The 56568-nt window shown below is 68.3% G+C and carries 57 protein-coding genes and 2 pseudogenes (2 of these 59 running past the window's edge); 27 read left to right on the top strand and 32 right to left on the bottom strand.

What is annotated here, in order from left to right; all coding sequences use genetic code 11:
- The 11 genes from ABZ195_RS18635 to ABZ195_RS18585 all read right to left on the bottom strand — a co-directional run.
- Window positions 1–140 carry the 5' portion of a class I SAM-dependent methyltransferase gene (locus tag ABZ195_RS18635; protein WP_355220293.1) on the bottom strand. 1132 nt of this gene lie to the left of the window's left edge, so only the first 140 of its 1272 coding nucleotides appear in the window; the start codon lies at window positions 138–140; its stop codon lies beyond the left edge, outside the window.
- Complete coding sequence (locus ABZ195_RS18630) at window positions 137–874, bottom strand: DUF1365 family protein (RefSeq protein WP_355220291.1); 738 nt, start codon at window positions 872–874, stop codon at window positions 137–139. The genes ABZ195_RS18635 and ABZ195_RS18630 overlap by 4 nt, the downstream gene beginning before the upstream one ends.
- Entirely contained in the window at window positions 871–2175 is a 1305-nt protein-coding gene (locus ABZ195_RS18625; protein ID WP_355220290.1) for an FAD-dependent oxidoreductase, read from the bottom strand. The genes ABZ195_RS18630 and ABZ195_RS18625 overlap by 4 nt, the downstream gene beginning before the upstream one ends.
- A 652-nt stretch (window positions 2176–2827) precedes the next feature.
- Entirely contained in the window at window positions 2828–3241 is a 414-nt protein-coding gene (locus ABZ195_RS18620; RefSeq protein WP_355220359.1) for a cupredoxin domain-containing protein, read from the bottom strand.
- Between the two features lie 127 nt (window positions 3242–3368).
- Window positions 3369–3845, bottom strand: a complete 477-nt coding sequence (locus ABZ195_RS18615; protein ID WP_355220288.1) for a DUF2231 domain-containing protein — start codon at window positions 3843–3845, stop codon at window positions 3369–3371.
- A gap of 46 nt (window positions 3846–3891) precedes the next feature.
- Window positions 3892–4605, bottom strand: coding sequence for a VIT family protein (locus ABZ195_RS18610; protein WP_355220287.1), 714 nt, complete (start codon window positions 4603–4605; stop codon window positions 3892–3894).
- 132 nt (window positions 4606–4737) lie between these two features.
- Complete coding sequence (locus tag ABZ195_RS18605) at window positions 4738–4968, bottom strand: ferredoxin (RefSeq protein WP_355220285.1); 231 nt, start codon at window positions 4966–4968, stop codon at window positions 4738–4740.
- A complete protein-coding gene (locus ABZ195_RS18600) occupies window positions 4965–6239 on the bottom strand; it encodes an NADH-ubiquinone oxidoreductase-F iron-sulfur binding region domain-containing protein (RefSeq protein ID WP_355220283.1) in 1275 nt (424 codons plus the stop codon). The genes ABZ195_RS18605 and ABZ195_RS18600 overlap by 4 nt, the downstream gene beginning before the upstream one ends.
- Window positions 6236–6796, bottom strand: coding sequence for a ferric reductase-like transmembrane domain-containing protein (locus ABZ195_RS18595; protein WP_355220281.1), 561 nt, complete (start codon window positions 6794–6796; stop codon window positions 6236–6238). The genes ABZ195_RS18600 and ABZ195_RS18595 overlap by 4 nt, the downstream gene beginning before the upstream one ends.
- Window positions 6793–7665 (bottom strand): FAD:protein FMN transferase, encoded by an 873-nt coding sequence (locus ABZ195_RS18590; protein WP_355220279.1) that lies wholly within the window; start codon window positions 7663–7665, stop codon window positions 6793–6795. Before ABZ195_RS18590 ends, ABZ195_RS18595 begins: the two co-directional genes overlap by 4 nt.
- A 53-nt stretch (window positions 7666–7718) precedes the next feature.
- On the bottom strand, window positions 7719–8201 hold the full coding sequence (locus ABZ195_RS18585) for a hypothetical protein (protein ID WP_355220277.1): 483 nt from the start codon (window positions 8199–8201) through the stop codon (window positions 7719–7721).
- Window positions 8202–8262: 61 nt separating this feature from the next.
- On the opposite strand from ABZ195_RS18585, the gene ABZ195_RS18580 reads away from it, so the two are divergent.
- Complete coding sequence (locus ABZ195_RS18580; protein ID WP_355220276.1) at window positions 8263–8937, top strand: response regulator transcription factor; 675 nt, start codon at window positions 8263–8265, stop codon at window positions 8935–8937.
- Window positions 8934–10151: a HAMP domain-containing sensor histidine kinase gene (locus tag ABZ195_RS18575; protein WP_355220275.1), complete on the top strand. Its 1218-nt coding sequence runs from the start codon at window positions 8934–8936 to the stop codon at window positions 10149–10151. The genes ABZ195_RS18580 and ABZ195_RS18575 overlap by 4 nt, the downstream gene beginning before the upstream one ends.
- Before the next feature lie 108 nt (window positions 10152–10259).
- Here the strand turns inward: ABZ195_RS18575 and ABZ195_RS18570 are convergent, their stop codons facing one another.
- On the bottom strand, window positions 10260–10946 hold the full coding sequence (locus ABZ195_RS18570; RefSeq protein ID WP_355220273.1) for a class I SAM-dependent methyltransferase: 687 nt from the start codon (window positions 10944–10946) through the stop codon (window positions 10260–10262).
- Window positions 10947–11186: 240 nt separating this feature from the next.
- Window positions 11187–11546 carry an Rv2640c family ArsR-like transcriptional regulator gene (locus ABZ195_RS18565; RefSeq protein ID WP_355220271.1) on the bottom strand — a complete coding sequence of 120 codons (360 nt, stop codon included), beginning with the start codon at window positions 11544–11546 and terminating at the stop codon, window positions 11187–11189.
- A gap of 97 nt (window positions 11547–11643) precedes the next feature.
- On the opposite strand from ABZ195_RS18565, the pseudogene ABZ195_RS18560 reads away from it, so the two are divergent.
- From ABZ195_RS18560 to ABZ195_RS18525, 8 genes and pseudogenes are all read left to right on the top strand, one after another.
- A pseudogene (locus ABZ195_RS18560) lies at window positions 11644–12018 on the top strand (ArsI/CadI family heavy metal resistance metalloenzyme); the annotation flags it as partial.
- Window positions 12019–12029: 11 nt separating this feature from the next.
- Window positions 12030–13183 (top strand): annotated as a pseudogene (arsB, locus tag ABZ195_RS18555) (ACR3 family arsenite efflux transporter); the annotation flags it as partial.
- Window positions 13178–13537 (top strand): low molecular weight phosphatase family protein, encoded by a 360-nt coding sequence (locus ABZ195_RS18550; RefSeq protein WP_355220357.1) that lies wholly within the window; start codon window positions 13178–13180, stop codon window positions 13535–13537. The pseudogene arsB and the gene ABZ195_RS18550, both read left to right, overlap by 6 nt.
- 116 nt (window positions 13538–13653) lie before the next feature.
- Window positions 13654–14127 carry a hypothetical protein gene (locus tag ABZ195_RS18545; RefSeq protein WP_355220269.1) on the top strand — a complete coding sequence of 158 codons (474 nt, stop codon included), beginning with the start codon at window positions 13654–13656 and terminating at the stop codon, window positions 14125–14127.
- Between the two features lie 51 nt (window positions 14128–14178).
- The gene (locus ABZ195_RS18540; protein WP_355220267.1) at window positions 14179–14394 is read left to right on the top strand and encodes a hypothetical protein; all 216 of its coding nucleotides are present in this window, start codon (window positions 14179–14181) and stop codon (window positions 14392–14394) included.
- 187 nt (window positions 14395–14581) lie between these two features.
- Window positions 14582–15193 (top strand): hypothetical protein, encoded by a 612-nt coding sequence (locus ABZ195_RS18535; RefSeq protein ID WP_355220266.1) that lies wholly within the window; start codon window positions 14582–14584, stop codon window positions 15191–15193.
- Window positions 15190–16563, top strand: coding sequence for a hypothetical protein (locus tag ABZ195_RS18530; protein ID WP_355220264.1), 1374 nt, complete (start codon window positions 15190–15192; stop codon window positions 16561–16563). The genes ABZ195_RS18535 and ABZ195_RS18530 overlap by 4 nt, the downstream gene beginning before the upstream one ends.
- Before the next feature lie 383 nt (window positions 16564–16946).
- Window positions 16947–18533: a Na+/H+ antiporter gene (locus ABZ195_RS18525; protein ID WP_355220262.1), complete on the top strand. Its 1587-nt coding sequence runs from the start codon at window positions 16947–16949 to the stop codon at window positions 18531–18533.
- On the opposite strand, the gene ABZ195_RS18520 is transcribed toward ABZ195_RS18525, so the two are convergent.
- Window positions 18530–19966, bottom strand: a complete 1437-nt coding sequence (locus tag ABZ195_RS18520; RefSeq protein ID WP_355220260.1) for a DHA2 family efflux MFS transporter permease subunit — start codon at window positions 19964–19966, stop codon at window positions 18530–18532. The genes ABZ195_RS18525 and ABZ195_RS18520 overlap by 4 nt on opposite strands.
- 59 nt (window positions 19967–20025) lie before the next feature.
- Window positions 20026–22752, bottom strand: a complete 2727-nt coding sequence (locus ABZ195_RS18515) for an AAA family ATPase (protein WP_355220258.1) — start codon at window positions 22750–22752, stop codon at window positions 20026–20028.
- 55 nt (window positions 22753–22807) lie between these two features.
- Between ABZ195_RS18515 and ABZ195_RS18510 the strand changes: the two genes are divergently transcribed.
- The 6 genes from ABZ195_RS18510 (at window position 22808) to ABZ195_RS18485 (ending at window position 28032) form a co-directional block, all read left to right on the top strand.
- Complete coding sequence (locus ABZ195_RS18510; protein ID WP_355220257.1) at window positions 22808–23260, top strand: helix-turn-helix domain-containing protein; 453 nt, start codon at window positions 22808–22810, stop codon at window positions 23258–23260.
- Window positions 23261–23322: 62 nt separating this feature from the next.
- Window positions 23323–24186, top strand: coding sequence for an alpha/beta hydrolase (locus ABZ195_RS18505; RefSeq protein WP_355220255.1), 864 nt, complete (start codon window positions 23323–23325; stop codon window positions 24184–24186).
- 10 nt (window positions 24187–24196) lie between these two features.
- Window positions 24197–24916 (top strand): hypothetical protein, encoded by a 720-nt coding sequence (locus ABZ195_RS18500; RefSeq protein ID WP_355220253.1) that lies wholly within the window; start codon window positions 24197–24199, stop codon window positions 24914–24916.
- Window positions 24917–24930: 14 nt separating this feature from the next.
- Complete coding sequence (locus ABZ195_RS18495; protein WP_355220251.1) at window positions 24931–25764, top strand: alpha/beta hydrolase; 834 nt, start codon at window positions 24931–24933, stop codon at window positions 25762–25764.
- The gene (locus ABZ195_RS18490) at window positions 25761–26627 is read left to right on the top strand and encodes an MBL fold metallo-hydrolase (RefSeq protein ID WP_355220249.1); all 867 of its coding nucleotides are present in this window, start codon (window positions 25761–25763) and stop codon (window positions 26625–26627) included. Before ABZ195_RS18495 ends, ABZ195_RS18490 begins: the two co-directional genes overlap by 4 nt.
- A 13-nt stretch (window positions 26628–26640) precedes the next feature.
- Window positions 26641–28032 (top strand): FAD-dependent oxidoreductase, encoded by a 1392-nt coding sequence (locus ABZ195_RS18485; protein WP_355220247.1) that lies wholly within the window; start codon window positions 26641–26643, stop codon window positions 28030–28032.
- Between the two features lie 12 nt (window positions 28033–28044).
- Here ABZ195_RS18485 and ABZ195_RS18480 read toward each other — a convergent pair whose 3' ends face one another.
- Both ABZ195_RS18480 and ABZ195_RS18475 read right to left on the bottom strand, forming a co-directional pair.
- A complete protein-coding gene (locus tag ABZ195_RS18480) occupies window positions 28045–28839 on the bottom strand; it encodes a transporter substrate-binding domain-containing protein (RefSeq protein ID WP_355220245.1) in 795 nt (264 codons plus the stop codon).
- 20 nt (window positions 28840–28859) lie between these two features.
- Entirely contained in the window at window positions 28860–30479 is a 1620-nt protein-coding gene (locus ABZ195_RS18475) for an alkaline phosphatase D family protein (protein ID WP_355220243.1), read from the bottom strand.
- 95 nt (window positions 30480–30574) lie between these two features.
- On the opposite strand from ABZ195_RS18475, the gene ABZ195_RS18470 reads away from it, so the two are divergent.
- The gene (locus ABZ195_RS18470; protein WP_355220241.1) at window positions 30575–30772 is read left to right on the top strand and encodes a three-helix bundle dimerization domain-containing protein; all 198 of its coding nucleotides are present in this window, start codon (window positions 30575–30577) and stop codon (window positions 30770–30772) included.
- A 10-nt stretch (window positions 30773–30782) separates the two neighbouring features.
- On the opposite strand, the gene ABZ195_RS18465 is transcribed toward ABZ195_RS18470, so the two are convergent.
- A complete protein-coding gene (locus ABZ195_RS18465; RefSeq protein WP_355220239.1) occupies window positions 30783–31688 on the bottom strand; it encodes a hypothetical protein in 906 nt (301 codons plus the stop codon).
- A gap of 97 nt (window positions 31689–31785) precedes the next feature.
- Between ABZ195_RS18465 and ABZ195_RS18460 the strand changes: the two genes are divergently transcribed.
- Complete coding sequence (locus tag ABZ195_RS18460; protein WP_355220237.1) at window positions 31786–32595, top strand: adenylate/guanylate cyclase domain-containing protein; 810 nt, start codon at window positions 31786–31788, stop codon at window positions 32593–32595.
- 7 nt (window positions 32596–32602) lie between these two features.
- Here the strand turns inward: ABZ195_RS18460 and ABZ195_RS18455 are convergent, their stop codons facing one another.
- Complete coding sequence (locus ABZ195_RS18455) at window positions 32603–34120, bottom strand: AMP-binding protein (RefSeq protein ID WP_355220235.1); 1518 nt, start codon at window positions 34118–34120, stop codon at window positions 32603–32605.
- A gap of 43 nt (window positions 34121–34163) precedes the next feature.
- Window positions 34164–34496: a WhiB family transcriptional regulator gene (locus ABZ195_RS18450; RefSeq protein WP_355220233.1), complete on the bottom strand. Its 333-nt coding sequence runs from the start codon at window positions 34494–34496 to the stop codon at window positions 34164–34166.
- A gap of 98 nt (window positions 34497–34594) precedes the next feature.
- On the opposite strand from ABZ195_RS18450, the gene ABZ195_RS18445 reads away from it, so the two are divergent.
- A complete protein-coding gene (locus ABZ195_RS18445; RefSeq protein WP_355220231.1) occupies window positions 34595–35224 on the top strand; it encodes a TetR/AcrR family transcriptional regulator in 630 nt (209 codons plus the stop codon).
- A 4-nt stretch (window positions 35225–35228) separates the two neighbouring features.
- Here ABZ195_RS18445 and ABZ195_RS18440 read toward each other — a convergent pair whose 3' ends face one another.
- From ABZ195_RS18440 to ABZ195_RS18425, 4 genes are read right to left on the bottom strand one after another with little or no spacing between them, the layout of a single operon-like run.
- Window positions 35229–36116: a DMT family transporter gene (locus ABZ195_RS18440; protein WP_355220229.1), complete on the bottom strand. Its 888-nt coding sequence runs from the start codon at window positions 36114–36116 to the stop codon at window positions 35229–35231.
- Window positions 36113–37240 carry an acyl-CoA dehydrogenase family protein gene (locus tag ABZ195_RS18435; RefSeq protein ID WP_355220228.1) on the bottom strand — a complete coding sequence of 376 codons (1128 nt, stop codon included), beginning with the start codon at window positions 37238–37240 and terminating at the stop codon, window positions 36113–36115. Before ABZ195_RS18435 ends, ABZ195_RS18440 begins: the two co-directional genes overlap by 4 nt.
- Window positions 37240–38472: an acyl-CoA dehydrogenase family protein gene (locus tag ABZ195_RS18430; protein ID WP_355220226.1), complete on the bottom strand. Its 1233-nt coding sequence runs from the start codon at window positions 38470–38472 to the stop codon at window positions 37240–37242. The genes ABZ195_RS18435 and ABZ195_RS18430 overlap by 1 nt, the downstream gene beginning before the upstream one ends.
- A 50-nt stretch (window positions 38473–38522) precedes the next feature.
- Entirely contained in the window at window positions 38523–39176 is a 654-nt protein-coding gene (locus ABZ195_RS18425) for a ScbR family autoregulator-binding transcription factor (RefSeq protein WP_355220224.1), read from the bottom strand.
- Window positions 39177–39679: 503 nt separating this feature from the next.
- Between ABZ195_RS18425 and ABZ195_RS18420 the strand changes: the two genes are divergently transcribed.
- A complete protein-coding gene (locus tag ABZ195_RS18420) occupies window positions 39680–40630 on the top strand; it encodes a hypothetical protein (RefSeq protein ID WP_355220222.1) in 951 nt (316 codons plus the stop codon).
- On the opposite strand, the gene ABZ195_RS18415 is transcribed toward ABZ195_RS18420, so the two are convergent.
- The 3 genes from ABZ195_RS18415 to ABZ195_RS18405 form a co-directional block, all read right to left on the bottom strand.
- The gene (locus ABZ195_RS18415) at window positions 40577–42370 is read right to left on the bottom strand and encodes an EAL domain-containing protein (RefSeq protein WP_355220355.1); all 1794 of its coding nucleotides are present in this window, start codon (window positions 42368–42370) and stop codon (window positions 40577–40579) included. The two genes, ABZ195_RS18420 and ABZ195_RS18415, sit on opposite strands and share 54 nt — an antisense overlap.
- A gap of 67 nt (window positions 42371–42437) precedes the next feature.
- Complete coding sequence (locus ABZ195_RS18410; RefSeq protein WP_355220220.1) at window positions 42438–44588, bottom strand: Rv1355c family protein; 2151 nt, start codon at window positions 44586–44588, stop codon at window positions 42438–42440.
- On the bottom strand, window positions 44585–45325 hold the full coding sequence (locus tag ABZ195_RS18405; RefSeq protein WP_355220218.1) for a hypothetical protein: 741 nt from the start codon (window positions 45323–45325) through the stop codon (window positions 44585–44587). Before ABZ195_RS18405 ends, ABZ195_RS18410 begins: the two co-directional genes overlap by 4 nt.
- Window positions 45326–45700: 375 nt before the next feature.
- On the opposite strand from ABZ195_RS18405, the gene ABZ195_RS18400 reads away from it, so the two are divergent.
- Window positions 45701–46153, top strand: a complete 453-nt coding sequence (locus tag ABZ195_RS18400; RefSeq protein ID WP_355220216.1) for a MaoC family dehydratase — start codon at window positions 45701–45703, stop codon at window positions 46151–46153.
- 9 nt (window positions 46154–46162) lie between these two features.
- Here the strand turns inward: ABZ195_RS18400 and ABZ195_RS18395 are convergent, their stop codons facing one another.
- Window positions 46163–47344: an acyl-CoA dehydrogenase family protein gene (locus tag ABZ195_RS18395; protein WP_355220212.1), complete on the bottom strand. Its 1182-nt coding sequence runs from the start codon at window positions 47342–47344 to the stop codon at window positions 46163–46165.
- A 99-nt stretch (window positions 47345–47443) separates the two neighbouring features.
- On the opposite strand from ABZ195_RS18395, the gene fabG reads away from it, so the two are divergent.
- The 6 genes from fabG to ABZ195_RS18365 are packed head-to-tail and all read left to right on the top strand — an operon-like array spanning window position 47444 to window position 53114.
- Window positions 47444–48184: a 3-oxoacyl-ACP reductase FabG gene (gene fabG / locus ABZ195_RS18390; RefSeq protein WP_355220211.1), complete on the top strand. Its 741-nt coding sequence runs from the start codon at window positions 47444–47446 to the stop codon at window positions 48182–48184.
- Complete coding sequence (locus tag ABZ195_RS18385) at window positions 48181–49386, top strand: acetyl-CoA C-acetyltransferase (protein ID WP_355220209.1); 1206 nt, start codon at window positions 48181–48183, stop codon at window positions 49384–49386. Before fabG ends, ABZ195_RS18385 begins: the two co-directional genes overlap by 4 nt.
- Window positions 49383–50579, top strand: a complete 1197-nt coding sequence (locus ABZ195_RS18380) for an acyl-CoA dehydrogenase family protein (RefSeq protein ID WP_355220207.1) — start codon at window positions 49383–49385, stop codon at window positions 50577–50579. Before ABZ195_RS18385 ends, ABZ195_RS18380 begins: the two co-directional genes overlap by 4 nt.
- The gene (locus tag ABZ195_RS18375) at window positions 50563–51267 is read left to right on the top strand and encodes a GntR family transcriptional regulator (RefSeq protein WP_355220205.1); all 705 of its coding nucleotides are present in this window, start codon (window positions 50563–50565) and stop codon (window positions 51265–51267) included. Before ABZ195_RS18380 ends, ABZ195_RS18375 begins: the two co-directional genes overlap by 17 nt.
- 40 nt (window positions 51268–51307) lie before the next feature.
- Window positions 51308–52069, top strand: coding sequence for a crotonase/enoyl-CoA hydratase family protein (locus ABZ195_RS18370; RefSeq protein WP_355220203.1), 762 nt, complete (start codon window positions 51308–51310; stop codon window positions 52067–52069).
- A gap of 1 nt (window position 52070) precedes the next feature.
- Window positions 52071–53114, top strand: coding sequence for a TIGR03857 family LLM class F420-dependent oxidoreductase (locus ABZ195_RS18365; RefSeq protein ID WP_355220201.1), 1044 nt, complete (start codon window positions 52071–52073; stop codon window positions 53112–53114).
- On the opposite strand, the gene ABZ195_RS18360 is transcribed toward ABZ195_RS18365, so the two are convergent.
- From ABZ195_RS18360 to ABZ195_RS18345, 4 genes are all read right to left on the bottom strand, one after another.
- Window positions 53089–53334: a hypothetical protein gene (locus ABZ195_RS18360; RefSeq protein ID WP_355220199.1), complete on the bottom strand. Its 246-nt coding sequence runs from the start codon at window positions 53332–53334 to the stop codon at window positions 53089–53091. The genes ABZ195_RS18365 and ABZ195_RS18360 overlap by 26 nt on opposite strands.
- A 37-nt stretch (window positions 53335–53371) precedes the next feature.
- Window positions 53372–54427 (bottom strand): 3-oxoacyl-[acyl-carrier-protein] synthase III C-terminal domain-containing protein, encoded by a 1056-nt coding sequence (locus ABZ195_RS18355; RefSeq protein WP_355220353.1) that lies wholly within the window; start codon window positions 54425–54427, stop codon window positions 53372–53374.
- A 282-nt stretch (window positions 54428–54709) separates the two neighbouring features.
- Window positions 54710–54907, bottom strand: a complete 198-nt coding sequence (locus ABZ195_RS18350) for a YbdD/YjiX family protein (protein WP_355220197.1) — start codon at window positions 54905–54907, stop codon at window positions 54710–54712.
- Window positions 54841–56568, bottom strand: the 3' portion of a protein-coding gene (locus tag ABZ195_RS18345; RefSeq protein ID WP_355220195.1) for a carbon starvation CstA family protein. The gene runs 582 nt beyond the window's last position; the window shows 1728 of its 2310 coding nt (coding positions 583–2310); its start codon lies off the right edge, out of view — the gene reads right to left on this strand; its stop codon occupies window positions 54841–54843. The genes ABZ195_RS18350 and ABZ195_RS18345 overlap by 67 nt, the downstream gene beginning before the upstream one ends.

Raw genomic sequence — 56568 nt, 5'->3', positions numbered from 1 at the left:
AGTTTGCGCGCCGCGTCACGGAGGAGTTGCGAGGCTATTCGGGCCGACAGTACCGCCATCGGTCCGCGTGGTATGCGGGCGAGCGCCGGCCACCGAGCTCGGTCGACTGGACCTGCGATGGATTCTGTCTCGACACTCACCGTGGATGCGCCCTTTCGATCTGGCCACTGTGCCGCCGCGGCACCACCGGAAGACCTCTCAACCACAACAGAATTCCATGGAAACGGATCGCCAGGGTGCCCATCAGCGGTGCAAGTGGCGCGATGAGTTGGAGCACGAGGACCTGCCGCGGTGTGAACTGCCGTCGTTCGCCGCGCATCGTCGCGACGAACGGGGGATGACCCTCCCGGTACAGCGACACGACGACGTCGAGAGCGGCGCCGGGAAGTGGCGCCGAAATCCGGTAGTGCCCGTCGATGCCGTTGAACGGCGATACGTACATCGCCTTCGGAACGATCGTCGATCGATTCTGCTGCGCTGGAATCACATACGCGTGTCTGTCGCCGTAGGTGTTGTGCACCTCGGCGATGACATAACGCAATCTGCCCGTCGCATCGTGGCACCAGTACAGGCTGAGCGGATTGAACACGTATCCCAGTACCCTGGGTTGAAGAGCAGCCGTCACCGTGCCGCCGCCGAGGTCGATGTCGTGCGCGGCCAGACACTCGTCGACGCGCTGGCGCAGCGAGTCCGCTGGCCCGTCATCGAAGTGGTCTTCGGCCTCGAACCGTGCGAACGGTCGTAGCCACCATGGCAGTTGCGGTAATTCATCGACGTCGACGTACCAGCTGTAGCTGCGGAATTCGAACTCGTGGTGAACGGGTGCCTGCCTGCGGTGCCCGATCGTGGTTCGGTAGAGCGCCGGCGCCGTCATGCGGGAACTGCTGTTCGCCGCGGCTCGATTTGCGGCCAGTCCGCGCCGAGCCGTCGGGCCGCCCGCAACCCGGACGCACAGCCGTCCTCGTGGAATCCCCACCCGTGATAGGCGCCTGCAAAGGTGATCCGATCGTCGTCCAGTGATGGCAACAGTCGCTGCGCGGCAACGGATTCCGCTGTGTACAGCGGATGATCGTAGCTCATCTCCGCGAGAACCAGCGACGGATCGATAAGATCCTGGCCACCCAGGGTGACCAGGAAGCGCCGTGTTCCGTCGAGGCGCATCAGCCGTGTGACGTCGTATGTGATCAGAACGTGTTCGTGGTCCACGGGTTTCAGATAGTTCCACGAGGCCCGGGCGCGCCGGTGTCGCGGCAACACGGATACATCGCTGTGCAGGAGCGCAGGATTGGTCGAGTAGGTGATCGCGCCAAGCGCCGAACGCTCGGCCTGGGTCGGTTCGCCAAGCATCGACAGAGCCTGATGCGGATGGGTCGCGATGACGGCGGCGTCGAATCGGCGTGGTTCACCCCCGGCAGCCACGATGACGCCGCCGTCAGTTCTGTGCACCGAGCGAACCGGCACGCCGGGTCTGACTTCGGCGAGATTTTCCAGGATGGCATTCACGTAGGTTGCCGAACCGCCACGCACGGTCCGCCACGTCGGCGAACTCCTGACCGAGAGCATGCCGTGATGTTCGAGGAAGACGAAGAGATAGCGGGCGGGGTAGTCCATCGCCACACCCGGCGCACAGGACCAGACCGCCGACACCAGCGGCGTCATGAAGCAACTGACGAAGAAGGCCGAGAAACCGTAGCGCGACAAGAAGGAGCCCAGCGTCTCCACGTCGCCGGTGTCTTCGGTGGCGAGCAAGCGGGTGGCGACCCGGTGAAAGCGCTTCACCTCGGCGAGCATCTTCAGATAGCGCGGTCGGGTGATCGAGGCCCATGAGGGAAACAGCCCGCTGATACCGCGGGCACCTGCATATTCGAGCCCGATGCCGTCGTCGCGCACGGACATCGACATCTCCGTCTCGACGGTTTCGATGCCGAGGTCGGTGAAGAGTCGGCACAGCGTGGGATACGTGCGGTCGTTGTGCACCAGGAACGCCGAATCGACTCCGACGATGGTGCCGTCACCGCGATCCAGATGGTGAGTGTGCGCATGCCCACCGAGCCGGGTGTCCGCCTCGAACAGCGTCACTCGGTTGCCCGCGCTCAGCACGTGGGCAGCCGTGAGCCCCGCTACTCCGCTTCCGATCACGGCGATCGTGCGCTGACCTGGGGTTACCCGTTCCACGCTTATTCATTCGGTGCAACGCGGCCCGCGGATTGCTCGGTTGCCGTGAGTAATGGTCGAACGTCGCTGATGTGGGGCGCACGCAGAGAACATTCGCACTGTTGGACGGCCATCCGGAGCCGTTGTGGGGAGGCCAGCCGGTCGCAGCGACGGACGCCGCGCAGCATGCGTCGACCCGCCAGGCGTTGACACCCTCCCGCGGGGCGATTCCGGCGACGACCAACCCGGCGATCGGATCAGCCCAACTCCGACCGAGCAGGCTGTTCAAGGCGAGGCCCGCGAGCAAGACGGCCGAGAGGTACGTCCTGGACGTCGATTCCTCGGGCGAAGTCATCCGGCTTCGGTTGACGACAACCATGACGGCAGCATTCGTCGGAAGATGGTCACCACACTCGAGCTCGTTGCCTAGCTCGGCATTCGAACCGGCACGGGTCTCGCTCGCAGAGTCGGCGAACCCGTCAGGGCAAATCAGTAGCCACGTCAACCCTGCGTCGGCCGTTTCCTTGGCGGGGACTGATCCGATTCGCAGAATGCGGAGCCGTCCTGGACGCGACATTCTCAACTGTGCTCAGCCCACGCGTGCAATCCGTTCGGCTCTCGTCCTACCGCCGGAGACATCCGTACGGGCACGGCAACTCGGAAGGAACGCCGGCTATCGAACGGTGAGAGTGCCGTGCATGCCGGCGTGGTACTTGCAGTGAAACTCGTAGGTACCCGGCGTCATCGGCGCAGTAAGCGTAGAGATACCACCGCCCCCTGACACACGTACGTCGAAGGCGTCGCTGCCATCCGAGGCGAGGCTGTGGCTGGCTTGGTCGTCGTTGACGATGCTGACCTGTTGGCCGGGTGTGACTGGGCCGCGCACCGTGTAGCCGAAGTTGGAGATCACGATGTCGGGGGCGGGCGCCCTCGTTGCCGGGGCGCTGCTGCTGGCGATCACGTCGTTCGACGGTGGCGCAGAGCTCTCGGAGGAACTGCATCCGCTCATCAGACATGTCGTGAACACGGCGATGGCAGCTGTGAATGTGGCGGCTCGCATGGTTACGGCCTCTCGGTCCAGGATCATGTTGCGCAATCGACGATTAGGCTCCTCCGAGCCTGCCCGGCCGGTTCGTGACGCCGCGTAGCAACGGGCGATCGCGTCATACTCGCGTCATCACTGCCGTCGCAGTCGGTCGCAAGCCGGAGAGGGCTCACTTGGGAGCCGACTCCGCAACCTTGTCACCCCAGGCCGATCGAGCGCCGGAGTCGCCGATGCGGTACACCTGCACGGTCGTGGCGATGCTGGCGACCACCACGACGGCGGCGATGGCCCAGCTGATCACCGGCTTCAGGGCCTGTTCGCGTCGTTCGCGTACGTGGACTACCGCCAGCAGCACGGCGACCACCAAGAGGCCGATCGAGAAGTAGAGCATCGTGTCGCCCAACTCCGTGTGAATGTGCAGAAGTTCCGTGGGTTGGGTGCGGTGCTCGAGCCATTCGCCGGCGTCGGTGGTGAGGGGAGTGAGGACGGTGTTGACCGTGGCGAGGATGAGGACCAGCCAGGTGAGGTGACGGCGGGCGCGCGGCCACAGGGCGCATAGGATCGCGAGGATGGCGGTCAAGGGAGCCAGTACCACGATGAAGTGGACGAGCAAGATGTGCGCGGGAAGACCTTGGAACGTGGACAAGGGAAACCTTTCTGAGAATGGTCCTTGCGGCTCGGCAGACGGGGCGTCAGGTAATGGCGGCACCGATCAGATGGCCGATGACGTAGGTGATGCTCAGCGCCAGTCCGCCCCCGATGACGTTGCGTGCGATCGCGCGTGCCTTGGGTGCTCCACCGAGGGCAGCCGACGCCGCTCCGGTGATGACGAGGGCCACTAGCACGGCCGCGACGGTGATGGGTACGCGAATGGCGTTGGACGGCAATATGATCGCGATCAACGGCAGCAGCGCTCCGACGGTGAAGGACAGTGCCGAGGAGATGGCCGCCTGCCAAGGATTGGTCAGGTCGGTGGGATCGATGCCGAGTTCGACGTCGACGTGCGCGGCAAAGGCATCGTGGTCGGTCAGTTCCTCGGCCACCGTGCGTGCGGTGGTCGTCGACAGGTCCTTGGCCTCGTAGAGCGTGGCGAGTTCGTCGAGTTCCGCGGCGGGATTCTCGGTCAGCTCGTCGCGCTCCTTGCGCAGCAGGGCCTGCTCCGTGTCGCGCTGAGTGCTGACGGAAACATACTCTCCCAGCGCCATTGACACCGCACCTGCGACGAGCCCGGCGATCCCCGCGGTCAGAATCGGACCACGCGAAGCCGATGCGGCGGCAACCCCGACGACGATGCCTGCCGTGGAGACGATTCCGTCGTTGGCGCCCAACACTCCCGCGCGGAGCCAATTCAGTTTGGCGGAAACCGAATCCGCGTGCGGCTCGGCGGGATGAGTGGAGATCGACATATCGGCCAGGTTAGACATCGACACCCGTGACCGCCAGCAAATGTAGCCTAGCCAAACGGGTCTCGGTGATCTGGTGCACCAATGAACCTCCTTCTCGGGTTGACGGGAATACCGTGCGGCAACGCTGACCGGTCACGATGTGGGGATGAGTGATAAGGCAAGCCGCGGGCAGCGGCTCACCGCGATGCGGGCTTCGACCAGGTCGCCAGCGGGGACGCCAGGTTCTCGAGAGCCGTTGCGCACCAAAGGATAGCCCCAGTCATCCCGCGTCAGAAGGCCGGGCAGTAGTTCGGTGCAGAGACCCCGTCCGTCGCATCGCGTCCAGTCGATGTGCAACCTCGGCCGCGCCCGTGGATTGCTCACGAGCGTCCGGCCCGTCGGAGCCGGTGCCGGTCTTCGGTGCGGCGCGCGGCGGCGAGCGCGGCATCGCAGCGGGCACCCTGATGCGCAAGGACATCTGCGGCGAAGGTGTTCACCGCGCTGCGCGCGAATCGCACGGTTCCGTCCGGATGCCGACATGCCCCGCGGCCGTCGACGAGGCCGAGAATCCGGTGCAGCTCGACGAGCCCGGAGTCGTCGGCTCGGCCGTATCCGAGATCGTCGAACAGCTGCGCTAGCAGCGGGAGGCCGTTTCGGCATGGTCCGCATTGTCGAGCGCCTTGGTCGGCGAGGTAGGCGAGGATGTCCGCGCTTCGAGCCAGTCCGCAGGCGTCGACGGGGAGTACGTGAACGATTCCGGCACCCGGGGTGGCTCCCAACGGTGCCAGGCTCGCCCGCGAGAGCCGAAGTCGGGGAATGTCCGAGGCTTGGATCCAGCTGCCGTGGTAGCCGCCGAGGAGAAGGGCACCCACGTCGTGCAGGTCGTCGACGCCACCGCGTGCCATCACGTCGGTGAGCAGCGTCCCCGTCGGGACCTCGACGACGGATTGCCTGCTGGAGACTCCAGAGAGGGTGACCAACATCGTGCCCGGCTCAGCTGGGTCGCCCACCGCCCGGAACCACCGCTCTCCGTAGCGCGCGATCAACGCGATGTGCGCCAATGTTTCGACATTGTTGACCAGCGTCGGGCGCGCCTTCACACCGGAGATGGACGTCGGAACGACGCGGTCACGGGGTAGGGCTCGCCCGCCTTCGATGCGTCTGACGACCGCTGATTCCTCGCCGGCGACGAAGGTGTCGGGGGCCTCTACGACGGTTACCCGACGTTCGTCCATCCCTGCGGCGGTGCGTTCGCCGATCGCCTTCCATGCGATCGGGATGACGTGGTGCGGAAGGTAGAGATATACGTCGTCGGCGGCCACGGCCGCCGCTGCCACCTGAAGACCGTCGAGCACCAGATGCGGAGCTCGCGCGATGAGCGTCGCATCCTTGGCGCTCAGCGGCTCGCCCTCGGCGCCATTCCCGATCACCACGGGCTTGCGGCCGGTGACCGAAGCCATCTTGCGTCCGGTGGGGAACCCGGCGCCGCCGCGGCCCGTGAGTCCGGACGCCTGCAACGACGAAATGGTGGTCTGGGCCGAGTGCTGGGGAATCGTGCCGAACCGTGCGTGGTGTTCCCGCAGCCGCGGACCCGGTGCCGCGAAGAGTCGACTCGCCATCGGGGGCTGGGCGGGCTGCGGTGGTCGGGTGGTCATCGGCGGCCTGTCGATCGGATGCCGGCGTATTCGACGAAGTCAGCACGCACCCGCCACGTCAGAGCGACTGCGACGGTCAGCACGCAACACCCCGCGAAGACCAGGAACCATGCGCGGCCGGCGTCGGTGCCGTTGCCGAGGGCGTGTGCCAGCGCGATCGGCCACGAGGCGTAGGCGGCCCAGTGGACGATGCGAAAGACCCGTGCTCCGAGCCGATGGCGAAGAAGGCTGGTGATGATCAGCACGACCAGCACGTCGACGGCGACAGTTCCCAGCCCCAGCCAGAACGGCCGGTAGGCGCCAAGGAACGGCACGGCGAAGTCGACGAGGCGCAACTGGGCGTAGGGGTCGAAGAACAACAGGGTCACGTGGAGGGCGATGAGGGCGGCGCCGGCGACTGCCGCGAATCGGTGGACCTCGGCGACGGCGAACCGGGGAAGCGTCGCGAGCCGACGACCCGATCGGGTGGCGATGCCCAACGTGAGTGAGACGGTGAGGAACGCCAGGGCCGTCGTTCCAGTGCCCCGGCCTAGCGCCCACAGCGCTTGGTCGGTCATCGACGTGGCTCCCCGTGGGTCGCGGGCCAGTCGCCAACGGTGTGGACGGTACCGTGGCGGTCGACCAACCACGCAGACATACCAAGGCTCGCAATCCATTCCACCGCACTCCGTCCGCGGACGACCGCAGCGGTGGACACGGTGTTGGCCGCGTAGCAGGTCTGCGCGGCGACGCTGACCGTGCGCCAGTGCGGATCCGCGGGCTGCCCGGTACGCGGGTTCAGGATGTGGTGCACCAGATCCTCGCCGCGGCGCCGGCGACGGCGCAATGTGCTCGAGGTGGCCAGCGCCGCGCCGTCGGGCAGCGCCAGAGAGGTCGCCGGCTCACCGTCGGCGTCGTGGACCCCGACCTGCCACCCGCCGGCGGGCGCCGGACCAGCGGTGGCGATGTCGCCACCGAGATTGATCAACACTCCGCTGCCGGTCCGCGCGTGCACCCGTGCCGCGCACTGGTCGGCGGCCACCGCCTTGGCCGTCGCCCCGAGGTCGAGCAACACTCCTGGCGGCACCGTCACGACCCCGTCCTCCAGCCGGATCATGGACCAGACTGCGGGAGCGAGGATCGACGACACGGGGGGTTCGTGGGCGCCGGATTCAGCCATGTCGCCGTCGTAGCCGAGTGCGACCATTGCGGCACCGACGGTCGGATCGACGTCGCCGTCGGTCTGCGCCGCTGCGCTCAGCGCGGCGTCGAGCAGGTCTGCCAGTGTCGAGCTGACCGGTGTCGGCCGACCGGCTGCAGCCGCCAGCGCCACCACTTCGGAGTCGGGCCGGAAGCGGGACGCGGCAGCGTCCACCGCGTCGAGTTCTGCGTCGACCTCGCGTCGGGCGGTGAGCAGCGCCTCGGCCTCGGTGACGGCGATGTGCATGTCGGTGGTCCAGCGTCGAAAATGGTTGTGCGCGAGGTGTGGTGCGGTGACTGTCACGAGCCACGCGAGATCGTGATTCGCGGCGAGTAGTTCGGCGCCATGACCGTCGTGGGGGTGAGTGTGCGTCGCTTGGCCGTCGGGGGCGTGGGGGATACGTGCGTGGCAGGCGCTGGAGCGGTCTCGGAGGGTTGCGGCGTGTATTCGGGGACGTACTGGGGTGTCGTGTGCTGAGGGGTGTCGTCGGGGAGTGCAGCCTGGCTGGGCGCGGGTGCTTGGTCGAGTGCCGGCTGCGGCGCCACGGGTGGAGCCGGATCGGTGGTCACCACCGGTAGGTCGGACACCGGCGGTGCGAGGACGGGCGTCGGGGCCGGTAGGGGTGCGAGATCGGTGGCGACGGTAGGGGTTTCTACCGGTGCCGGTTTGAAGGTGTCGGCGTAGGCGAGAGCCGAGGCCCCGGCCACCCCGGCGACACCGAGACCGGCGAGCGCCCAAGAGGCAGCAGCAGCGCGGCGGAACCCGGAACGGGGCGTGTTCATGCCTCGATGCTGGCAGTCGATTCTTCGAGCCTTCGAAGAATCGACGTGGCACGCTCGTCGGGTGGCCGACACGAGCGCAGCACCGACTCTGCTCATCGTCGAAGACGATCGGGCGTTGAGCGCGATGCTGTCCGAGTTGTTCGCCGACGAAGGCTACGCGGTGGAGGTGGTTCACGACGCCCAGCAGGGGCTCCACCGCGGCCTAATCGGTGAGTACGACACGATCATCGTCGACCGTGGGCTCCCCGTCATGGACGGTGTGGAACTCGTCGGGGTGCTCAGGGCACGCGGGATTTCGACGCCCATTCTCGTGCTGACCGCGCGCGGCGCCCTCGCCGACCGCGTCGAGGGCCTCGACGCCGGCGCTCAGGATTACCTCGTCAAGCCGTTCGAGGTTCCCGAGCTTCTGGCTCGGGTACGCGCGCTGGTGCGGCGGCCCACCGTCAGCTCGATGCTTCGGGCCGACGGTCTGTGTCTGGATCGGATCACGCGTACCGCCAGCGGCCGCCTCGTCGGTCGCGACGTCGAACTCTCGGAGCGAGAAGCTGCGCTTCTGGGGGTTCTGATGACGGCGCCCGGACGTGTCTACACCCGGGGTCAGTTGCTCACCGCGGCATTCGACGGCGGGGACAACCCCGGAGTGGTCGACACCTATGTCCACTATCTACGGCGCAAACTGGGTCGTGAGATCGTGCGGACGGTCCATGGCACTGGCTACCGCCTCGGTGTCGAATGACATCCGACGGTAGCGACCTCGCGGTCGTGCGGCGCGCAGGGCGGATCGCCGCGCTGCAGGCGTCGTTGGCGCTGGCGGCGGTGCTCCTGGTCGTCGGCGCGGTGGTGTACTTCGTCGACGTGCACGTTCAGAACCAGCAGATCGCCGATCAGCTCACCACGGTGGCTTCGACGGCCGACGACGTGACGGATCCGCCGCCAGGCATGCAGCTGGTGCTGCAGGATTCGACGGGGAGGGTGACGACCAGTGCCGCCAACTTGCCCGCTGGTGATCTACTCGGGCGCCCGGCAGGGTTCTCCGACACTCGAATCGACGGCCGCAAGCAACGTGTGTTGATCGTTGACGGGCCGCAGGGCAGGGTAGTGGCCCTGCTGGCTCTGGATTCCTACGAGGCAGGTCGGCGCCGGCTCCTGCTCTCGCTGGGAGCCGCGGAGTTGGCAGGCATTCTGGCCTCCGTCGCCGTGGTCGTCTTGCTCACCCGACGTTCCATTCGTCCGCTGGCCGACGCGCTGGCCCTTCAACGGCGATTCGTCGCAGACGCCTCGCATGAACTTCGGGCGCCATTGACCGTGCTGCACACCAGGATTCAGTTGCTCGCTCGTCGGTTCGACGACGACGACACCCATCAGGCCAGGCAACAGATCGAGGCGCTGGCATCCGACACCAGGGTGCTCGGCGAGGTGATCGAAGACCTCCTCGCGTCGGCCTCCATGGCGAGCCAGGCCATCCCCCGTAGCCGGGTCGACGTGTCGGCGGTCGCCCGCGGGGTCGAGGAGAGCATGACCGCACATGCAAGTTCCACCGGAGTGCGGCTGACGATGACACGCGACGCCGGCGCGACGGAGGACGCCCTGACCGTACTCGGCTCAGGGGCGGCATTACGCCGGGCGATCACCTCCCTGGTCGACAACGCGCTCGCTCACGAACATTCCGGTGGATCGATCGAGATCTACGTGGGGCGGCGCGGAGCGGACGTCGTGATCGAGGTACGCGACGACGGCGTGGGAGTCGATCCAGACGCGAGGAAGACCATGTTCACCCGCTTCTCGCACGGGCTGAGCCATACCTCGACCGCGGGGCGCGAGCGGTACGGAATCGGCCTCGCGCTGGTTCACGAGATCGTGGTCGCGCATCACGGCGACATCGACGTTGCGGAGACGCCCGGTGGGGGAGCGACGTTCCGATTGACCCTGCCCGCTGCGCCACCACAGTGAGGGGCGAGGCGATGAGGTTCGACGTCGACGGCCGTCGCGACCGGTGACGAGTCCTCTAGCGGAAGGCGCTGATCCATCCGCTCGTGTCATGCAGAAGTCTCGCCGCGGTCAGGTAACCAACTCTGCCTTGTGTGCGCGGAGGAGGTATCCGGGAAACTGCAACCGCCCGAGGTCGTCCCGCTCGAAGGGCAGCACGAGGTCGGGCAAACCGGGGAGCGCGTCGACCTTCGCGAGAATCGCTGCGGGGCGGATGAAGTCGACGTCGAAGTATCGACCGACCGCGGCGTGGAGTTCGTAGGCGTCGACCTCGTTGGGCTTGGCTGGCATGTCTGCGGGATAGGCGCCCTTGGCGAAGACCAGGATGTAGTAGTCGGCACCCGGGGCCGCGGAGCGCTGCACCGAGTGCAGGTAGGCGTCACGTCTGTCCACCGGAAGGGCGTGAAAGAGCGTGCAGTCGACGATGCTCGAGAAGCGTTCGTCGTAACCGGTGAAGGCGGTGATGTCGGTTTGCGCAAACGTGACGTTGGTCAGGCCGCGCTGCGCTGCTGCGTGTCGTGCCCATGCGACGGCGGTGTCGGAGAGTTCCAGGCCCACCACGGTGTGGCCGGCGGCGGCCAAGGCAAGAGACACTTCGCCGTATCCGCAGCCGGCGTCGAGCACGTCGCTGCGGAATGCACCGGATCGGATGAGGTCGGCGACGACCGGTTGGGGCCCGCCGATGTTCCACGGCGGCGGGCCATCGAAGAATCCGTCCTCGCGATAGGCGCCGTCCCAGTCCATCGTGTCGATTGTCATGTCCGCCAACGGTACTGCGCCGTTGCGACAGGTGGGCTCGACGTGGGCTGTGGGTTATTTCACCTTGTCGTACGGTTGCAGGCGTGCTCGAAACGGAGCGAGTCGGCCCTTGACGATGAGGCTGAGAGCTGCTCGGGTTTGGCTGATCGATTCACTCCGGGGCCGCAACACGCCGACTTCGGGCGTCGGCGGCTTTCGGCACGACCGTCCTCTTCGGATTGGTGACGCCGTGGGAGGAAACTACCTGCAGCAGTTGGGATCTAGCACCGAGCACAGCGCGCGAAACGCGTCGGGCGCGGGTTGGTGGAAGACGTTCATTCCGCGGCGCTCTGAGACGACGAACCCCGCGCGGCGAAGCTGAGCCAAGTGATGGCTCGTGGTCGACTCGCTCAAACCCAAGCCTTCGGCGAGATCACCGCTGTTCTCCTCACCGGCAGTGGAACTGAACAGCAGGGACATCATTCTCACCCGCACCGGGTCCGCAAGCGCCTTGAGTCGCAGCGCCACCTCGAGTGCCGCGTCGTCGGTCATGGGACCTGCGGCCACCGGCGCGCAGCACACCGGGGCGGACATGTCGATCACGGGAAGCGTCTTGGGCACACCTCGATGATGCCATGGATTGACATATATCGAAAAGGTGGCATTCTGGCGACACGCAGTACTTCGACATAAGTCTCACACGTCCCGGAGGTTCCTCGTGGCCCGTGTCCAACTCGCCCTCGACGTCGATGACCTCGGTGCGGCAATCACCTTCTACTCCAAGCTGTTCAACACGACGCCCACGAAGGTGAAGCCCGGCTACGCCAACTTCGCCGTCGTCGATCCGCCGCTGAAGCTCGTCCTCCTGGAGAACCCGGGCAAGGGTGGCAGCCTCAACCACCTGGGTGTCGAAGTCACCTCCAGCGCGACCGTGCATTCGGAGATCGCGCGACTCACCGGCGAAGGCCTGTTCACCGACGAGGAGATCGGCACCACGTGTTGCTTCGCCACGCAGGACAAGGTCTGGGTCACCGGGCCCGCGGGAGAGAAGTGGGAGGTGTACACCGTGCTCGCCGACTCCGACACCTTCGGCGGCGTCTCGTCATGACCAGTGCAGCAGGTGTCGTGGGTGAGGTCGCCGTCATCGGCAAGCTGTCACGGCTCGACCGTTACCTTCCGGTGTGGATCGCGGTCGCGATGGCCGTCGGGCTCCTGCTGGGGCGGATCGTGCCCGGCCTGGGAGGCGCACTGAATCACGTTCAGGTCGACGGTATCTCACTGCCCATCGCGCTGGGTCTGCTGATCATGATGTATCCCGTCCTCGCGAAGGTGCGCTACGACCGCCTGGACTCGGTGACGGGCGATCGCAAGCTCCTGGTGAGCTCGTTGCTGTTGAACTGGATCGTCGGTCCGGCGCTGATGTTCGTCGTGGCCTGGTCGATGCTGCCGGATCTGCCCGAGTACCGCACCGGGCTCATCATCGTCGGCTTGGCGCGGTGCATCGCGATGGTGATCATCTGGAACGACCTGGCCTGCGGTGACCGTGAAGCCGCGGCGGTTCTGGTCGCGCTGAACTCGGTGTTCCAGGTCGTCATGTTCGCGGTGCTGGGGTGGTTCTACCTGTCGGTGCTGCCCGGGTGGCTCGGATTGGAGCAGACCGCGATCACCGTGTCGCCGTGGCGTATTGCCACCTCGGTGCTCGTCTTCTTGGGCATCCCGCTGCTCGCCGGGTTCCTGTCGCGGCGTGTGGGGGAGAAGGCCAAGGGCCGAACCTGGTACGAAACGAAGTTCCTGCCGCGAATCGGACCGTGGGCGCTCTACGGGCTGCTCTTCACCATCGTCATTCTCTTTGCGCTGCAGGGGGATCAGATCACCAGCCGGCCACTGGACGTCGTGCGCATCGCGCTGCCGCTGCTGGTGTACTTCGCCGTCATGTGGGGCGGCGGTTACCTGCTCGGTGCCGTGCTCGGACTCGGTTACCCGCGTACCACGACGCTCGCGTTCACGGCCGCCGGCAACAACTTCGAACTGGCCATCGCCGTGGCCATCGCCACCTACGGCGCCACCTCCGGTCAGGCGTTGGCCGGAGTCGTCGGTCCACTCATCGAGGTGCCCGTTCTGGTGGCCCTGGTGTACGTCTCCTTGGCTCTGCGCCGCCGGTTCGTCGCCCGGTCGACGGAGGCGGGGTGACGACCGCACCCCGCGTGCCGTCGGTCTTGTTCGTCTGCGTCAAGAACGCGGGCAAATCTCAGATGGCCGCCGCGCTGATGCGTGCGCTCGCCGGCGATGCCATCGAGGTGCATTCCGCGGGCACGGCCCCCGGCGCCGTCGTCAACGCGCTCTCGATGAGTGCGTTGACGGAGATCGGCGTCGACGTCACCGGTGAACGGCCGAAGGCCATTGATCCGCAGGTGATGGGATCCGTGGACGTGGTGGTCATGCTCGGTCGCGACGCCCACCTCGACCCGACACCCGGCATCGCGTTCGAACGGTGGGACACCGACGAACCCTCGTCGCGCGGCATCGACGGCATCGAGCGGATGCGTCTGGTTCGCGACGACATCGCGGCCCGAGTCGCCGATCTGCGGGACCGCTTGATTGACCAGAGGTGAGGGCGCGACTGGCGACCAACTCGACGATTGGCGCCACGCCTCGGCAGGGCCGAACCTGTCCAAACCCTGAAAGGGGTGTCCGCGGAGGGCTTGACGCACGGGTAATCTTCAGCCGCGTGGGGATGGGAAATCGCAAATGGCGGCACTACGTGTCCGTCCGGGGGCTGCTGATGACCGCCTTGATCGTCGCGACGGCGGTCGTCGTGGGCGTCACCATCTGGTATCCGCGCAGCGCGCCCACCGACGCGCCCGACGAGAAGTACCCGCCCGCGGCGACGTCCGCGCCGCCGGTGGCACCCGAGCCCGCGCCCACATCTGCGGTGGCGCCGGCTTCGCCGATCGCCACGCCGCCACCCGCGCCCGTCGAGCCGTCGACGGCCGCTCCGACCGCGACCTACACGCCGACGTACACCCCGACCTACGTCGCGCCACCGGTCGCGAACGAACCGCCCGCGGCGCCCGCCCCGCCGACGTCTGCCAGCCCGTCGCCTAGCGTCGCGCCCACCACCCGGTCGCGCCCGCGGACCAACGTCACGCGTTCGGACAATCCGTACTACGTGCCGCCCTACACCGGCGCGCCCAAGCCTTGAGGCACCGAGTTTGACGTCGTCGATTCTCGGCTAATCGCTGGCATGCGAAAGATGCCACTCCGTACGATCGTCGTCGCCGCACCCGTCGTCGCCATGTCCCTGTTGACTGCGGGGACGGGTTCGGCGGATCCGCTGAACTGCGTGAACGGGCAGTTCTGGGATCCCATCACCAACACCTGTCAGACGCCGCGACCGGCGGACGACTGTGCGCCCGGCCAGTACTGGAACGCGCTGTCCAACGTGTGCCGACCGCTCGGACAGTTGTAGTCCACCCGGCTCGCGTGGCCGCCACGTAGACTCGGCCGCGTCGCGCCCCGCACATTGGCGCACACCGAACCGCCCCCGCCTCGCCTCGCGCGACTGGCGGGGGCGGTGTCGGCGGTGGCCTTCCGGCAAACGGTTGCCCGCCGAGATTGCCGTCGCCGAGGGGTCCCGGCAGTGCGAGACTGACACGGTGCAGCACCTACCGCCTCTCGGGGTCCTCGGAGATCTACCGGCGCGGGACTTCGTGATCTCTCCAGGCTTTGCCGGCGTCGTCGTGCTGCTGGCGGCGATCATCGCCGCCGGCGCCGTGCTCCATGCGTCGCGACGAGCCCGGCAACGGTCCGAGGTGCAGCGCGAGGAGGATGAACGCCGTCTTGACCTGGCCCGAGACGACACCGAGAAGGCTCTGCTGTGGGAACGGTGGCAGTGGGTGGTCGACACCGCCGGGATCGAGCCTGCCGTCAGCGAGGACGCAACCCTGGGGCTCGGGCCGGCGGTGGCCCTGGAGCTGCTGGGTGGGCTGCTGCGCGACGCGGAGCGCCTCGGCGACGAGACCCTCGTCAAGACCGTGGCGGTCTACCAGGAGCAGCTCCTGCTGGTGCTGGCCCAGCAGGCCGGTCCGATATCCGGGATCGCGGGGGACACGCTGGCGCGCCCGTCGGGCAGGAGACGCGTCGACCACGTCGCGACCACGGGTCAGGATTCGGCCGACGCCGCGCCGGCCTCGGAGTCTGAAACTGCCGCCATTGCAACGTCTTCGGCCGCGGCGACGGAGAGCACCGGAGGGCGGCGACGCCGATGACGACCACTCGTCAACACATTCAGGACCTCGACGTCGAGCGGTGGGCGGCCTTGACGCGACGTGCTGCGGCCGACGCCGTCGCCACCGCCGAGCGATTGGGGCTTCGGCCACGCGCCGAGACCGTCGCCGTGGCGGCGATGACCGAGCGCGAGCTCGCCGGACACCGGGAGCGCAACGGCTCGCCCGTGCCCCGCCGATCGTTGGCGATGCAGGTCGTCGAGGCCGACCACTTGCGCAGCGTTGCCGAGGAGCACGCGCGCCTGGCGCATCAGGGCAGGCTGGACGCCGAGGCCGCTGCCACGCTGGCCCGTGGCGAAGCCGAGGAGTCGGCCCGCGCGGTCGCGGCGGCGGGAGAACGCGTGCGTGCGGTGGAGGCGGAGTCCGCGCGCAAGGACGCCGAACGCCGGGCGGAGCGGGCGGCCGACCTGACGACGCTACAGCAGGCGCAGGCCGACGTCGAGCGAATTCGTGCGCAGGCGGCGGCCGAGGCTGCGGCGGCGGCGGAGAAGATCCGGGCGGCCCAGGAGCGCGCCGAGGAGCGAAGCGCCGAGCGGGCAACCGAACGCGCGGCCGCGGAGCGGACCACCCAAGAGCTGCGGGCCGAGATCGAGCGGATCCGCGCCGACGCGGCTGCCGAGGTCGCGGCTGCCGAGGAGAAGGCCCTCGCGGCGCAAGCCCGCGCCGACGAACGAAGCACCGAACGGGCAGCGGAGCGCGCGACGGCCGAGGAAGCCGTGCAGCGGGTGCGCCGGGAGTTGGAGAAGGTGCGGGCCGACGCGGCCGCCGAGGTGGCTGCGGCGCAGGGGCAGGCGGTCGCCGACGTCGCCGCCGCCCAGGACGCCGCGGACGCCGCGATCAGGGCCGCGCAGGAGGTCGCCGCAGCCGAGGTCTCCCGCTGGGAGGGTCACGCCCGGGAGATGGAGCGATGGGCGCGGGCGGAGGTGGCGACGCAGCTACTGACGATTCCCATCCCGCCGTTCCAGGTGCGAGCGCGAACCGGGTCCGTCGAGAGCACGATCGACACGCTGTACCAAATCGACCACGTGCTGGAAGTCGCACTGGCCGACGTGAAGTCGTCGTTCGTGCCGGACCGCGACTTCACCCTCAACCTGATCTGGAAGGTGCAGGAGCAGGCCAAGGAAGTCACGCAGGAGCTGGCGGTGCTGCCCTCTCGGTACACCGACGACGCCCAGGCGGAGGCGGCCGCCGGATACGCGGTGGCCGCCGGCGACGCCTTTCGCGCGCTGCTCCAGCGCGTCGACGCCGCGGTGCAACGGCTGGGCACGCGTTACCGCAGTCCGGACGCCGACATCATCGAGGCGGTCACCGCGATGCTCGCCGACCTTCGGACGCAGGGGCTCTACGAGTAGGGCCGAGCGGTCCGACTGCGGCGACACGTGCGAGGAGCTTGGCCATGGACGCCGCCGACGACGCATCTGCAAGTCTGTCCCGTTGGGACGTGTCGCGCTGTCGGCAACCGCCGCAATCACTACCGAGGTCGTGGCGGCACCGAGGTGTTGCGACTGACCAGGAAATCTTGGCCGCCGAGCAGGGAGTCGCGCCGGCTACCTGGGTGCCCGATCTCGCCGAGGCAACCATGACCACGTCGACGGACCACATCGATGGACGCGAAAGTCGCTGTCGCCGAACACGTACCAGGGTCTGAGGTCACCGAGCACGACGGCGGCGCTGCTTCAGGGGCATGATGATCCCACTCGCACTGGTGCGGAGCCGTCGGGGAGAGGGGCATGCCATGAACCACGTCGAGGTCTTGGTCACCGGGTTGCTGCTGGCCGTCGCCGCGTTGGGGGCGCTGGCCTGCCGACTCTCGGTGCCGTATCCCATCATGCTGGTCATCGGCGGCGCCGCGTTCGGGTTCATCCCCGGATTGCCCGAAATCCGGCTGGAACCCGAACTGGTGCTCGCCCTGTTCCTGCCGCCCCTGCTGTACAAGTCGGCGATCTATGCCAACTTCGACGACTTCCGAAGCAACCTACGCGGTTTGACGCTGAGCACGGTGGTGCTGGTTCTGGTCACGATGACGGGCGTAGCCGCGGCGGCCCACGCGATGATTCCCGGGATGTCGTGGCAGACCGCGTTCGTGTTGGGGGCCATCCTCTCTCCGACGGATCCGGTGGCGGCGTCGACGATCATGCACCGCCTCGCGGCGCCGCGACGACTGGTCAGCGGGATCGAGGGCGAAGGGCTGTTCAACGACGCCACCGCGTTGGTGGCCTACCGGGTCGCGGTCGCCGCGACGGTGGCCGGGGCGTTCTCGCTCGCCGAGGCCGGGCTGCGGTTCGTGTTCGGGGTGGTCGCCGGCCTGGCCATCGGCGTCGCGGTCGGATTGGTGTCGGCATGGGTGCGCCGCCACATCAGCGACCCCCAGATCAGCGTCACCATCTCCTTGCTGACCGGGTACGCGGCGTTCCTGCCCGCCCAGGCCGTCGACGCGTCCGGCGTGCTGGCCACGGTCGCGGCCGGAATCGTCATGGCGATCCGCAGCCCCGAGGTGCTCGACGCCCGGCCACGTCTGCAGGGCTACTTCGTCTGGGACATCGTCGACTTCCTGATCAACGCAACGCTATTCGTCATGACCGGTTTGCAACTGCGGGCCATCGTCGGCGGACTCGACGACTACTCGCCCGGCGCGCTCGCCGGTTACGCCCTCGTCGTGACCGCAGCCGTGGTGCTCATCCGGTTGGCTTGGTTCTTCGTGATACCCACGCTCACCGACTTCGTCGACCGGCGGTCGGGACGCCCTCGGCGGCGGCTCAGCACGTCATGGCGGTTGGTCATGGCGTGGAGCGGCATGCGCGGGGCGGTGTCGCTCGCGGTCGCGCTGGCCCTGCCGCTCGCCGTCGGTGACGGATCGCCCTTCCCGCAAAGGGATCTCGTCGTCTTCCTCACCTTCGTCGTCATCTTCTTCACCCTCGTGGTGCAGGGGTTGACCCTGCCGGCGCTCGTTCGGCGCCTCGACGCGGGTGATGACGACCCGGACACCGACGAGGAGATCCGGGCCCGGCTGATCGCTGCCAAGGCCGCGTTGGCCGAGATCGACGCGCTGGACGCCGAGGAGTGGACCAGGGGAGACACCGCCGAGCGGATGCGGGGCCAATACGACTACCGGGTCCGCCGCTTCGCGGCCCGGCTGGGCAAGATCTCCGACGAGGGGTACGAGGACCGCTCCCAGGCCTACCAGGAGATGGTACGGCTGGTGTTGCAGGCTCAGCGGCAGGCACTGGTCACGATGCGCCGAGAGGGTCGGCTGTCCAACGAGATCCTCAACCGGATCCTGCGCGATCTCGACCTCGAGGAGTCGCGCCTGGAGGCCACCTAGTGCGTCGGGGTACCCCCGGCGGGCAGCGGTCGGGTCGCGGTGAAGAACGACAGCACGACGGCGACGGCGCCGATGATCGCCGCGGTGACGAAGGCGGCGTGCACGCCGGGCATGTCCGGCGCGCCGCCCGATGCGGAGGCCTTGGCCATCACCGTGACGAACAACGCGGTGCCCGCCGCGCCGGCGACCTGTTGCAGGGTGGTCATGATGGCGCTGCCGTGCGAGTACAGGCGGTCGGGCAGGGCGCTGAGGGCGTCGGTCATCAGCGGGGTGAACATCGTCGACAGTCCGACCATCATGACGGTCTGGAGGGCGACGAGTTCCCAGATCGGCGTGCGGGCCGACAGCAGCGCGAAACCGAGGAGCGACAGGAACAGCAGGATCGATCCGGGGACGACGAGTCGGCGGGCGCCGTGGCGGTCGTACACCCGGCCGACCAGCGGTCCCGCCAGACCCATCAGCAGGCCGCCGGGCAGGCTCGTCAGACCGGCGGCCAACGCGCTCTTACCCAAGACGTCCTGCACGTACAGCGGCACCATGATGATGGCGCCGAACAGGCCGGTGAAACCGATGACCACCAAGCCCACCGACACCGAGAACCGTCGGTGGGTGAAGGGCCGCAGATCGAGGAATGCGCGGTCGACGCGCTGCAGTCGTACCTGCCGCACGCCGAACAGCGCCATCGCGACCGCACCGGCACCCAGTGGCGCCCACGCCGGCACGGCCGGTCCACCGTCACCGGCGGCGCCCAGTTCCGAGAGCCCGAACACCAAGCCGGCGAACGCGATCGCCGACAGGGGGACCGAAACGGGATCGATGGGAGTGGGTCGCTCCCGCTCGTCGGCGACGTGCAGCCAGGCCCAACCCGCGACGAGCCCGAGCAGGGCGATCGGCAACACGATCCAGAACATCCAGCGCCAGTCCAGCGATCCGAGGATGAAACCGGACAGGGTGGGTCCCACGGCGGGTGCGACGGCGATGACGATCGAGATGGTTCCCATGGTCTGACCGCGGCGGTCGGCCGGGATCAGCTTCATGACCGTCGTCATCAGCAGCGGCACCATGACGGCCGTGCCGCAGGCCTGCACGATGCGGCCGCCCAGCAGAACGGCGAACCCCGGAGCCAACGCCGAGACCAGCGTGCCCGCGCAGAACAGCGACATCGCCGTCACGAAGATGGCCCGAACCGGGAAGCGCTGCAAGAGCGATCCCGACATCGGAATCACCACGGCCATCGTCAGCAGGAAGCCACTGGTCAGCCATTGGGCCGTTCGGGCCGCGATGTCCAGGTCCACGATCAACACGGGCAGCGCAACGCTCATGATCGTCTCGTTGAGGATCATGACGAATGCGGAGAACACCAGCAGCCCGATGACGACGCCCGCCCCGGGCAGTGCCTTCGGCCGTGCCACGGATCGTTCTCGGGTACTCACTGCACACTCCCTGGGTCACCTTCGTTAGTACGGCTACCAAGGGTAGGCGCGGATCACCGCTAGGGCCCAACCGCCAATTCGCACATGTCGCCGAGCGCGGCGTTCAACTGGTTGCGGCGTGTGATCCCCAGCTTCGGGAACACCTTGTACAGATGCGCCGCCACGGTGCGGTGCGACAGGTAGACGCGGTCGGCGATCTCCCGGTTCGTCATGCCCGCCGCGGCCAGGTGGGCGATCTGCAGTTCCTGGGAGGTCAGGACGCCCGCCGCCCCGCTACCGGTTCGCGACGGCGACGCGGCGACGCCGGCCGCGCGCAGTTCACGTGCGGCACGGGTGGCGAAGGGCGTCGTCCCCGCGGTGTCGAAGGCGGTGAAGGCGACCGAGAGGTGTGCGCGGGCGTCCACGATCCGACGGCGGCGCCGTAGCCACTCCCCGTAGAGCAGGTGCGTGCGGGCCACTTCCAAGTCGGCTGCGGGACCGTTGGCCGCGGCCAGGGACGCGGTGAAGCAGTCGTCGGCCTCGGCATCGTCGCGAGCGACCAACGCGTGGGCTCGGAGAACCAGGAAGCTCTCGACGCCAAGCGCTTTGGCTTGATCCTCGGTATCGGCGACGAGTCCTCGAACCGTCTCCTGGCGACCACAGCCGGCCGCCGCCTCGGCGACGTCGGCGATCGCCCAGCGCGTGCTGGTGCGATGTAGCGACATCTTCAGCAGATGGTCGAGGGCTTCGGCGTGGTTCGCCTCGCACAGCGCCGCCATGCCGGCTGCCCAGAGGACGTCGTCGTGCCACAGCATCGTGGGGTCCCCGGCCAGCCAACGGCGGGCACGGTCGAGCGTGTGCCGCGCGCTGTCCGGTTGCCCCTGCCACGCCTGGGCGCGAGCGAGGATCGCCGCGGCCGACCCGGACGTCATCGGAAGATTCATCGCCTCGGCCATGTTCAGAGCGTTCGTCGCGCTCGTCGCGGCGGCCCGAATCCTGCCCTGTGTCAGCAGGATGTTCGCCTCGCCGCGTAACCCTTCGCATTCGTTGCCCGGCGAGCCACTCGTGCGAGCCAGCCGCTGCACGTAGCCGTAGCAACGCAGTGCGCTGTCCCGATCGGCGACCGCCTCGGCCGCCATCCCCAGCGACAGCAAGAGCAGCGGCTGATCCTCGACCGCGGCGATCAGTCGGGGCAGTCCCGCTCGAATGCGCGCGCCGTGGCCGACGTCGTCGGCCAACGCCAGGCCGATGGTGAGCAGTGGGTCGGTCGGATCGTCGACGCGCCGGATGGCTGCCACGACGTCCAGGCGCGACTCCTCGGGCAAGCCGTGCATCCGACATTCGATTGCCGCCGCCCACAACAGTTCCCGCTGCCGCGGATCACCGTCGACCTGCTTGCCGGCCAGCGAGACCAGTTCGCCCGCCGTCGGTCCGGGGATGGCGGCGGTCGCGTTGAGGACGAACCGGGTGATCGCCAGCTGAGCGTCGACGGCGCCCGACGCGGTGAGCGGTTCGGCCTCCTGCAGGATCCTGATGGCCTCCTCGATGAGACCCGCACTACGCGCGACGTCGGCGGCGGTGGCCAAGCGTTCGACGCGACGATCCAGATCGGGAGTCAAGACCGCCGCGCGCCGCAACGCCGCAGTGGCCTCCGCGCCGGCACCGCGGGATCGGGCGCGATCCGCGGCCCGCTCGAGGTCGGCGGCCACGTACTCGTCCGGCCCGAACGCCGCCTCGGCCCGGTGCCAGGCCGCGCTGGTCGGATTGGTCACTGCGTCGGCCAACGCCCGATGCACCAGGGACCGCGACGACAGTGTCGCGGCGCCGTAAGCGGCGGACCTGATCAGTGGGTGGCGTACCCGTATGACGCCCCCGCGCAGCACGATCAGGCCGGACGCTTCCAGCGGGCCGAGACTCTCGGCGAAGCGTATCCCGAGAGCCGTTGCAGCGCGGTCGATTTCGGTGACGACGCCGTCGCTGGCCGAGATCAGCAGCAGTAGCAGCCGACTGTGGTCGGACAGGGCCTGGAGTTGGGTCAGGAAGGCACGCTCCACGCGACGGCTGGTCGGCAGGGGCTCGCCGGCGAAGAGTGCCGCGTCGGCGCCGTGTTCACCGAGCGTTGCGGCCAGCTCGATGACCGCCAGGGGATTGCCGTCGGCCTGTTCGAGGACGCGCCGCCGGGCGTAGGCGTCGACGATTCGGGGCGCCGCCTTCAGCGTCTCGCCGAGCAGTTCGGCGGCCTGGTCGCGGGGGAGCGGGCCCAACGAGAGGCGAGGCAACCCGTCCAGCGGCGGTGTCGAACCGTCCAACGGCGTTCGCACGGCACACAGCATCATCAGCGGGGCGTTGGTCAGCCGACGGGCGACGAAGGTCAGTACGTCGAGGGTCGACTGGTCCAGCCACTGGGCGTCGTCGACGACCAGGAGGAGACGACGACGACTAGCCGCTTCCTCCAGCAGTCCGAGCACGGCGAGACCGACCAGGAGCCGGTCCGGCGCGGGACCGTCCGCGAGCCCAAAGGCGGTCAGCAGCGCCGACTTCTGGCGCGGTGGCAGGGCAGCGACGTCTGCGAGCAACGGATGGACGAGTTCGTGCAGCCCGGCGAACCCGATCTCGGTGTGACTCTGCACCCCGGAGCAGCCAAGTCTGCCGTACCCGTTGGCACCGGCCCACAGGGTGGCGGCCTCGAGCAGCGTGGACTTGCCGATCCCGGCGTCACCGTCGACGACCAGCGCCGCCCCACGGGTGGAGACCGCCGCGAGCGACTCGGTGACCTCGGCGAGTTCGGTCGCCCGGCCCACTATCACCTGGATGAAGTTACCAGAGCTGAGTTTGGCTCGCCAACCCAGTTAGGATGCGCAGATGCGACGTGATGCCTGGTCTGAGAACGTCTGCCCGATCGCGCGCACGATGTCGGTTCTCGGGCAGCCGTGGGCCATCCTGATCCTTCGCGAGGCGTTCCTGGGCAGATCCCGGTTCTCCGAGTTTCGCGAGCAGCTCGGGGTCGCGTCCGACGTCTTGAGCGCCCGACTGGGCGAACTGGTAGCCGCCGACGTCCTCGAGGTGGTCGACTATCAGGTGGCCGGTGACCGCAGGCGCAGCCGGTACGTGCTGACCACCGCGGGGCAGGACCTGATCTCAGTCGTCGCCGCGATCGGGCAGTGGGGACACGTGCACCGCGCCAGGGCCGACAGCAGCGACTACCGCTTCGTCGAGGCGGCCACCGGCGAGCCCGTCGGCGTCGTGTTCCGCCGCCGGGACGGTCAACGCGTGCGATCCTCCGACGTCATCCTGGTGGACCGCACCACGACCTAGCGTCCCCGACCACAGTCATCTGACGGATACCCGCGGCGGGCGCGATCCGCCATCGTCGTCGTATGACGAGTACGACTGAACTCACCGCCGCGGCGGACGCACCCAACCTGCGCGTCGACGTCGCCGGTGACACGTTGGCCTACCGACGTTTCGGCACGCCGTCGACGTCGCTTCCACCCCTGGTGCTGCTGCAACACTTCCGCGGCAACCTCGACTACTGGGACCCCGCGCTGCTCGACGTGCTCGCGGCGGACCGGGACGTGATCACCGTCGACCTGCCCGGCGTCGGAGGATCCACCGGCGCCACGCCGGTCGACGTCACGGACATGGCCCGCGACGCACTGCGGTTCGTCGACGCCCTCGGTCTGAAGACCATCGACCTGCTTGGGTTCTCCCTTGGCGGGCACATCGCCCAGGAGATCGCCCTGGTGCGGCCCCGGCTGCCGCGGCGCCTCGTACTGGCAGGCACCGCCCCGCAGGGCGCCCCGGATCTGCACCGCTGGTCCGACGACGTCTACGAAGACGCCTGCGGCGACGGCATCACCCCGGAGAACTTCCTGGCGCTGTTCTTCTCCGGTTCCGAGACCAGCGTCCAGCGGGGCTGGGAGTACCTGGCCCGCACCCACGCCCGCACCGACGACCGCGACCCCGAGACCACATTGGCGTGCCGCGACGCCCAGTACCAGGCCCTCATGACCTGGGGCATTCCGGAAAGCTCGAAGCTCGAACGACTTTCGGCCATCACACAGCCGACGCTGGTCGCCGACGGCGACAACGACACCATGATGTCGACGAAGAACAGCCACCTGCTCGCCGACCGGATCCGCGGAGCCCAACTGCGCATCTATCCCGATTCCGGCCACGGCTTCCTCAACCAGTACCCGGCCGACTTCGGCCATCACATCCGCCAGTTCCTCGGACGCTGAAGGGATCGTCATGACAGACCTACTCACCAAGACGCTGCAGGCCTACGGGGGTCGCGACCGCTGGAACCAGCTGACCTCGATCAGTGCGCACAAGCGCTTCGGCGGCGCGATCTGGGACATCAAACAGGTCCCGGGAATCGTCGACGACGGCGAGGTCACGGTGTGGGTGAAGGACCAGCGCACCTCGCTGCGACCGTTCACCGCGCCCGGCCTCAAGACCGCCTACACCCCGGACCGGGTGGGCATCGAGACACTGGACGGCGACGTCGTCGAGGCAATCGAAGACCCGCGCTCGTCCTTCGCCGGGCACACCCTCGAAACACCCTGGACCACCTTGCAACTCGCCTACTTCACCGGCTACGCCATGTGGACGTACACGGCCGAGCCCTTCAACCTGCTGCTGCCCGGCGTGCACACCGAGGAGGGCGAGCCGTGGACCGAGGACGGCAAGCGGTGGCGACGGCTTCACGTGAGCTACCCCGACACCGTCGCCACCCACAGCCCGCACCAGGTGCTCTACGTCGACGACGACGGCTTGATCCAGCGGCGCGACTACCAGGTCGACATTGCAGGCGGTTCACCGGCGGCGCACTACGTCTCGGACTTCGACGAGGTCGACGGCGTCGTGATACCGCGCACCCGGATGATCTACGTCCGCGACCAGGACAACCATCCGATCCCCGAACAACTCGTCGTCTCCATCGAACTCACCGACCTCGCGGTCGACTAACAAGGGAATCCACCATGTCCAGCCAGCTCTCCGGCCACGCCGAGGACCGCTACGTCGACGGACCCCTCGGCGAGCGCTTCCACTACCGCCGCTTCGGCACGGGCGGTGACGTTCCGCTCGTGCTCTGCATGCGGCTGCGCGGAACCGTCGACCACTGGGACCCCGAGCTTCTCGACGCCCTCGCGGCCACGCGAGAGGTGGTCGTCTTCGACAACCGGGGGACCAACGCCTCCACCGGCACCGCGCCGACCACCGTCGACGGGCTCGCCGAGGGCGGTATCGCCTTCATCCGGGCGCTCGGTCTCGACCGGGTCGACCTCATGGGCTGGTCGCTCGGCGGCATCGTCGCCCAGGGCATCACCCTCGGTGCACCAGAATTGGTGCGCCGCTTGATCGTCGCGGGCAGCACGCCGGCGGGCGTGCCCGACCAACCGAAGCCCTCGGCGAAGGTCGGCGAGATCCTCACCCACGCCGTCAACGACGACGAGGACTACCTGCACCTGTTCTTCCCGGAGACCGAGCGTGCCAGGGCGGCGGGCTTGGCGTCCCTGCGGCGCTTGGACGTTCGGCTCGCCACCTCGGGTGCCGCGGTCCAGGACGAGACCTACCGTGGTCAACTCACGGCCGTCGCCACCTTTGCCGGGTACTACGACCGGCTCGGTGAGCTGACGTTGCCGGTGTTGGTCGCCAATGGTGCCCGCGACGTGATGATCAACTCCTACGCTACGTACGCCATGTCCCAGAAGCTGCCCGACGCCAAGGTCGTGCTCTACAGCGACGCCGGCCACGGGTTCCTCTTCCAGCACGTCGAGGACTTCGCCCACGAAGTCGACCGCTTCCTGCGATGACCACTTCCGAAGCGCCGACCCTCGACGTCTTCACCTCGGACTACAAGCCGATCCCGCACGGCGGGGTCACCGGCTGGGACCGGACCCGGCAGGCCACCTGGCCTGCCACCACCGCCACGCTTGTCAGCGGGCGGCGTCACGCGGTGCTCGTCGACGCCCTGCTGACCACCGCAGAAGGTGAGCACCTGGCCCGGTGGGTACCGGAGAAGACTGCGGCGGACCTCGACCTGGTCTACGTCACGCACGGCCACGCCGACCACTTCTTCGGCGCCGGGCCGCTTCTCGCCCGGTACCCGTCGGCTCGACTGGTGTCGCGGCCCGAGGTCGTCGACGAGGCTCGGCTGCAGACGACCGAGGCGTCCCTTGCCACCTGGAACTCGTGGTTCGACGGCCAATTCGATGCGACCGCAACCACTCCCGAGGCTTACCCGGGCGACGTCGTCGACCTCGACGGCCACCCGCTGCGCCTGATCGCCATTGGTGGCGCCGACGGCGTCACCGGAACCGTCGTCCACGTCCCAGATCTCGACGTCGTGATCAGCGGCGACATCGCCTACAACGGCATCCACATGTGGCTGTGGGGGTCGACGCCCGAGAGCCGCGCTCGCTGGCTGGCGTCACTGGACGCGCTGGAGGCACTGAGGCCGCGGACGATCATCGCCGGGCACCGAGACCCCCGCGCACCCGACGACGACGCCCGCCGCATCCTCGACCAATCCCGCCAGTACCTCCACGACTTCGACCGGGCCGTCACCGAGGCGGGCGCGCCTGCCGATGTCGTGGATGCCATGCTGGCGACGTACGCAGATCTCGGCAATCCCTACACGCTGTACGCGGCGGCGATGACACAGTTTCCGTCATGACCAGGAGCGCAGCATGAGCGAAGACGACGACACGACCATCACCGCCGACCTTGCGGTGATCGGATTCGGCAAGGGCGCCAAGACGCTGGCCGCCACCCTCGGGCGACAGGGCAAGCGGGTGGTGATGATCGAACAGTCCGCACAGATGTACGGCGGCACGTGCATCAACATCGGCTGCGTCCCCACGAAGTCCCTTGTCTACCAGGCGGAACAACTGACCGGCCGCAGCCCTGCCGCGTACCGCCGGGCGGTGGAGAACGAATTGGCGCTGACCGCGACGATGCGGGCCGGCAACTTCGCCATGCTCGACGGCATCGAGACGGTCACGGTGCTCACCGGCAGGGCCGAGTTCGTCGACCCGCACAGCGTGAGGGTCACCCTCGTCGACGGCGGCGGCACGGTCGTGGTGTCCGCCGAGCACCTCGTCGTCAGCACGGGATCCGAACCCCGCATCCCGGACGTCCCCGGCCTGGCGGACAGCGGCGTGATGGCCACAAGCACCGACCTGCTCGCAACGCCGGAGCTGCCCCGCCGTCTCGTGGTTCTCGGCGGCGGTTACGTCGGCCTGGAGTTCGCGGCCATGTACGCCGCCTATGGTTCGGAGGTCACGGTGCTCGAACGCCACTCCGAGATACTCGGCCAGGAGGACGACGACGTCGCCGCGTGCGCCCGAGACCTGTTGCGCGAGAACGGCGTCACCGTCGTCACCGACGCCGAGGTCCACGAGGTGCGGACCGACGGGGACGCGCCGGCCACGGTGACCTTTCACCGCCACGATGCACTTGAGACCGTCGATGCCGACGTCATCCTCGCGGCCGCGGGCCGGCGACCCGTGACCGAAGGCCTGCGGTTGGACGTGGCTGGCATCCGCCTGACCGACGCCGGGGCGGTGGCCGTCGACGACCACCTGCGCACCAGCCAGCCCCACGTCTTCGCGATGGGCGACGTCAACGGCGGACCGCAGTTCACCTACGTCTCCCTCGACGACTACCGCATCGTGCTCGACCAACTCGCCGGATCTGGCACGCGCAGCACGACCGACCGAAGGGCCGTGCCCTACGTGCTCTTCATGACACCCCCGTTGGCGCGAGTGGGCCTCACCGAACGCGCCGCCCGCGCGGCCGGGCGTCGGGTACGCGTCGCGGCGTCGCCCGTCGCGTCGATGGCGACGGTGCCGCGGGCGCGCATCGTCGACGAGGCCCGCGGAATGATGAAGGTCGTCGTGGACGCCGACGACGACTCGATTCTCGGGGCCGCCCTGCTCAGCTACGACTCCCACGAGGTGATCAACATGGTGTCCCTGGCTATGCGGCACGGCATCACCGCCACGCAGCTGCGCGACGAGATCTACACCCACCCGTCCATGACCGAGGCGTTCAACCAGCTCCTCGGCGCACTGGTGTGAGGGTTGCGGCGGTCACGGCCCGCCGAAGTACTTCTGGCGCAACGCCGCATATTCGCCGTCGTGGGTGGCGAGCCAGTGATCCGTCCACCGCACGAGGTCCTCGGAGTCCTTCGGCAACAGATAGGCCTTCTGCTCGGAGGTGAACGGGCGATCCAGCGCGACACCGCACAGTTGGGCATTCTGCGTGGTCTGCCACCGTATTTCGCTGACGTCGGTGATCATGAGGTCGGCCCCGCCGGAGGCCAGCCGGTCGAAGATCGTGTTGTTGTCCGGCCACGGCACCACCGACGCGCGGTGCAGATGAGCCTCGTCGAACGCGGCGTTCCCGCCCCCCGGGTTGACGATGACGCGCACCCCCGGTTGGTCGACGTCGTCGAGGTCGTGGAAGCGGTTCGCGTCGACGCACCGTGCGATGGCGGCCTTGCCGTCGGTCAGATACGGCGTGGTGAACCGGGCCAGCTTGGCCCGTTCGGGGCTGACGCTGATGCCGCCCATGGCGATGTCGCACTTCGCGGCGACGTCACTCACCAGCGTCTTCCACGTGGTCGGCACCATTTCCAGTCGGACGCCGAGGTCATGCGCCATGTCGCCGGCGGCATCGACGTCGAATCCGCTCCACGTCCCGTCCGGGGCGCGATAGGTGAACGGCCGGTAGTCACCGGTGCTGCACACCCGCAGGGTGCCGTCACGGGCGACGTCCGTCGGCACCCCTGCCGTCGGGGCCTGCTGCGGGGTTCCCGAGCAGCCACCCACCACGGCCACGAGGGCGGTGAGGATCACCGCGACGAGCCAGCCACGTCGTCCCACGGTGGAACTCCTCCGGTGCGTCACCTGGTGAGCGCGACTCGCGCGACCTCGTCGAGGGTGTCCCCGCCTCGAGGTTGCTCGAAGATCGCCTCTGCGTCCCGACCCGAGGTGCGCAGGGTGGCCAGGGTGTTGCCGAACAAGGGGCCGTCGACGTCACTCCACGCGAACGGCAATGGGGGACAACCGCTGTGCCGGGCCCACCGCCTGGTGACGCGTGCGAGTCGTTGCGACCAGCCAAGTTTGAAGACCGGCTTGACGAACCACGGGACGTAGTTGTGCACCGGCGAGCAGACCAGTTGGTGCACGCTCGACCGGGCGGCCGGGATGTCGGCGCGTGCGACGTAGCTGTGGTGGACGTCGCCAGAGATCACCGAGACCGTCGCCGGGGCATCGGTGTCCCGGGTGGCCACGTCGACGATGAGGTGACTGAGCTCCAGGAATGACTCGGAGAACGCCGCCCAGTGTTCGAAGTCCGCCGTCTGGCGCACGAATTCGCCGAGCTTGCCGCGGCGGCCGGGTCGGTTGGCCGCGCGCTCGTTGACCATCTGCATGTCACCCACCACCGGTGGCAACAACCACGGCAGCGACGAACCGACCACCAAGTGGTCGACGGCGTCGAGCCGATCGGTGACCTGCTCCTTGAGCCACGCGAATTCCCTGTTGCCCAACATCTTTCGTGATCCGGAGTCCAGGATGCGGGCGTTGCGGGAGTCGACCATCACCAGCCGGCTGCGCCCCATGTCCCACCGGTAGCTGAAGCGCAGTCCCTTGTCGTCGTCGACCTCGGTGTCGGCTCGGTCGGCGAGGTCGACCAACAGCGGCCAGACGTCACCCTCGGCGGCGAGCACCTTCTGGTAGTCCTCGTCGTCGCGCAGCTCGCCGGGGCTCAGATTGCCGAGGTGCTGATAGACCCAGTAGGAGGCGAGCCCCGCCCTGATCCGGTCACGCCACCACGGCTTCGAGTTGACCTCCTTGCGCCAGGCGGCGGAGGTGTTCCAGTCGTCCCTGATGTCGTGGTCGTCGAAGATCATCGCCGTCGGGACGGTGGACAGGATCCAACGGATCTCCGGGTCGCCCCAGGTGTGCCGGTAGAGACCCTCGTACTCGGTGAAGCTGACCACTTCGTCAGGTGGACGCTGGCCTGCCGAGCGCCGGCCGGCAAGGCGGCGGCGAGCATCGGGGGTGAGCTCGTCGGCGTAGACCTGGTCGCCCAGCAGGACGAGCGCGTCCGGCCATTGGTCGGCAGGCGTCGTCGGCAACCTCGCGGCGTAGACGTCCAGGGCGTCGAGGCCAAGCTTGTCGTCGAGCTTGGCGTCACCGGTCTTCGGATAGCGGCACGACCCGAAGATGATCCGCAGTCGATCGCGGGTCTCCTGCCCCCGCGTCCTGATCACGCTCGGCGGAAAGGTGGCGCCCGGCTCAGGCCACACCTGCTGGCCGTCCACGTGCACCCGATACTCGGTGACCGACCCCGCCTCGAGGCCGTCGACGAGCACCAGCGCGTAGTGGCAGCCCTGCACTTCGAAGGTCGGCGCCGAGCATCCGAGGACCTCGACGACCCCCGGCGAATGCGTCTGCACCCACACGGTGGCGCTCGTCTCGCCGACGTGACGCAGGACGGGTCCCAGCAGCAGTGACATCCGACCAGCGTAGGCGCTGTGGCCGTGGTCACTGTGATGTGAAACGTTCCAATCGCGGTTGACCACGGGCTGAACGCAATGCCAACATCGTCTTCGTGGAGTCGAGCGAACGGACCGTCATCGAGCAGCTGGTGGATCGGCTCGTGTCGAGCTACCCCGACGTCCCACCGGAGAAGGTGGCGACGGTGGTCGCGCACGAGCACGCCGAGTTCGACGGCCGCCCGGTCCGCGACTTCATTCCCCTGTTCGTCGAGCGCAGGGCGCGTCGCGAACTCGCGTCCTCCGTCGCCTGACCCGTCGCGCCTAGGCGCGCTCGGAAGCCGGCTCGGCCGCCTGACCGCTCTCGGCGGCGCCGAACAACGCCACCGCGATCGCGCCTCCGACCGCGGTCACGAACGCGACGACCACCAGCCAGCCGAGACCGGGCGCCGAGCTGTCGCCCAGCAGAAGCACCCCCACGATGCCGGGCACCACCGTTTCGCCGGCGACGAGTGCGGCCGACGCACCGGTGACCGAACCGATCTGCAACGCCACGGTGAACAGGTAGAAGCCGCCGATTCCGGCGACCGCCACCGCCCAGGCGGCCGGGTCGCCCAAGATCACGGCGAGGTGGAAGGGGTCTACTCCGTCGACCACGCGCACCGCGACGGCCATCGCGCCGAACAAGACGCCTGCCACCAGTCCGGCGGCGACGGCTCCGCGAGCACCGAGGACGTGGATCAGGAACAGTCCGAGGGCGACCATCGCGGCGGAGAACGCGAGCACGCCCCAGTGCACGGCCACGCCCGGATCGTCCTCGCCGATGTGGCCGGAGGTGAAGCCCAGAACGCACAGCGACACCACCACCGTGGCGATCGCCACCCAATCACGCGTCCGCAGGCGGACTTTGAGCACCAGGACGCCGAGGATTGCGGTCACGACGAGGTTGGCGCTCATGATCGTCTGGGACAGGAACAACGGGATCAGCCTGGCCGAGACCACGCTTCCGAGGAAGCCGAGACCGTCGAGGACCATCCCGGCGAGGAACGCCGGTGTCACCGCCGCCCGGATGGTCGCGCCGAGCGACGGCGCACCGCTGGCCGTCGTCGCGCCGACCGTCCCGCGGGCGGCGTCCGCGGCGGCGGCGCTGCGGGCACCGTAGGCCTGCAACACCGACGCCGTCCCGTAGCCGAAGCAGGCGACCAGCGCCGCTGCCAGACCGATCAGCACCGGTCGTCTCCACTGTGTGCGGTCACGTTTGCCAGTATCCAGTAGAGGGCCCCACGCCGAGACGGTCGGGAGGCGCGAGGACGGCTACCATCGCGCGGTGACGCAACTCGTCCTGTCGATACTGCTCGGCGTCGCCGTCGTCGCCGTCGTCACCCTGGCCATCCTGCTAATCGTCACCTCCCGCCGACTGTCCGACACCCGTCGCCGGCTGGAGCGCGCCCAGCGGAGCACCTCGCGGATCCGCCGCCGGCGCCGCGGCCTGGCGCCGTTCGCCATCCGCACGACGTGGCGAACCGCGGAGATGCTGCGCACCAAGGGAATTGGTGCCGTCGTGCGCAACTCGATCGAGGACCTCGCGGGCTGGGCCAGTGTGGAGCGGCCCGACCTGGCGCGGTTGACCGCCGACGGGGACGTCGTCGTGGTGTTCTCCGACATCGAGGGTTCCACCGAACGCAACGAAGCGCTGGGGGACCGGGAGTGGGTGGCGTTGCTCCAGCGCCACGAGCGGCTGGTCCGCGGGCTGGTCGACGAGCACCGTGGGCACGTCGTGAAGAACCAGGGCGACGGCTTCATGTTGGCCTTCGCCGATCCGAACCGCGCGGTGCGCTGCTGCGTAGCGGTGCAGCGCGAGCTCGCCGACCGGCCCGAACGTTGGCAGAACATCAAGGTGCGCATGGGGATTCACATGGGTGAGTCCGTGCGGCGTGGTGATGATCTGTTCGGTCTCAACGTCGCGATGGCCGCCCGCATCGCCGGGCACGCCGACGGCGGCGAGATCTTGATCAGCGACGTCGTGCGGGATGCGATCGAGCCCGCCGACGGCGTCGGCGTCACGTCGGCCGAGGTGGTCGAGTTCAAGGGCTTCAGTGGAACCTACGAGGTGTTCCCGGTCGTGATCGCCGGATAGGGCGCCGTCACGGCGCCGAGAGGCCCAGCACCCCTCGGGCATGGGCCCGCACGGTGTTCTTGGCCACCTTCCCGTTGGGCGTCAGGGGCAGCGACTCCACGAACAGGACGTGTCGCGGTCGCTTGAAGGCGGCGAGGTTGGCTCGCACGTGGGCGACGAGGTCCTCGGCGGACGTCTCGCTGTCCGGCCGCGGCACCACCACCGCGCAGATGGCCTCGCCCCAGTAGTCGTCGGGGACGCCGACCACGGCGACCTGGTCGACGTCCGGATGACCCGACAACACATCCTCGACCTCCCGGGAGGACACGTTCTCACCGCCGGTGATGACGACGTCCTTGATGCGGTCCACGACCACCAGGCGACCCTCGGCGTCGAGGCGTCCGACGTCGCCTGTGGGCAGCCAGCCGTCCACGGTGACTGGCTCGAGTCCGGGCCAGTAACCGGCGGCCACCTGATCGCCGCGGATCAGGATCTCCCCGATCGGGCCGTCGCCGCAGATGCGCACCTCGACCTCGTCGTGCGGACGTCCGGCGGTGGCCAGCACCGACGCGTCGACGTCGGCGCCGGCGCGGTGCTCGTCGGGACCGAGGAAGGTCACGTTGCCAGCGGTTTCGGTCATCCCGTAGCCCTGGTGGAAGTCGACGTCGAGACGGGCGAGCGCGCGCCGCAGGAGGTCGGCGGGAATCGCGGCCGACCCATAGGACACGTCGCGCAGCGTCGGCAACTCCGTACCCGTGGATTCCAGGTGCGCCAGCAGCGAATGCAGCATCGTGGGCGCCAGCGAACACGACGTCACGCGGTGAGTGCGGACCGCGGCGGCGAACTCGTCGGCGCGGAAGGCCGCGACCGGTATCACCGTCGAGCGAGCGAGATGGTGGACCAGCATGTTGTAACCGGCGACGTGGCACATCGGAAACGGCAAGAGGTAGACGCCGCCGGATCGTACCGACCGGCCCGCCACGGTGCCGCGGACCGCCGTCGTCACGGAACGATGCGTGTGAAGGACCCCCTTCGGCGGTCCCGTCGACCCGCTGGTGAACAGGAGCCAGGCGGGATCGTCGGGCTCGACGCCGTCGACCGGTCCTGTCGCGCCGTGTACGGCGGCGCGCCAACGGGGATCCTCGAATGCGATGGTCTCGGCCACCGACGGGGTCCTTCGGTCGAGCAGCACCGGGCCGTCCAGATAGCGGGCGTCACCGACCACGATCGCGGGTTGGGCCGCGGTCAGCTGGCCCGTCCGTTCCGCGGGGCTGAGCCGTTGGTTGACCATCGCCAGCACGCGACCGGCACGCGGGACGGCGTAGTACAGCAACGCATATGACGGCCCGTTGTCGGCGACGACGGCGACCCGGTCGCCCCTGCGGGTGTGCTCACTGACCCAGGTGGCCACCGACCGGATCTGGCGGTCGAACTCCTCGAAGGTGACCTCGGTGCCGTCGGAGGCGATGACGGCCGACCGGCCCGGGACCTCGGCCGCGGCCGCCGATATCAGTTCGTGGATGAGGTCGATCCGCGCGTGGGTCATCGCGCCGAAGGATATCCGCGGGACAGCCTTCCGCTGCGCGGTCCTACTGGGCGGTGCGGACGGGGTAGCCGTGACGGTCGGCCAGCGAGCCCAGCTGCTTGAGCGCGAAGCGGCGGCCGCGGCCCTCGCCGGGAATCAGCACCCCGGCCCACAGTCCCTCTGCACCGGGGGTTTGGCAGGCCTCCCGGGCGCACAGCCAGCGTCGCGGGCAGGAACGGCACAGAGCCTTCGCACCGTCGTCGGGCGAGGTGGTCCACCGGTCGGGGTCGTCGGTGCAGGGGTAGCCCGATCTCGACCCGCCGACGTCGGAAGCCGTCGCCGTCGCGCGTCGTTCGCGCAGCGCCACTGCGGCGACGGGTCGTCCCTGAGCCTGCATGGGGTGCCCTCCGTCTCTTCGTCCAGAACCGATTACCCAGATGTGACAATACGTATGTATTGCCCTTGACGATACAGGCGTATTGGTAGCCTTGCGCAGTGACCACCGTGTCGGAATCCTCCCCGGTCGGCGAGGTCGCCCCGTCGAGTTCGGAGCGAATCCGTGATGCCGCTCTGGCGAACTTCGCCCTGAACGGCACCGCGTCGACGTCGTTGCGGGCGGTAGCCGCCACGGCCGGCGTCTCGCTGGGGATGGTTCAGCATCACTTCGCCACCAAGTCGAGCCTGATCAAGGCGGTCGACGACTACGTGATGTCGCTGCTGATCGGCGCAATGTCACAACCCATTCCGGAGCCGCCCGCCGACTCGATCGCCGACATCGGATCGAGGGTTACCGGACTCATCGCCAACTATCCCGACGTCGCCGCCTACCTCAGCCGGGCGATGGTCGACGGCAGTCCCCTGGGGGTGACGCTGTTCGACGCGCTGATGGACGTGGGCATGGCCCGATGGGAGCTGCGCGCCGAACGCGGTGAACTACGTCCCGACGTCGATTTGACCTGGGCGACCATCAACGCGATGGTGCTCGCGGTGGGCGGGATCAGCCTCCGCGCCCACGTCAACCGCCACCTCTCCGAGCCGCTCACCTCACCCAACCAACTTCGTCGGTGGCAAGCGGCCACGGATGACCTGCTGCGTGAGGGACTCATCAAACGCACCGACGACTGACGACTCAGCGGGGCGCGGCCAGTGACGGTTCGGTCGCCGGGCCGGATCGTCTGGTGGCCAGCACCGACCCGCCGAGGATCAAGGCCAGTCCGGCCAGATTCCACGGCGTGAGTGGCTCGTTCAGCACGACCACCCCGGCCGCGAGCGCCACCGCCGGATTGACGTAGGTGAACACCAGCGCCCGAGTGGGTCCCACCTCCCGGATGAGGGCGAAGAAGACGATGAACGCCAGCGCCGTGCAGACCACGGCCAGGGTTGCCACGGCCAGCACTACGCGCATGGACGGCATCTCGGCCGGCCAGGTCGCCGCCGCGGGCCCCGCGTAGACGAGGGCGGCGACAGCGAGGCAGCCTGCGGTCATCGGCAGGGCGGGGACGTCGGCGAGGTGACGGGCCGCCACCAGCGGGGCGATCGCGTAACACGTTGCGACCAAGATGACTTCGGCGACGGGCCAGGCGCTTCCACCGGTGATCTCCGGCCCGGCCAGCACCGCGACACCGGCCAATCCGACCGCCAATCCGGCGATGCGTTTGCCGCCCAGTCGGCGCTCACCACCGGTCAGCCGGTCGAGCGCGGCGGCGATGATGGGGGAGGCCGCAATGAGCAGACCCGTCAGCGAGCTCGAGATGTGTCGTTCGGCGTCCGAGAGCATCAACCAGGCGGCGACGATCTCGAAGAAGGCGAACGTCAGCACCGGTTTCCAGCACCGCCGGACCGGCGCCCAGGCGGCGCGGGACAACGCCAGCGGGATCAACACCGCCGCGCCAATCACGGTGCGCGCGAACACCAGTACGGGTGCCGAGACACCCTCGACCGCGATCTTGATCAGCAGGTACGGGATGCCCCAGATCACGCTCATCGCCGCGAAGAGCAGCCACCCTCGCGCGGTCACCTCCGGGTGAGTCGTGCGTAACGCGTCACGTGGTGGTCGGTGGTGCCGTATTCGTACTGCACCGCGGTGAGTCGCTTGAAGTAGTGCCCGATCGCGAGCTCCTCGGTCATGCCCATCCCGCCGTGCAGTTGGACGGCGTTCTGCCCGACGAACCGGGCCGCCCTGCCGACGGTGGCCTTGGCGGCCGACACCGCGCGCTCTCGCTCCGCGGATTCGGCGTCGAGGTTGAGCATCGCGAGATGTACTGCGGCGGAGGACTGTTCGAGCTCCATGTACATGTCGACCATGCGGTGCTGCAGGGCCTGGAAACTGGCGATCGGCTGGCCGAATTGATGGCGTTGCTTGGCGTAGGTGACGGTGTCGGCCACCACGCGGCGCATCGCGCCGACCGCCTCGGCGCACACGGCCGCCGCACCCTCGTCGCGCGCCAGCCCGAGGGACGGCCACGCCCGCCCCTCCTGCCCGAGCAGCGCGTCCGGGGGCAAGGGCAGATCGGTCAGCACGAGGTCGGCCGCGCGACGGTCGTCGACGGTCCGGACGCCGTGCAGACCGAGGCCCGCGTCGACCGTCTCCAGCTCGACGAGGAACAGCGAGACGCCACCACCGTCGGTGCGGGCCGTGACGAGCAGGTGCGTGGCGATTGGCGCACCCATCGCCATCGTCTTCTCACCGGAGAGCACCCATCCGTTGCCGTCGGGGCGTGCGGTGGTGGTCACGTCGCGCCAGTGGTCGCCGCTGTGTTCCTCGGACGCTGCGAGGGCGACGACGGCCGTGCCCGCGACGATGCGTTCGACGACCTCGGTCGCCGCGGCGCCACCCGCCCGAAGCAGCAATCCGGCTGCGACGACGGCGGTGTCGACGTAGGGCTCGACGACCAGGGCGCGGCCGAGAGACTCGGCGATGACCATTACCTCTAGCGGCCCCCCGCCGCTGCCGCCCACCCGTTCCGGGAGCGCGGCGCCGAGGATTCCCAGTTCGTCGGCGAACGCACGCCAGACGTCGGGCTGCCATCCGGCGCCGGTCTTGGCGGCGGCGCGGCTACTGGCGAGGTCGTATCGCGACGCCAGGAACTTGTCGAGACCGCTGCGCAGCATTTCTTGCTCGTCGGAGAGCCGGAAGTCCATCACAGTCCCAGCGCCGCCTTGGCGAGGATGTTGCGTTGAATCTCGTTGCTGCCGGCATAGATCGAGCCAGCCCGGTCGTTGAGGTAGCGCAGCGGCGCCACGGCCTGCCAGGGTTCCCCGCTGACATAACCGTCCGGCGGTGGCTCGTATTCGGCGATGGGTCCGCCGGGCCGGGTCGCGTGCGGTTGGTAGGCACGGCCTCGCGGGCCGGCGGCCTCCATCGCCAATTCGGTGAGGGTCTGGCTGAGTTCGGTGGTGAGGATCTTGAGCATCGAGGATGCCGGGCCGGGGTGTCCGCCGTTGGCCAGCGCCGAGAGCACCCGGTACTCGAGGATTTCCAGCACGTCGGTGCGAATGCGGGCGTCGGCGAGCTTTCTGGCGAAGGCGGCGTCGTCGATCAGGCGTTCCCCGTCAGGCCCAGGTTGCGAGGCGGCCGCGGTCGTCACCTCCTCGGCCATGACCTGCAGGGCGGGTGCGGCGGCCCCACCGCCGCGTTCGAACTCGAGAAGGTACTTGGCGACCGTCCAGCCGTCGTTCACGGCACCGACGACGTTGGTCTTCGGGACGCGCACCTCGTCGAAGAAGACCTGATTCTGGATCTCCTCGCCGGAGGTCATCACCAGCGGCCGGATCTCGACACCGGGGGAGGTCATGTCCAGCAGGACGAAGGTGATGCCCTGCTGCTTCTTCCCACCCCTGGACGTGCGCACGAGGGCGAACATCCAATTCGCCTCTCTGGCATGGGTGGTCCAGATCTTGCTGCCCGTGCAGACGAAGTGCTCGCCGTCGTCGACGGCCGACATCGACAGGGCTGCGAGGTCCGACCCGGCCTCGGGTTCCGAATAGCCCTGGCAGAAGAACACCTCGCCGGTGAGGATGCGCGGCAGGAAGTAGTCCTTTTGAGCCTCGGTGCCGTAGGCGATGATGGCGTGCGCGACCATGCGAATCCCCATGGGCGACAACGACGGAGCGCCCGCCAGGGTCGACTCGCGACTGAAGACGTAGTGCTGGGTGAGGCTCCAGTCGCAACCGCCGTACTCGACGGGCCAGGCTGGCGCGGCCCACCCGCGCGCGTGCAGGATCGCCTGCCACTGCAGGCTCGCGTCGTGATCGCTGTAGACACTGGTCATCAGTCGCCCGGATCGACGCAGCTCCGGCGTCAACTTCTCCTCGAGGAAGGTACGCACCTCGTCGCGAAATGCGATGTCGCTCGGCGACCAGAGAAGATCCACTGTCAGCCTCCGTGGTTCCAGGTCCGCCTACGGTCGTGGGCGGGTGTGCGTCACGCCGACGGCGGTTGCTGCCGTCCCGCCTGGCGGGCCAGGAACTCCCGGTAGTAGCCCAGCGACTCGTCGGTGATGATCGCAGGCAGCAGCAACTCCCAGTTCCGGGCGAAGCGGGAGCGCAGGTCGGACCCGTCTGCCAGGGCACTGGACAACAGCTCCGCGCCGAGCATGCCGGCGACGACGCTGGCGGCGGTCGACTCGGCGTCGAGACCGTCTCGCAGATCACCGTTGGCCGTGGCCGCCTTGAGGCGGTCGGCGAGCTCGTCGACGAGCGTCTGAAGGGTGTCCCTGGCGGCGGGGTTGAAGCTGGCGAAGGTGCGCAACAGCCGGGCGCCCGCTCGCGCCACCGTGTCGTTGCTCAGCACGTCCGTCATGACGAAGGAGGCGTGGAGGATGCCCTCCATGCCGGCGGGTCTCGTCTCGGCCGCACCCCGAAACGCGCCCATCAGGCTCTCGGAGCCCTCTTCGATGATGGCGGTCGCGAGGGCTTCCTTGGAGTCGAAGTGGTAGTACAGCGCGCCCTTGGTCAGTTCGGCACGCTCGATGATGTCGCCCAAGCCCGCGGCGGGATATCCGATCTCGTTGATCAGGTCGACCGCCGACTCGATGATCTTCCTACGCGTCGCCTCGGATCGAGCCTGGCGCACCATACTTCTCGAGCTCCTCTGTCGATCCGTCCAGGCCGTGGGCGTTGGACTGGGATCATAGTTCGTACGCCCCCGACCGGTCTGCATTCCCGATCGCGAGCGCCGACCGATCCCCTGGTGAGTCCGGTCGGACAGGCGAGTTGGTTCGGGCCACCAGGCCCTGGTGGGCCAGCTGGGGAACCCGCCTCACGAGGCCCGACGAACTACTCGGCGTCGTACAGGTTACTCGCCGGTCGCGCGCGGGTTGACAACGTGGGTGGTCGATCGGTGACGCCCGCCGACGACGTGGGGAATGGGCGACCCGGGCTGCAAAAAAGACTAAAAGTATGTAAAGTACGGCCCGTGGCGACTTTCGGTCTGAAACTGCTGCACCGGGGCATCCCGGACGGCCGACACGCACGTGTGCGTGTCGTCCCGCCACGCGTCCCGCGTGCTGCCAAGCCCCCCGGCCAGGCATGACACGCGATCAGCTCAGTAGACCAGCGACCACGGAGTACGTAACGCCTATGTGGGACACCGAAGTCGACGTTGCGGTCATCGGCGCTGGCCTAGGCGGCCTCGCCAACGCGATCGCCGTCGTGGACGCCGGCGGCGAGGTCCTGGTGGCCGCCGCGCTGTCAGACACTCCCGAGAACACGGGGGCGTTGCCCGGCACGTCGTCGGGCGCTCTGCGCGAACTCGTCGGCGCCAAGCGCGGCTGGCTCGTCCACGACGGCGTCGACCTCGAGACGAGCGACTACCTGACCGCTGTCGCCGACTGCGTGCTGGACGCACCGGTCGACGCGGGCGACGGCACCGTTCCGCGGCGCGACGCACGCAACCTGTCGAGCGACGAGGCCTTCAAGCGGCCCGTTGAAACGTTCGTAGGGTCTCGACTCGCCGGCTGGGCCGCGAAGTGCATCGCGTCTCCCTACGGCCTGATGTACACGAACATGCGGGACTGGCGCACCACCACGATGACGTCCGACGGGGGCGAGTCCGTCGAGGCGCTGTCGATCGGCGCCATCGAGTGGGCCGACGGATTCGGCCGGGGCGCACTTCACCGCTGGATGACGGCTCAGGCGCGCGAACGCGACGTCGAGGTGGAGGTTGGCACCGCGCTCGACCGGATCGTCTTCGAGGAGGGACTCATCGCCGGTGTCGTCCTCAGGACGCCGGACGGTCCCCTCGCCGTTCGTACCAGGGCGGGGATCACGTTCGCACCCGCCGATCGGGACCCCGGCGTCGCGGAGCATCCCGGCGGTCCGCAGGACGTTCTCCAGGTGTGCCTCGTCGGCCGAACCGCGAGCCGCTTCGGCCGCGTGGAGCTGATGGCCACCGAACCTGCGGCTCCGACGCGCCCGGTGTGCACCGGATCCCGACGTCAGGTGCGCGAGGGCCTGCACGACGCCCGGCAGCAGCACCTAGACGGATGGCGTTGCGGAAATGTTCACGGGTACCCGGCCCTTGGCCAGTAGGGCCGCCATGTCGTCCCCGGCCAGTGGCCGTGAGAGCAGGAATCCCTGCGCGCGGTGACACCCGTGGTGTAGCAGCGTGTTCGCGGCCACCACCGTCTCGACTCCCTCGGCCACGAGTTCCAGCTCGAACGCCTCGGCGAGCGCGATCACGGCACGGACGATCGCGAGGTCGTCGGGGTTCTCGCCGAGGTCGGCGACGAAGCTCCGGTCGATCTTCAACACGTCCACCGGGAGCGACTTCAGATGTGACAACACGCTGAAACCGGTGCCGAAGTCGTCGATCGCCACCTTTACACCGACATCGCGCAGACCCGCCAGGGTGATGCTGGTGGCCTCCATGTCCTGGACGACCACGCTCTCGGTGATCTCCAGGCACACCGAGCCGGGATCGAGACCGAACTCGGCCATGACGGCGGCCACGGTCTCGACGAACCCGTCGGTGACCAACTGAACCGGCGAGACGTTCACCCTCAGGACGATCCCGTCGGCCACGCCGAGGGCACGCCAGCGGGCGAATTCCTCGCACGCGGTGCGCAGCACCCAGCGACCAAGGTCGCCGGCCAGGTTGATCGACTCGGCGACGGCGATGAACACCGCGGGGGACAACAAGCCGCGGGTGGGATGGTTCCACCGCACCAACGCCTCGGTCGCGAGCACCTCGCCGGAGCGCATGTCGACCTCGGGAAGGTACTGCAGGAACAGAGCACCGTTCTCGATCACGTCCCGCAGGTGCAGTTCGATGTCGTTGCGGTAGTCGGTGCGCAAGGACATCTCGGTGGAGAACACCGCGACCTGATTGCCACCTGCCGCCTTGGCCTCCAGCACCGCCTGGTCGGCACGGCGAAGCAGATCCGACGTCGAGTCGCGTGCCGGGGTGCCCAGCGCGACGCCGATGCTGACCGTCCTGGTCAACATCTCACCGTCCACCGGCACCCGCTCCCCGAGGATGGTCAGCAGCCGGTTGGCGAGCCTCTCGGCGTCCGCCGCGTCCATCGGTGCGGACGGTATGACGACGAACTCGTCACCGCCCAGGCGCGCGATCACGCCGGCGTCCTCGGCGCCGCGTCTCAACCGCTCGGCGATCACCCTGAGGAACCAGTCGCCGACGTTGTGGCCGAGGTAGTCGTTGATCGTCTTGAGCCTGTCGAGATCGAGGTACAGCGCGACCACCGGCCCGGGCTGATCGGCGGCCAGCCGCGCCTCCAGGTGATCGATCAGGGCGCGCCGATTGTGCAGACCCGTGAGGTCGTCGTGGTCGGCGAGATAGCGCAGGCGCTCCTCGGCCTGCACCCGGGCTTGCACCTGGGCGAACAGGGACGCGATCGCCTCCAGCGCGTTGAGCTCGGCCGGCGTCCACTCGCGGTCGCCGACCTTCACGAATCCCAGCACCCCGGTCGTGACGTCACCCGAGGTGAGCGGGGCGGCCGCCATCGAGGTCTGCGGGATGTTGCGTCCCTCCTCGATCCGCTTCTGATAGTCCTGGTTCTCGGGGCGGAAGACCATTGGCGTCTTGACGTTCTCGGCCAACGCGAACACCGGGTCGGCATCCTCGTAGTACACGACGCGCAGCGGGTCGGGGTCCGGGACATCGGGACGCAGCGGCCACTCCGCGATGAGGATCGACGCCCGAATCGAATGGTCGTTGTACCGCAGGAAGCTGAAGTCGACGTCGAAGTATTCGAGGAGGACGGCGAGCACTTCTCCCGACACCTGTGGTGAGGTCGCCGCGTTGGCCGCCATGAGCCGGACGGCGACAGTGGTCACCAGCCGTTCCAGGCTCAGGGGCGTATTTTCGGCGGACACTGGATCAGGGTAACGGTGCCTCGCCGATATCGATGGAGCGCCGGCGGCTACGGACCGTGGCGGGTCCCGCGACCGACAGCCGCAGCACCAGCACCAGTGAGTCCTCCGCCTCGTCACCGGCATCCACCACGTCCCGGAACCGACGCTGCAACACTGCCAGCTCGTCGGCATGCCGAGGCGAGACCCCGTGCAGCTCTTCGTCATTGGTCGCGTACAGGAACGGCGGCGAGATGGGTTGCACTGCCAGGCCGAGGTCTTGGGCCGTGATCCAGGTCGCCTCCACCGCCGAGCCACCCCGCGCGTAGTCGACGAGCTCGCGGCCAGCGACCTGCACGACGCCCACGGCCGAACTGGCCCGAAGGCCCTCGGCGGTGTCGTCGCCCAGGACGGAACCCGCGTCCCACTGCAGGAGTTCTGCCATCACGTCGGGTCGCCGCACGATCTCGAGAGCGACGTCACCCCGAGGTCCCAATTCGAGGCTCGACACGTCGATCCCGGTGTCGGGATCCTCGTCACCGGGCCATCTCAGCTCGGACACCATCTCCGCGTGCAGCCTGGACGTGAGGTACCGAATCCTGTCGGCGGCGGCGAAGACCTCGGCGATCTCGTCGATCTCGGCACGCGACTCGACGACGCGGAGCCGGGCACCCTCCGATCGCGCGCTGTCGACCAACTGCTGGACGAGGCGGGCCGGCAGCGGCGCGCCGGTGCCACGAACGCGGTTGGTCTCGCGGCGCCACATCGCGTCATAGCTGACGGTTGGCGCGGGGGAGTGGCCCTCGGAGAATCGAATGCGGGCCAGCAGCGGGGTTCCGGGTGTGTCCGTCGTGTACGCGACCTCACTGGAGACAGCGTGTGCTGCGGCGGCCACCCGGGCGTTGTACGCCGCGGCCCCCACGGCCACAGCGCTGCCGCGCATCGCGACGTCGATGGTCGAGGTGCGCTCTGGATCGAGTGCGATGACGACGCCGTCCTCGGTCGCCTGCATCGTCCACGGCTGAACGTTGCCACCCGATGGTGCGCGTGAGGCCGCGGTGAGAACTGCCGTCACCACGTCCTGTGCCGGCCCGGAATCGGTCGTGGGGTGCTCCGGTTCGCGGACGGGCTCCGTCGACGTTGGGGTCGAGGTGGACAGCCCGTCGAGGGCCGCCGACGAATCCAGGCGGACGCGGCCCGACGAAAGCGGTTCGCCGAGGCCGATTCTGCGCACCGCCTCGGCGATCGGACCCGCGCCGAGGGTGACGTCACCGGCGACCTGAGGCCACGTGGCCACGGCGTGACCGACCTCGAGAAGCGAGGCGGCCGCACGCGCGGACAAACCGCTGACCTCGATGAGGCGCATGACGTAGGGCACCTTGTCCTCGGAACTCAAGCCCGTGAGCGTCACCGGGTCGACGTCACCGAGCAGGCCGTGGAAGATCGGCCGGTCGGGTTCGAGGTCGAAGCGCTCGACGTCGACGAGACCGCGGTCGCTGGTCGCCATCAGGACGGGCAGCTTGCGGGCGCGCGCCGCATGCCGGATGCCGACCTTGAGATCCAGCGAGTCGCATTCCTCCACCACGACGTCCAATCCGTCGAGGAAGTCGTCGATGTTGTCCGCGTCGACCCCCGACGGCATGGTGCGCACCACGAGGTAGGGGTCCACCTCGGCGATTCGGCGGGCCGCGACGACGGTCTTGTTGACGTCGAGGTCGAACAGCGTGGCGGGCACGCGGTTCAAGTTGGACAGGTCGAGTTCGTCGAAGTCGGCCAGTCGCATCTCGCCGCACAGGCCCTGCATCGCAAGGGTATGGGCGATGACGTGGCCGGCGCTGAGCCCGATGACGCCGACGACCAAGCGGCCCAACCGATCTTGTTCCTCGGAGGTGATCAGGTTCCGGTTGCGGTCCAGCCGGAGCCGGCGAAACGACCGCGGACCCAGGATCTTCACCACCGCCCGGCGCCACGGGTAGTGGACGAAGCGGGGTGTCTCGGCGAGCACCTCCTCTTCCGGTGGCGGGCGAAGGCCCTGGAGCGAGGCGCGCTGAGTCGACCAGGAGTCGACGAATTCGATCCGTGGATCCGCGCGCAGACCGTCGAGCAAGCGAGCGTCCCCGTCCTCGGTGGGGTCCAGTACGTGGGCGACGCCCGTGGGTCTGGCGGCGGTTTCCGTCACTGGGCGGCCGCGCGGGCCGCGACGTGAGCCCCAGCCTGCGCCGAGACGGCGTTCATCTCGCGTAGGATCTTCGGAATCTGATCGGAGGCAGCATGATTGGCGAAGGTTCTCCGGTCGTACCACATCATCTTGGTACGGTACCTCTCGTCCGGGTACGGCGTCGCGGGAATGGGGGCGACCACGGCCCCCGACGTGCGCCACCTCTCGAGGATGTGCGGGGCGGATGTCGCCATGCAGAACTGGATGTCCAACAGCGTCATCGCGTGAAACGGCGTGCGCGCCAACGCGGTGGAGATGACGCGCGCCTTGTCACGGTCGTCGGTGGTCCACGCGGTCTTCATCTCGAGGACGCCGAAGGGGACGCGGTCGTCGATCATCTTCCGAACGGCGGCGAGCCCCGGTTGTCCGGCCCATTCGACCGTGGCGTGGGAGTCGTCGGCCGACAGCAGGGGACCCTTGGCGCGCAGGCCGCCGATGACGCGGCCGGTCGAGTCGAGCGTGGCCCAGAACATCGCCGTGTCGGCCCCATCGCGCACGGCGGCGACGTCGATTGCCCGCTCGACGCCGTGGCGTCGGTAGCTCTCGACGGCGCCGCGAAGGAACTCGTTCCACAACGCAGGATCGGTGTCCGGTCGCGACAGCACGATCGTGGCCTCCGCGTCGGAGTCCCACCAGCTGATGTTGTCGGTGAGTCCGCAGTCGGCCGTGATTCCGAATTCAAGCGGTTGGGGGTGCATTTCGACCTCATTCGTGGAGCGTCTGGCGTCGGTGAATTCGGCGCAGTCCGCGGTGCTGACAGGGGGTTTCTCGGGAAACTCCAAATAAGTATCGGTCTCATGAGGACTCCATCCCAGCTAGGTTTGAAAAGTTTTCTGAGAGCAACGTCGGCAATGCCTAGCTGGCAAAACGTCGGGCTAACCGCCTGCTTATTACGGCAATCTCGAATATTGACGTCTGTGCAGGCCAATGGTGACCGGGGGGGAAGCCGATGAATTGCTGTCCAATTTTGGGCAACTATTTGCGTACGTTTGCCAATGAGTTGAGATCGGAACGAACGTGAACGGCAAAGGGGTTCGGATTTCCCGGAATGCCCCCGACGAGAGGAGAGAAACGTGAAGGTATTTCAAGATCTGACCGAGTTCGCCGCGGCCCGCGGGGCCCAATTCGGACCTACGGAGTGGCTGCGTGTCGACCAAGATCGGGTCAACCTCTTCGCCGAGGCCACCGACGACCGACAGTGGATCCACGTCGACCCCGAGCGTGCGAAGGGTGGGCCGTTCGGTGCGACGATCGCCCACGGTCTACTCACGCTGTCGCTGCTGCCGCACTTCTCCCAACAGCTCTATCGAGTCGACGGCGTGAAGCTCGCGGTCAACTACGGGTACAACAAGGTGAGATTCATCACTCCGGTGAAGGTGGGCGTGAACATCCGGGCGCGGGGTGAGATCACCGCCGTAGACCAACTCGAGGGCGCCGTTCAGGCGACGACCACGATCACCGTCGAGATCGAGGACTCGGGGAAGCCCGCCGCCGTGGCGGAGTCCATCGTCCGCTACATCGGCTGACGCGCGGAGCTACGCCCGCGTCCTGGCGGCCTTGACGAGACCCCCGCCGATGATGAGGCGCTGAATCTCGCTGGTGCCCTCGTAGAGCCGTAACAGGCGGACGTCTCGGTAGATGCGCTCGACCGGGACGTCCCGCATGTAGCCGGCGCCGCCATGCACCTGCACCGCGAGGTCGGCCACCTTGCCGACCATCTCGGTGCAGAACAGCTTCGCCGTCGACGGCGCGATACGGCGGTCCTCGCCGGCAAGCCACATGCTCGCGGCGTCGCGCACCAGGGCACGGCCGGCCATGGTCCCCGCCTGCATGTCGGCCAGCATCGCCTGGACGAGCTGGAACGTGCCGATCGGCGTTCCGCCCTGAGTTGCGTTGGCGGCGTACGTGATCGACTCGTCGAGCGCTCGCTGTGCGGCGCCGACCGACAGTGCGGCGATGTGAATGCGGCCCCGGGCCAGGGAGGTCATCGCGGCCCGATAGCCCACGTCGACCGCGCCGCCGACGAGGGCGTCGTCACCGACCCGCACGTCGTCGAAGGTGACGTCGGAGGTCCAGGCGCCCTCCTGACCCATCTTGGCGTCCTTGGCACCGACCTCGACGCCGGGTGCATCGGCGGGTACCAGGAACACCGCGATGCCCGGCCCGTCGGAGTCGGCCGGACGGGTGCGGGCAAATGCGATGAAGAGGTTCGCCATGGGTGCGTTGGTGATGTACTGCTTGCGCCCGCTGATCACCCACTCGTCACCGTCGCGAACGGCCTTGGTGCGCAGCCCTGCGGGGTTGGAGCCGGCGCCGGGTTCGGTCAGCGCGAAGGATGCGACCACGTCACCGGAGGCGATGTCGCCGAGCCAGCGGGAGCGCTGGGCGTCGGTGCCAAAGCCGACCAGGACCTGACCGGCGATGCCGTTGTTGGTGCCGAACATCGACCGCAGCGCCAAGGTGGTGTAGCCCAATTCCATCGCCATCTCGACGTCTTGGACGATGTCGAGCCCCAAGCCGCCCCACTCCTGCGGTATCGCGTATCCGAAGAGTCCCATGGCCTTGGCCTGGTCACGGATGTCGTCGGGTATCCGGTTGCCGTTCATGATCTCGACCTCGCGCGGCATCACGATCGAGCGAACGAATTCGCGTGTGGCGCCGAGGATGTCGCGGAAGTCGCCGTGACCGACCTCGGACGGGGGCGTCGGATCTGCCATGCGTCGTCTCCTCGAGGCGGGGGCGGGGTGCGTCGGCTCCAAGCAATATCATATTTTATGTTCGATACTTCAGCGGGTCACGAGAGGACGGAGCGTCGAATGTCATTGCTCGAGGGACGAACCGCGGTGGTCACCGGCGGCGCCCAGGGAATCGGCTTCGCCATCGCCGAACGCTATGTCGCCGAAGGTGCCCGGGTGGTGCTCGGCGATCTCGACCTCGCGGCGACTGAGGCCGCGGTGCAGCGGCTCGGCGGCAGCGAGGTCGGCGCGGCGGTGCGCTGTGACGTCACCGATGCCGGCGAGGTGGAGGCACTGGTCGCCGCCGCGGTCGACCGGTTCGGCAGTCTCGACGTCATGGTGAACAACGCGGGCATCACCCGCGACGCCACGATGCGCAAGATGACCGAGGAACAGTTCGACCAGGTGATCTCGGTGCACCTCAAGGGCACGTGGAACGGCACGCGCATCGCCGCCGGCGTGATGCGCGAGCAGAAGAGCGGCGCCATCGTCAACCTCTCCTCCATCTCCGGCAAAGTCGGACTCGTCGGGCAGACCAACTACTCCGCGGCCAAGGCGGGCATCGTCGGCCTGACCAAGGCGGCGGCCAAGGAGGTTGCCCACCTGGGCGTGCGAGTCAACGCCATCCAGCCTGGGCTGATCCGCTCGGCAATGACCGAGGCCATGCCGCAACGCATTTGGGATGCCAAGCTCGCCGAGATCCCGATGGCTCGCGCCGGCGAGCCCGCCGAGGTCGCCAACGTGGCGTTGTTCCTCGCCTCGGATCTGTCGTCCTATATGACCGGCACCGTGCTCGAAGTGACCGGGGGAAGGCACATTTGACGATCAACGCAGTCATCTGCGAACCCGTGCGTACCCCCATCGGACGCTACGGCGGAGCTCTGCGATCGCTCACCGCGGTCGACCTCGGCGTGGCTGCGCTGCGGGGGCTGCTGGAACGCACGGCCGTTCCACCCGAGGCGGTCGAGGACGTCGTCCTGGGGCACTGCTACCCGAGCATGGAGGCGCCGGCCATCGGTCGCGTCGTGGCGTTGGACGCCGGTCTGCCGGTCACGGTCCCCGGCATGCAGGTCGACCGGCGCTGCGGGTCGGGACTGCAGGCGGTCGTGCAGGCCTGCCTGCAGGTGGCTACCGGCCAGAACGCACTCGTCGTCGCCGGCGGCGCCGAGTCGATGAGCAACGTCGTCTTCCACTCGACCGACATGCGTTGGGGCGCAGCGCGCAGCGGGGTGACCGTGCACGACGCGCTCACCCGCGGCCGGACCACCGCCGGCGGGCGCCACCACCCGGTGCCCGGCGGCATGATCGAGACCGCCGAGAACCTGCGCAGGCAGTACGGCATCGGCCGCGAGGAGCAGGACGAGCTCGCGGTGACCTCCCATCGCCGGGCGGTGGCTGCCCAGCGCGACGGCCACACCGCCGAACAGATCGTCGAGCTCACCGTCGCGGGTCAGGTGGTCGACACCGACGAACATCCCCGCGCCGACACCTCGGTGGAGTCGCTGAGCAGGCTCACACCGCTGATGGCGCAACGAGATCCGGACTCGACGGTGACGGCGGGCAACGCGAGCGGGCAGAACGACGCAGCCTCGATGTGCATCGTCACGACGGAGGCCAAGGCCGCCGAGCTGGGGCTGACGCCGCTGGTGCGACTGGTGTCGTGGGGGGTCGCGGGCGTGCCACCGAGCCTGATGGGCATCGGCCCGGTGCCGGCGACGGAGGTGGCCCTCGGCAAGGCGAACCTCACCCTCGCAGACATGGACCTCGTCGAGCTCAACGAGGCCTTTGCTGCGCAGGCGCTGGCAGTGATGCGGGAGTGGAACTTCACCGCCGCGGACCGAGACCGCACCAACGTCGCGGGTTCGGGCATCTCGCTGGGCCATCCGGTGGGGGCGACCGGCGGGCGCATGCTGGCAACCCTGGCCCGTGAGATGCACCGGCGCGGGGTTCGCTACGGGCTCGAGACGATGTGCATCGGGGGCGGTCAGGGTCTGGCCGCCGTATTCGAGAGGATGCCGGCGTGACGACACGGCTGGCGCAGACCGCAGGGCTCACCGACGTTCAGACCGACATCGTCGCCGCGGTGCGGGACTTCGTCGACCGCAAGGTGATCCCGACCGCCGCCCAACTCGAGCACGCCGACGCCTACCCCCAGGCAATCGTGGACGAGATGGCCGAGATGGGCCTGTTCGGGCTGATGATTCCGCCGGAGTACGGCGGTCTCGGCGAGTCGCTGCTCACCTACGCCCTGTGCGTCGAGGAGTTGGCCCGGGGCTGGATGAGCGTGTCCGGCGTCGTCAACACCCATTTCATCGTCGCCTACATGCTCCGCCAGCATGGGACCGACGAACAGAAGCGTCGGTTCCTGCCGCGGATGGCGACCGGGGAGGTGCGTGGCGCGTTCTCGATGTCCGAGCCCGAGCTGGGTTCCGACGTCGCGGCGATCCGCACCCGGGGGGTACGCGAGGCCGACGGTGGCTACGCCATCACCGGTCAGAAGATGTGGCTCACCAACGGCGCCAGCTCCACTCTCGTTGCAGCGCTGGTGAAGACCGACGAGGGTGGCGACAAACCCCATCGAAACCTCACCGCCTTCCTGATCGAGAAGCCCGCCGGTTTCGGCGAGGTGCTGCCGGGGCTGACCGTTCCGGGCAAGATCGACAAGCTCGGTTACAAGGGCATCGACACCACCGAACTGATCTTCGACGGCTATCACGCCGATGCCGCCGACGTGCTCGGTGAGGCGCCGGGCCAAGGCTTCTCGCAGATGATGGACGGCGTCGAAGTCGGCCGCGTCAACGTCGCGGCCCGTGCCTGCGGGGTGGGCCTGCGTGCCTTCGAATTGGCGATCCGGTACGCGCAGCAGCGCAGCACCTTCGGCAAGCCCATCGCCGAACACCAGGCCATTGCCTTCCAGTTGGCCGAGATGGCCACCAAGGTCGAGGCGGCCCACCTCATGATGGTGAACGCCGCCCGGCTCAAGGACTCCGGTGAGCGCAACGACGTCGCGGCCGGCATGGCGAAATACCTTGCCAGCGAGTTCTGCTCGGAGGTCACCGAGCAGAGCTTCCGCATTCACGGCGGTTACGGGTACTCCAAGAAGTACGAGGTCGAACGCCTGATGCGCGACGCGCCCTTCCTCCTCATCGGCGAGGGCACCAGCGAGATCCAGAAGACCATCATCAGCAAGAGCCTGTTGCGTGAGTACCGACTCTGAGCCGCGCTTCGCACCGCGACCGCAACTGTCCAACGACGTGGCGCGCTACGTGCGGCGGCGCATCTTCGACGGAACGCTGCGCGCGGGCCGCTATCTGAGGCTCGACCAACTGGCGGCCGACCTCGGCGTCAGCGTGACACCCGTGCGCGAGGCGCTGCTGCACCTGTGCGCGGAGGGACTGTTGGTCCAGCGGCCGCGGCGCGGCTTCATGGTGGTCGAGTTGACCGCCCGCGACGTGGCCGACGTGGCCAACGTGCAGGCCTTCATCGGCGGCGAACTCGCGGCGCGAGCGGCCGAGAACGTCACCGACGAGCGGCTCGTCGAGCTGCGCGCCATCCAGGACCATCTCGAACGGGCCTATCGAACGGGTGATCTCGAACGAACGGTGCGGCTGAATCACGAATTTCACCGCCTGGTCAACGTGCTCGGGGACTCGCCCAAGCTCACCCAGTTCATGTCCGCCATCACCCGCTACGCGCCGGAGTCGGTCTTCCCCACGCTCTCGGGATGGCCGGCTCGGTCGACGAGTGACCATCGCCGGGTCATCGACGCACTGGAGCGCGGTGACGCCGCAGCGGCGCGGTCGGCGATGGCCGAGCACTTCACCGGCGGCGTCGCGCCGCTGACGGAGCATCTCGTCGACCGCGGGGTCATCGTCGCCGCCGACACCGCGACGCCGTGCTTATAGTGACCGTGTCAAACTCCATCCGAGGAACCCGAGGGGCAACGTGGCCGACGAAGTTCTGACCGAGCGCCGAGGGCGCACACTCGTCATCACCATCAACCGACCAGAGGCGCGCAACGCGTTCAACCTTGCGGTCGCCCAGGGCCTCGCGGACGCGATGGACGAACTCGACGACACCGTCGAGCTGTCGGTGGGCATCGTGACGGGTGCCGGCGGAAACTTCTGCGCGGGAATGGATCTCAAGGCGTTCATGGCCGGTGAGGTGCCGTCGATTCGCGGCCGGGGCATCGGCTTCACCGAGCGGCCTCCGCGCAAGCCCGTGATCGCCGCCGTCGAGGGCTACGCCCTTGCCGGTGGCACCGAGATCGTGCTGGCGACCGACCTCGTGGTCGCGTCGAAGGACGCGAAGTTCGGCATCCCCGAAGTCAAACGCGGGCTGGTCGCCGCCGGAGGTGGACTGCTGCGCCTGCCGCACCGGATTCCGTATCAGAAGGCCCTCGAGCTGGCGTTGACCGGGGAGAGCTTCACCGCCGAGCAAGCTGCTCAGTGGGGTTTCGTCAACGTCGTGACCGAGCCGGGTGGGGCCCTCGACGGAGCCTTGGCCCTCGCCGAACGGATCTCGGCGAACGGCCCGCTCGCGGTGGCGGTGACCAAGGAGGTCATCGTCAAGTCCGCGGGCTGGAGTGACGACGAGATGTGGTCCAAGCAACGGGAACTCATCAATCCGGTGTTTGCCTCGAAGGACGCCATGGAGGGCGCCACGGCGTTCGCCGAGAAGCGGGCGCCGAACTGGACCGGCGAATAGGGTGACCGACCGAGTGCTCGACGAGTTGGGGTACTACCTGCTCGCCGGGGCCGGCGGTTCGGGGCCCGCCGCTCTGATGGACGAGGCTCGCCGCGGCGAGGAACTCGGCTTCGGAACGGCGTTCATCTCCGAGCGGTGGAACGTCAAGGAGGCTTCCTCGTTGGTAGGCGCGGCGTGCGCAGTGACCCGTCGTATGCGAATCGCCACCGCGGCAACCAATCACAACACCCGCCACCCGCTCATCACCGGATCGTGGGCGACCACGATGCACCGGTTGTCGGGTGGACGGTTCACCCTCGGCATCGGCCGTGGGATCGCGGCCATGTACGACGCCTTCGGGGTGCCGGCGGTGACCACTGCGCAGATGGAGGACTTCGCGCAGGTGATGCGCAGGCTCTGGCACGGTGAGATCGTGCTCGACCACGACGGACCGATGGGCAAGTACCGCGTGCTGTTCCTCGACTCCGACTTCGACGAAGACATCAGGCTGGGGTTGGTGGCCTTCGGTCCGCAGACGCTCGCCCTCGGGGGTCGTCAGTTCGACGACGTCATCCTGCACACCTACTTCACGCCCGAGACCTTGGCGCGCAGCGTGAAGACGGTCAAGGACGCCGCGGAGCAGGCGGGCCGCAACCCCGACGACGTGACGGTGTGGTCGTGCTTCGCCACCGTGGGCGATCACCTCCCCGAGGAGCTCCGGCTGAAGAAGACCGTCGCGCGGTTGGCCACCTATCTCCAGGGCTATGGCGATCTGCTGGTGTCGACGAATGGATGGGATCCCGCCGTGCTTCGACGCTTTCGGGATGATCCCGTCGTGGCCTCGGTGCCCGGCGGCATCGACCACAAGGCGACGGCCCCGCAGATCGAACACATCGCGACGCTGATTCCCGACGAGTGGCTGGAACCGTCGGCGACCGGCACCGCCGAACAGTGCGTCGCCCGGATCCGCAAGGAGTTCGACTACGGCGCCGACGCCGTGATCATGCACGGCGCCACGCCCGACGAGCTGGAGCCGATCGTCACGGCGTACCGGGCGGATGCCTAGGAGCGTGCCCGAGGAGCCGCCGAAGCGCGTCGTGCAGTCGCAGCTTGACCACTTCGGAGGGTAGGTCGACGACATCGGCGATGCGGTCGACCGACCAGTGCAGGGATGCCGCACAGAACAGGATCTGGCGTTCATCGGCCGGCAGCAGCGCCATGGCGTCGGCCATTGGCAGCCCCGACGGCGGCCCGACGCGGCCGCCGTCGACCGTACGTCGAGGCACGCTCACACCGCTGCGCGTGCCTGGCCGAGCCCGCCGCCTACCAGCTCAGCAACAGTTGTTCGAAACTGAACCCCGGCCCCATGGCGAGCATGACGCCCAGGGAACCCCGCTCCGGTGGCGCGGCGAGGGTACGGCCGAGGACGTCGAGGACCGATGCCGAGGAGATGTTGCCGTGCTCGCGCATCGAGTTCCAGCTGTGCGCGAGTGCCGCGGGCGGCATGCCGATCGCGCGCTGGATCGCCTCGAGCACCCGTGGGCCGCCCGGATGGCACATCCACGTGGAGACGTCGTCGGTGGACAGCCCGTGGTCGGCGAGGAAGCCGTCGACCTCGTCGCGCAGGTGGGCGTCGGCCATCTTGGGCACGTCCTTCGACAGCACCAGGCCGAACCCGTTCGCGCCGACGTTCCATCCCATGACGTCCACGGTGTCGGGAATGAGCCGGCTTCGGGTGGCCAGCACCCGGGGCGCGGACTCGGCTCCCGGAGGCTCGGTCGCGCGGTTCGCGCCACGGGCCAACACCGACGTGGCACCGTCCCCGAACAGGCACACACCGATCAGGGCGGGGATCGACGTGTCATCGTGCTGCATTGTCAACGAACACAATTCGACCGACACGAGGGCTGCCACGTGACCAGGAAAGCCACGGAGATAGTCGTGGACTCGCGCCATCCCCGCCGCACCCGCGACGCACCCGAGGCCGAACAGGGGGATCCGCTTGACGTCGGGTCGCAGGCCGACCCTGGTGGCGACGCGTGCGTCGATCGTCGGGACCGCCACCCCCGTGCTCGACACCAGGAAGATCGCGTCGACGTCGGTGGGTGCGAGGCCCGCGGCGTCCAGCGCCGACGTCAGTGCCTCCGCACCCCATCGCGTGGCGACGTCGATGTACGCGCAGTTCGCCTCGGTGAAGTCGGCCATCGTCGGGTAGCGAGACAGGGGGAGTGCGAGGTTGCGGTGGTCCACCCCGCTGGTGCGGGCGAAGCGCATGAAGTCCGGGCCGTTGACCTTGGTCAGCTCACGCGCCACGTCGTCCTGGTGGTAGCGGTGCGGTCCGAACGCGGCTCCGGTTCCCGCGATGGTCGGCGCGCCGATCCTGCTGACGCCGAGGAGATCTGAGTGGACTTGGATGTCATGGGTCATACCGGTCATGACGTAACGACGGCTGCCTCGGTTCGACGCCGAGGGCCCATTGTGAAGCTAAACACTCCCACTGCAGATCGGGAATATCCACCGCTTCGGTGCCTTCAATTGCGTTGCGGTGAAGCCAGTTTCGAGTGCGCAGCTTAACCTCGACGCCCTCGGTCCAGCTGTCCCGGGCCTGCCGGTCTCACGAGATCACGCTGCCACGTGGCTGTGGGTCAGGGGGTCAGGGAGTCAGCAACAGCGTGTCTGCACCTCGCCGGTGCGGTACCGCATGCGCCAGTAGTCCCGCTCGGACATGACCGGCTCACCGGGATGCGTGCGCGCCCGCAGCGCGACGTAGCGCCGGTAGTGGTTGTCACCCATCAGTGAGCCCCAGTACCAACCGATCTGGCGGCCGGCCCGGGTGACCCGGGAGGCAAGGCGTCCCATCGTTTCTGCACCTCCTTCTCGGCGGCAGTCGTTCTCAGGCCCGACGGCGCAAAGATGCGCGACGGGACCAGATCGTCGGCGCTCAGCGGCAAACCCCCGCCACGAATCGCCTTGAGCACCATCACTACTCCAGCGACGAACACGATCATCACCAACACGGCGAAGATGACAGACAGGGTGCCCTGGATGAAGGTGTTGCGGATGACGGCGTCGAGTTGGTCGGGATTCTTGGCTGCGCCGAGCGCCGTCTTGCCCGCGTCCTTGGCGTCGCGGTACTGAAAGTGCTGGGTCCAATACCCCAGCTTGGGATCTGCCGAGAAGATCTTCTGCCACGACGCCGTCATCGTCACGATCAGGTCCCAGGCCAGTGGGACGCCGGGAATCCACGCCCACTTCAGCAATCCGCACTTGACCACCACCACGGTGACCAGTGTCAGGGCGATGGCGGCCAGCAACTGGTTGGCGATGCCGAAGAGCGGGAAGAGCGTGTTGATGCCGCCGAGCGGGTCGGTGACGCCCATCAGCAGGATGCTGCCCCAGGCGGCCACCACGATCACGCTGCACGCCCATGCCCCGACGCGCCAGCTCGGGTCACGCAGCTTCTTCATGGGCCCACCGAGATTGGCGAGCCCGTCGGAGAGCATGAACCGGGCCACCCGGGTGCCGGCGTCGACGGTCGTGAGAATGAACAGCGCCTCGAACATGATCGCGAAGTGGTACCAGAAGGCCCGTAGACCCTCCCCGCCGAACACCTGGTGCAGCACCTCGGACATGCCGAACGCCAACGTCGGCGCACCGCCGGTGCGTGACACGATCGACTGCTCGCCGACGCTCGTCGCGGCCGCGGTGATCTCGGCTCCACTCGTCGGCGACCCCGACAGACCGAGGCCGTTGACGTAGTCGGCTGCGGTCTGCGCGGTGGTGCCGGTCTGCGCGCTGGGTGCGTTGATCGCGAAGTAGAGGTGCTGATTGAGGATGGCCGCGGTGATCAGCGCCATGATCGCGACGAACGACTCGGTGAGCATGCCGCCGTAGCCGATCAGCCGCATCTGGCTCTCCTTCTCCAGCAGCTTCGGCGTCGTGCCAGAGGAGATGAGGGAGTGAAAGCCCGACAGCGCGCCGCAGGCAATGGTGATGAACAGGAACGGGAACAAGGAACCGGCGAACACCGGGCCGGTACCGCTGGAGGCGAACGTCGATATCGCGGGCGCCTCCATGACGGGGCGGGCGACGAGGATGCCGATCGCCAGCAGGATGATGGTGCCGACCTTCATGAACGTCGACAGGTAGTCACGCGGAGCCAGCAGCAGCCACACCGGCAGCACGGACGCGGCGAGTCCGTAGGCGATGATGCACCACGATAGGGTGACCTTGGACAGGGTGAACCAGTCGTTGCCCCAATCGGTTTCGGCGACCCAGCCGCCGGCCACGACGGCCAGCAGCAACAGCGCCACGCCGATGACCGAGACCTCCGAGACGCGGCCCGGTCGCAGGAACCGAAGGTACAGGCCCATGAAGAGGGCGATGGGGATGGTCATCGCAATCGAGAAGACGCCCCACGGGCTCTCCGCGAGCGCGCCGACCACCACGAGGGCGAGCACCGCCAGCAGGATCACCATGATGACCAGCACGCCGACGATCGCTGCGACGCCGCCCACCGT

The sequence above is a fragment of the Mycobacterium sp. NPDC006124 genome, assembly GCF_040614235.1.
In the GTDB taxonomy this organism is placed as follows: Bacteria; Actinomycetota; Actinomycetes; order Mycobacteriales; family Mycobacteriaceae; genus Mycobacterium.
The sequence above is the reverse complement of the archived record's forward strand: the minus strand, read 5'-3'. Positions and strand labels throughout refer to the sequence as shown.

What these genes read in the sequence shown, in the direction of transcription:
- ABZ195_RS18630 (WP_355220291.1), bottom strand. Translation starts at nt 874, where the DNA reads ATGACGGCGCCGGCGCTCTACCGAACCACGATCGGGCACCGCAGGCAG.
- ABZ195_RS18620 (WP_355220359.1), bottom strand. Translation starts at nt 3,241, where the DNA reads ATGATCCTGGACCGAGAGGCCGTAACCATGCGAGCCGCCACATTCACA.
- ABZ195_RS18610 (WP_355220287.1), bottom strand. Translation starts at nt 4,605, where the DNA reads ATGTCGATCTCCACTCATCCCGCCGAGCCGCACGCGGATTCGGTTTCC.
- ABZ195_RS18600 (WP_355220283.1), bottom strand. Translation starts at nt 6,239, where the DNA reads ATGACCACCCGACCACCGCAGCCCGCCCAGCCCCCGATGGCGAGTCGA.
- ABZ195_RS18595 (WP_355220281.1), bottom strand. Translation starts at nt 6,796, where the DNA reads ATGACCGACCAAGCGCTGTGGGCGCTAGGCCGGGGCACTGGAACGACG.
- ABZ195_RS18590 (WP_355220279.1), bottom strand. Translation starts at nt 7,665, where the DNA reads ATGCACATCGCCGTCACCGAGGCCGAGGCGCTGCTCACCGCCCGACGC.
- ABZ195_RS18585 (WP_355220277.1), bottom strand. Translation starts at nt 8,201, where the DNA reads ATGAACACGCCCCGTTCCGGGTTCCGCCGCGCTGCTGCTGCCTCTTGG.
- ABZ195_RS18575 (WP_355220275.1), top strand. Translation starts at nt 8,934, where the DNA reads ATGACATCCGACGGTAGCGACCTCGCGGTCGTGCGGCGCGCAGGGCGG.
- ABZ195_RS18570 (WP_355220273.1), bottom strand. Translation starts at nt 10,946, where the DNA reads ATGACAATCGACACGATGGACTGGGACGGCGCCTATCGCGAGGACGGA.
- ABZ195_RS18550 (WP_355220357.1), top strand. Translation starts at nt 13,178, where the DNA reads ATGGCCGCCGCGCTGATGCGTGCGCTCGCCGGCGATGCCATCGAGGTG.
- ABZ195_RS18540 (WP_355220267.1), top strand. Translation starts at nt 14,179, where the DNA reads ATGCCACTCCGTACGATCGTCGTCGCCGCACCCGTCGTCGCCATGTCC.
- ABZ195_RS18530 (WP_355220264.1), top strand. Translation starts at nt 15,190, where the DNA reads ATGACGACCACTCGTCAACACATTCAGGACCTCGACGTCGAGCGGTGG.
- ABZ195_RS18525 (WP_355220262.1), top strand. Translation starts at nt 16,947, where the DNA reads ATGAACCACGTCGAGGTCTTGGTCACCGGGTTGCTGCTGGCCGTCGCC.
- ABZ195_RS18510 (WP_355220257.1), top strand. Translation starts at nt 22,808, where the DNA reads ATGCGACGTGATGCCTGGTCTGAGAACGTCTGCCCGATCGCGCGCACG.
- ABZ195_RS18505 (WP_355220255.1), top strand. Translation starts at nt 23,323, where the DNA reads ATGACGAGTACGACTGAACTCACCGCCGCGGCGGACGCACCCAACCTG.
- ABZ195_RS18500 (WP_355220253.1), top strand. Translation starts at nt 24,197, where the DNA reads ATGACAGACCTACTCACCAAGACGCTGCAGGCCTACGGGGGTCGCGAC.
- ABZ195_RS18495 (WP_355220251.1), top strand. Translation starts at nt 24,931, where the DNA reads ATGTCCAGCCAGCTCTCCGGCCACGCCGAGGACCGCTACGTCGACGGA.
- ABZ195_RS18490 (WP_355220249.1), top strand. Translation starts at nt 25,761, where the DNA reads ATGACCACTTCCGAAGCGCCGACCCTCGACGTCTTCACCTCGGACTAC.
- ABZ195_RS18485 (WP_355220247.1), top strand. Translation starts at nt 26,641, where the DNA reads ATGAGCGAAGACGACGACACGACCATCACCGCCGACCTTGCGGTGATC.
- ABZ195_RS18475 (WP_355220243.1), bottom strand. Translation starts at nt 30,479, where the DNA reads ATGTCACTGCTGCTGGGACCCGTCCTGCGTCACGTCGGCGAGACGAGC.
- ABZ195_RS18455 (WP_355220235.1), bottom strand. Translation starts at nt 34,120, where the DNA reads ATGACCCACGCGCGGATCGACCTCATCCACGAACTGATATCGGCGGCC.
- ABZ195_RS18450 (WP_355220233.1), bottom strand. Translation starts at nt 34,496, where the DNA reads ATGCAGGCTCAGGGACGACCCGTCGCCGCAGTGGCGCTGCGCGAACGA.
- ABZ195_RS18435 (WP_355220228.1), bottom strand. Translation starts at nt 37,240, where the DNA reads ATGGACTTCCGGCTCTCCGACGAGCAAGAAATGCTGCGCAGCGGTCTC.
- ABZ195_RS18425 (WP_355220224.1), bottom strand. Translation starts at nt 39,176, where the DNA reads ATGGTGCGCCAGGCTCGATCCGAGGCGACGCGTAGGAAGATCATCGAG.
- ABZ195_RS18420 (WP_355220222.1), top strand. Translation starts at nt 39,680, where the DNA reads ATGTGGGACACCGAAGTCGACGTTGCGGTCATCGGCGCTGGCCTAGGC.
- ABZ195_RS18415 (WP_355220355.1), bottom strand. Translation starts at nt 42,370, where the DNA reads ATGGCGGCCAACGCGGCGACCTCACCACAGGTGTCGGGAGAAGTGCTC.
- ABZ195_RS18405 (WP_355220218.1), bottom strand. Translation starts at nt 45,325, where the DNA reads ATGCACCCCCAACCGCTTGAATTCGGAATCACGGCCGACTGCGGACTC.
- ABZ195_RS18395 (WP_355220212.1), bottom strand. Translation starts at nt 47,344, where the DNA reads ATGGCAGATCCGACGCCCCCGTCCGAGGTCGGTCACGGCGACTTCCGC.
- fabG (WP_355220211.1), top strand. Translation starts at nt 47,444, where the DNA reads ATGTCATTGCTCGAGGGACGAACCGCGGTGGTCACCGGCGGCGCCCAG.
- ABZ195_RS18350 (WP_355220197.1), bottom strand. Translation starts at nt 54,907, where the DNA reads ATGGGACGCCTTGCCTCCCGGGTCACCCGGGCCGGCCGCCAGATCGGT.